Source organism: Deinococcus multiflagellatus, assembly GCF_020166415.1.
GTDB classification, from domain to species: domain Bacteria; phylum Deinococcota; class Deinococci; order Deinococcales; family Deinococcaceae; genus Deinococcus; species Deinococcus multiflagellatus.
Genome location: NZ_JAIQXV010000021.1, coordinates 1 through 55,924 on the forward strand (window position 1 = coordinate 1; position 55,924 = coordinate 55,924).

Below are 55,924 nucleotides of genomic sequence, written 5' to 3' on the forward strand. Positions count from 1 at the left end.
ACCCCGCCCCAGCCGGCCAGCGCTGGGGCGGCTTCCCTTTCTGCTGGCCCGGAGGCCCTATGCGCCGATTCTTGTCCATCCTCCTGGGCGCGGTGGCCCTGTCCGCTGCGGCATTGCAGTAGCAATGAGCCGGAGAATCGGGTTTTCACCTGTCCGTTCATGGGAACGTTGGCCAGCGCGGGCTGACGGCACAGTGGCGTGCGTGTGCGGCGGCCGTCCGCCTCCACCAGAGGGCCGCCACGGTCTCGATGCGAGATGATCACCACCAGCGCGGCACCCGCGCGCGGTATGCTTGGTACGTCTCCCCATGGACACCGTGCAAGTAGGCCTCCTCCAGCCGGACCTGCACCTGCATCAGGACCTCCCCCGCCACCAGCAGCGTCAGGGTCACCGCCTGTGGCGCGGCCAAGAACAGACCCAGCAACATCAGGCGCATGGCCAGGAAGATCGGATTGCGCGAGCGGGCAAACACGCCGCTTTGCACCAAAGCGGTTCGCGCCCGCTCGTCCAGTCCGATTCGCCAGGACGCGCCCATCTGGGCCTGGGCCACCAGGGTCAGCCCCAGGGCACCAGCCATCAGAAGCCAGCCCCCACCCTGAAGCGCGGGGCTGACCAACCAGGGCAACGTCCCCACCAGCGCCGCTGCCTGGGACGCGGCGGCGAGTCCCCCCGTGGTCAGCAGCACAGCCGCCATCAGCAGGCGCATGGCCGCGCCCACATACCCCTGCGGACTGTCATCCTGGGGCAACACGTACGGATTGGCCCCCGTTTGCCGCCAGACCAGCACCGAGCGCCAGACAAACGCGAGCAGCAGGTACAGCAGGGTGAGGGCGAACAGCGCTGGATACGACACTTGAGATTCCATATATGAGCATACTTTCATATATAGAGCCAAGCAAGAGGCCCAGAGCGCGTCTCCCTGGGCCGATCCTTTAAAACTTGACGAAGAAGGCGGTGAAGTACATCAGGGCGACCCCGACCGTAAAGCCGCCCAGGGTGGACCAGCCCACCAGGGGTGCACCCAGGGCCGCCGTGTTGCGCGCCACCAGGCGGCCCACCTCCCACACCACCTGCACGATGGCGCCCACCCCCACAGCTAAGAAAATCGTCGCCAACACCGGGTTGAACGCGAAGCCGCCCAGCCAGGTGCCCAGGATGGCGGGTCCACCAGCGATCAGCGCCAGCAGGGCAAACTGGCTCAGTTTTGGCTTCTGGCGCACCACCGGCGCCACGATACCCACACCTTCGGTGATGTTGTGTAGGGTGAACCCCAGAATCAGGAAGGTGCCCAGCGCCGCTTCTCCCAGCGCAAAGGCTGCGCCAATGGCAAGGCCTTCCCCGAGGTTGTGCAGCCCAATTCCCGTGGCGATGCGGTAGGACAGCCCCAGGGGCGCCTCCTCAGGCCGGCGTTTGCCGCCCAGGGCCAGCAGCACCCCCAGGGTCAACAGGGCGATCAGCAGCACAGCCGGCGTCCCCTGCCAGAAGGCGGGCAGCGCGGCCGCGAATTCCTGGGCGTCCAGGTAAGTACCCACTGCGAGGTAGACCAGCAGGCCCACCGTCAGGGCTAGGATGAAGTTCATGGCGCGTGCACTCAGGCGGCGCATCCAGGGAAACCACAGCATGCCCAGCAGCACCGGGATCACGCCCACGTACAACCCCACCAGCCCAAAGCGCACGAACAGATCCCGCCCCGGCTGAGGGGTCAACGTCGCCACTGGAATCTCCGCCTCGAACACAGTGCCCAGCGAGCTCAGCAGCGCCACCTTATGCGCCTCGCCCTCGACCCAGGGATAGGGAATGGTCAGCGTCGCAGTGCCCAGGCGGGGAATGGCCCCAGCGGGCCTGGCGGTAAACGACCAGAACGCGTCATCCACCATCACCTGTGGCAGGGTGACCGCCTGCGGACCGTCATTGACCACCTGCACCTGGATGACGCCGCGCTCAGGCAGGGTGACGCGGCCAATCTTGACCTGCTCGACAGGTGGACCCTGAAGGGCCTTCATGCCGCCGCCTGTGGCGACCAGATACGCGAGCACCGCCCCAAGCAGCAGCAAAGGAACAAGTGCCAGACCCCAGAGGCTGGCCCAGCGGCCGCCCCCCACGGCCGGCGCACTCACGACCGTCCTCCTGCAGCGCCCTGTAGGCTGCGCTTGTCCCACCCGGCATCGACGCCAGCCGCCTTCAGGGCCGCCGGATAGGCCTCTGGCTCGACCACCTGAAACGAGCCCATCCAGCCGAGTTCGGTGAACTCGCTGATGTGCGGGTGGAACATGAAGTTGCCCGTGAATTTGTACTTGAATTCCAGGATCCCGCGCTGGCCCTGGGCCTGCATGATGGTGTCCACGATGCGGCTGGTGGGCTCCAAGGTCGTGCCGGTGTCGTAGTAATTGAAGAAGTTCGCGTGCAGGTGAAACGAGTTGATCAGGTCAAATTCCAGGATGTTGATCAGGTAGATGCGGACCAGTTCGCCCTTCTGGACGGGAATGGGCCGCCGCGCGAACTCGAAGCCCACCGTGTTCACCGCGTAGATCTCATTGGCCCCGTCGAAGTTGGTGTCAAAGGCGTTTTGCACCATCACGAACTCGCGCGCGGGCGGCCGCCCGCCTTTAGGATCCACGATGAAGGCCCCGTACATGCCCTTGTGGATATGCCGTTTCAGGCTCGTGGCGTGGCAGTGGTACAGGTGGCAGCCAAACGGTTCGGCGTCGAACTCATAGACGAAGCGCCCGCCGGGCTGAATTTCACCAGGGCCGGCGCCCGGTACCCCGTCCATCTCGGCCGAGTGCACGCCGTGGAAGTGGATGGTGTGCGCGTGAATGGTCTGGTTGATAAAGGTGATGCGCAGCCGGTCGCCTTCCGTGCAGCGCAGGGTCGGCCCCGGCACGCGGCCGTTGTAGGTCCAGGCCGGGAAGAAGATGCCGGGGGCAATCTCGATCTCCTTGTCCTGCGCGATCATGGTGTACTCGCGCAGCGTCTGGCCATTCGGGAGGGTGCTGACCTTGCCCCAGTCCCAGTCCGTGAGCATCGCCATGGGGTCAAAGCCGTTGCGCTTGTGGTTGACCGTGCCGACCATCAGGTTGTTGCCGTGCCCGGCGTGAGCGGAAGTGGTCGGCGCCGGGCTGGCCGCGGCGGCTCCACTGTGGCTAGCGGGGTGCGACCCACGCTGCCCCAGCGCCACGCTGCCCGCCAGGGCCGCGGCGCCGCCTGCCCCTACCCGCAGCACGTCCCGCCGGGACAGCAGGGACCGCCACCAGCTCACCGCGTCACCGCTGGATGACCGACCAATCTGAATTTTATGTTCAACATAATTGAGTATTAGTCTCGCCTAAAATATTGTCAAGGCGTGCCATACTTTTCGCATGCCCGGGCACACCTTCTCCCCGTCCGTGGAGGACTATCTCAAGCAGATGTACCTGCTCGGGCAGGACAGCAATGTGTCCACCCAGGCCCTGGCCGATGCCCACGGCGTGAACCCGGCCAGCGTGACAGCCATGCTGCGCCGCCTCACCGAGCGGGGCCTGGTGAGTCACGTGCCCTACCGCGGCGCGCACCTCACCCCTGCAGGCGTGCGCGCCGCCCGCGACGTGCTGCGGCGCCACACGCTGCTGGAACTGTACCTGCATGAGGCCCTGGGCTACCCCCTCAGTGAAGTGCATGAGGAGGCCGAGCGTCTGGAGCACGTGATGAGTGAAGGGCTTGAAGCGCGGGTCACCGAGTGGCTGGGACATCCCGCCATTGATCCGCACGGTGACGCCATCCCGGGCAGTGACGGCCACCCAGCAACCGGGTCCGGACGTCGCCTCACAGACGCGCCACTGGCCATCATGGCCCGCATCATTCAGCTTCCCCGTCAGCCTCAGGCGGCGCAGGCCCTCAACGCCCACGCCCTGAGTGCAGGCGTCAGGGTCGCGGTGCTGGCGCGCTGTCCAGGCCTGGGCACCCTGACCGTTCAGGCAGAGGGCGCAGGCCAGCCCGTGGTCCTGGCTGAAACCGTGGCCCGCCGCATCTGTGTCACCCTCACGTAAAGCGGCGTGCCCTCACCACGAAGCACCGGACGGCGAAGAAGTCGTCCGGTGCCTGCTGCGCTCTACTGGCCTTTCAGCCGGGGATCAACGCTCAGGGGCTCGCAGCGAAGCAGCTGAACCGCCGAGGCAATCTCCGGATGCCGCGCATTGATGAGGTAATTCGCCTGCCCAGGACCATAGACCGTCAGGGGCAGGATGACCGAAGGCACCCGCAGCACGGGTGAACTGCCCAGGTCATACCACTCGTCCCCAATCATCTGCGTGGCCGGGCTCAGAGGGTGGGCATTCCAGTGTGCAGGCAGCGCAGACGCGGGCAGCTCGGCGATGGCGTCAGGATCCACGGCGAGCGTGACATGCCCGTGGGGCACACGCTGAAGCACGTCACTGTCGACATGCACGATGACTTCCAGCAGGGCTTGCCCCAGGGTGTCGCTGGCGTAAATGATGCGCCGGTCGACCTCAAGCGCGGGGTCGGCACTGTTATAGCGGCCGCCGAATTTCGCGGCGCCGAAGCCATGGTCGGTGAGAAGGGGTTGGGTGGCGTACTGCAATTTACTGACGCGGTGGAGGGTCAGGGTCACGTGTAGACTCCGTGCTCAAGCCTGCTCAGCACGGTCGTCACGTACTCGGCGCCTTCGGGAAGAAGGGCAAACTGAAGGGGGGTGCGGTGGCCAAACGTGGCGCGCGGTGTCTGCAGCCAGGCGTGGGCGGCGTCCTTGTGCTCGAAGTACCGCTCAGCGGCTTCGGTCACCCGGGCCAGGTGGTACAGGTGCGTGCTGACGTCCGCGCTGAGCGCGCGGCCGGCGCGCCGGTAGCTGTGGTACGTGCTGCTGCTCAGCCCCAGCAGCGACAGGGTCTCGGCCAGGCTCAACCCGATGTACTTGCCCAGCCGCTCGACAGTGGCCGGAGTCAAGCCAGCATGAACCGCTTCACCAAGATCCAAGAGGTTGGTGGCCTTCAGCCCGAGCAGTGAAGTTCCGGGCAGTGCAGGGGGGATGCGGGTGGGCGTAAACGTCTGTGTCATGTTGTCAGCCTTCGGGGCGAGGAGAGATCAGGCCGCTCTAGGCGGCTGGTCTCAACTGCGAGCAAACCCCCGTACCAGACGGAGACTTACCTGCCGGGAAGCGAACCAGGTCGGTGTTACCAGAACACGGACATGGTGACCATGCCGCCTGGTGGGCACAGTGGGCTTGCGGTCTGTTCGTGGGCTTTTTAGAGCTTTCAAACCCTGACACCAGGTCAGGTGACCGGCACTGCTGGCGAGAGGTCCAGGGGTCTCTCGACTGGCAAGAACACCAGTAACTCCAGAATAGCATTCTCAAAATGCAGAAATGTAATAGTCCAAATCAGCTCTCACAGGCCAGCTGGAGAACGCTGTATGAACCCAGCAGCCGGTCTGGCCGCCCACGCCACCCGATCTCATCTCCCGCCAGACACGGTCACCTGTTTTCTCTAACATCTGAATGTATATTCATATATGCTGATGGTATGACCGTGACCCCTGATGACCCGGCCGCCCCTCTCGACGTCATCGTGATCGGCGGCGGCCAGGCCGGGCTTGCGGCTGGATACCACCTGCAGCGCTCGGGCCTCACTTTCCGCATCCTCGACGCGAACACCAGTACAGGAGACAGCTGGCGTACGCGCTACGACACCCTCATGCTCTTCACCCCCGCCAAACGCAACGCCCTGCCCGGCCTGCCCTTTCCCGGCGACCCTGAGCACTACCCCACCAAGGACGAGGTCGCCGACTACCTGAACGCCTACGTTCAGGCTTTTCACCTTCCCGTGGAGCACGCCTCCCCCGTCCTGCAGGTGCAGACCACACCCGCTGGATTCACCGTCACCACACTGCAGACCCACTGGACCGCCCGCGCGGTCGTGGTGGCGACCGGCCCCTTTCAGACCCCGCACACGCCTGCCTTCGCCCGCACCCTCGCACCTGACGTGGTCCAGTTGCACAGCAGCGCTTACCGGAGGCCCACCGACCTCCCTCCCGGCCGCGTGGTGGTGGTCGGTTCCGGCAATTCCGGCGCCCAGATCGCCCAGGAACTGAGCCGCACCCACATGGTGACCGTCGCGCAGGGCCGCCCTCAACCTGCCCTACCACAGCGCCTGCTGGGCCGCGACATCTTTGACGTGCTCAGCACCCTGGGTCTGCTGGATGTGAGCGCCGCTTCGCCCCTGGGCCGCGCTCTGCAACGCCGGGACCCCGTGATTGGCACGAACCTGAAGCGCCTGAGCCGGGCGGGACAGCTCCAGCTCGCGTCCCGGATCGTGGACACGGCCGGCCAGGCCCTCATGACCCAGAACGGCCAACGCCTGGAGACCGAGGGCGTGGTCTGGGCCACCGGGTTCCGCCCGAACTACCGCTGGCTGGATGTGGGCGTGCTGGATGAACATGGCTTTCCTATTCACGATGGCGGTGTCACCCGCGTGCCAGGCGTGTTTTTCCTGGGACTGCCCTGGCAACGCACGCGGAGCTCGGCCCTGTTGGGTGGGGTTGGACAGGACGCGCAGCGACTTGTTCAAGGTCACCTCGCGTAATCACCAAGACAACGCGAAACGCCCTTGCCTGGATTGTTGAGTGCAGCTGTGAGTGCGACCCGTGGTACGGTGCCTGTACTCCAAGATCCTTATGTCCCACGCCACACCACGCGCGCCACACACCCATCCCGCCCACTTCCTGGCCGGCCTGACCCTGGCCAGCGGCTGGGAAGTAGTGACGCCCCTGGGCACCGCGGCGCCCATCCACGAAGGGCAGCATTCGGTCGGCTACTTCGTGCAGCACCGTGACGGGCGCGAAGGGTTTTTGAAAGCCATCGATCTGTCCGATGTCTACCAGGCCCCCAACGTCATGCTCGAACTGCAACTCGTGTCGGCGCAGTTCAATTTCGAAGTCAAACTGCTCGACATCTGCCGGGACCTGCGCATGCACCGCGTCGTGCGGGCGGTGGATCATGGTGAAGAGCGGCTGCCCGGCGTCCTCGTCCCGGTGCCTTACATCGTGTTTGACCGCGCGGCCGGGGACATCCGCGACCACCTGGCCCTGACGACCATCGATTCGGTGTGGCTCCTGCAGTGCGTCCATCACATCGCGGTGGGATTGCAGCAGTTGCACGGCGCCCGGTACGCCCACAATGATCTGAAGCCGGCCAACGTCCTGGTGTTTCCGGGGGACGGCTGGAAGATTGGGGATCTGGGCCGGGCCGTGGACGCCCGCGGCACCTCCCCTCACCACGAGCATCTGTTCTCCGGCACCATGGAGTACGCCCCGCCCGAAGTGCTGTATTTCGCGCCGTCCACCGAAGTCTGGCGGGAGCGCAAATGGGCCGACCTCTACATGCTGGGCGGGCTGGTCACCTTCCTGTTTACCCATCAGCACTTCAATACCTATCTGTATGCCGAGCTGGACGAGCCTCTGCAGCCCATCATCTTCTGCGGGGAGTGGGAAGGCAGCTTCGCGGACCTGGTGCCACACCTGCTGGGCGCCTTCGGCCGGGCCATGCGGGCGGTCGAGCGGGAGCTGGTGGCCCGGGTCGGGCCTGCCCTGGCCCCCGAACTGGCCCGCTGCATCCGGGAGCTGTGCTTTCCAGAGCCTGCCCGGCGTGGGCACCCCAGCAACGTCGGCACCCTCGACCCCACCAGTGTGCAGCGGTACGTCAGTCTGTTTGACCTGCTGCGGCAGCGGGCCCTGCTGGCCCAGCGGCGTGCGCGGTGACCCAACTGCCCCGGCAGGAAGACCGGCGCGTCATTCCGCGCTGGCGAGAGAGCGCCACCGCTGTCCAGTTAGGAGAAGCCAACAGCCTGAACGCTGCGCAGCCCCGCGACGCTGATCGGGCTCGCGCGCAGGCCAGCGTGCGCCTGCTGGAGTTGCAGACGGCATTCGCCGCCCACCCTTCCGTGGGGCGGGCCGCTGAACTCACGGGCGCGGCCACGCTCCTGCGCCAGGTTAACGGCGCGCAAGACGCCGCCGCCTTTTTACTGCGCCACTCTGGCGACACCACACCGCGCGTGCTTCAGGCCGCCCGGCACATTCTGGGCCAGCCGTTGGCCGAGCTGCGCTCCCTCCCTGTGGCCAGCCTGGACGAACTGGCCCCAGACGACATGCACCGTGCAGTGCGCCGGCTGCGCGCGGACCTGAACGCGTTTGACCGCGATCCGCTGGCCCACGTGGACCTGGCCCGCATGTACGCCGCCCTGGGCGCCACCCTGAAGGCCGAGCGGCAGCTGCGCGTCGCCCTGGGCCTGGCCCCGCACCACCGGCTGGTACTCCGGGCGGCCGTGCGGTTCTACGTGCATGTTCAGGCCCCAGACGAAGCGGTTCATCTGCTCCGGCGTCAACCGCGCACCCCCCAGGACCCCTGGCTGATGGCGGCCGAGATCAGCGCTGCCATGGTGGCGGGCCTGATGCCCCGGACCATCAAACGGGCGCGTGAAGCCCTGGAGCGCCGGGAGTTCCATCCCCACCACACCAGTGAGCTGGCTGCGGCCCTCGGCACCCTGGAACTCCAGGACGCCAAACCCAAGAGCGTGCGGCGGCGGCTGCAACAGGCGCTGGAACAGCCCACCGAAAACGCCCTGGCCCAGGTGCAGTGGGCAGCCCCTCAAGTGCGTCTGGACATGGATGAGCGCCAGTGGCTCAATGTGCCGCGCAACTTCGAGGCGGCCGGCTGGGCCCACTACGAAGCCCAGCAGTTTCAGGCGGCGCGCGCCGCCTACCTCGCGTGGTTCCAGGATGAACCGTTCTCCGCAGAACCTGCGATCCTGGCGGGGTACCTCTCGCACCTGCTCGATTCCACCCCCAGCCGGGCCATCGATCTTACGCGCAGGGCGCTGGCCGCTTCACCGGACGAGGACCTGCTGCTGAACAACATGGCCTTTTACCTGGCCGAGGACGGTCAGCTCGATCTGGCGCAGCAGTACCTGGCGCGGACCCAGCCGCTGCCCCCTGACACGGAACTGGGGCTCACGCTGAGTGCCACCCGGGGCCTGATCGCGTTTCGCCGTGGTGACGAAGGGCAAGGGCGCGCGCTCTATGAACAGGCCATTGCGGCGGCGCGCGCCCGATCACTGTGGGAGTACGAAACGCTCGCCACGCTCTACTACAGCCGGGAACTGGCGCGCATCCAAGATCCGTCTGCCACAGACCGGCTCCTGCGGGCGCGCCTCATGGCAGAAAAGATTGCTGAACCGGGCCTGGTGCTGACCGCTCAGCGGGCCACGGCCGACGTACTGGCGCTCAGCGGGCCGTAAAGCGGCGGTGGCCCTGGGGCCACCGCCGCTGACGAAGCATGCTTTAGGACGCTTTTAAGCGGAGCGCTTGCACGTGAGCGTCAAACTCCGCTTCCGTAATCAACCGGACCAATCCAGTGTCATCGCGGCGGATCATGGTGTAGTAGCGGGAGTTATTCTCCAGGCGCCCCAGTTGAACGTTGAAGGCCTGAACCACTGTCGCGCCGTCGGCACGCCTCTCAATTTTGACGGGCACGGTGCCCACCAGATAAAACTTGGTCATCTACTCACCGCCTCCTTCAGCACTGACACTGGCCCAGACCTGCTGGTACATCAGTGTACTCGCATCAATGAGTGTATCCAAGACGATTCGCTCAATGGGGGACAGTTCCGCTTTACGTTCGAGAACCCGCCGCATTTCGTAGAGGCGGTGCTCGTAAGCGTCCAGTTCATCAAATGCGGCGTGGCAGAACTTGACTTCTGCGGCGTGGCCCTCAACCGACACCACAAACTGCAGGTCGCGGTACCCACTGGACTGTGGTCTCAGGAATCGGTCTTGAAAGGCCAGGACCTCAAACCCCTCACCGATCCGGGCCGCCGCCGCATACAGGGGCGCCAACTGGTCAAACACATACTTGCCGCCCAGGATGTCCAGCGGCACCAGACCGAACAGGCTCCCTTTTTCTTCCGTGCGGGACCAGCTCTTGATGCCCTCTGGTCGCGGAGTGGCGCGGGCGCCAGACAGCGTTCCAAAGTGCGTGAGCTGGGAGAGAAATTCGTTGCTCAAGGCCTTTGCCTGGGCATACGCCTCCTGCAGATCGTCCGTGGGTTGACGGATCTGTGCCGGTTGCCTTGGGAACGCATCACGGAGCGCCCGCGTCAGCTTCAGGAGTTCAGCCGAGAGACCATGATCTGCAGCGTGGGGGGAGAGGTCATCAGCCGTCATGACGTACGCCGCAGTGTACCGAACCGCCCCGCTTCACCGGGCAAGGCGAAGTTGATGTCTTCGTGACTTCTCCTCAGCCGGGCGCTGGGAAGGCCCGCTGCACGAACCACACCGCAGCAACCACAGCCACCCCGACCGAAGCGGGCGCGAACACCACCCGCCGGTAAAAGACGGTCGCCCGGATCCAGAACAGCAGCGGCACCGCCACGGCCACCAGGGCCAGCTGGCCCAGCTCCACCCCAAGATTGAAGCCCAGTAGGCTCTGTACCAGGGCCTGACGGTCTTCCACCAGCTCGCCCAGCACGCTGGAGAAGCCGAAGCCATGCATGAGGCCGAACCCGAAGGCCACGGCCCAGCGGGCGCGTTCCTGCACCAGGGGTACCAGGTTGTTCAGCGCCGCGAACACCACGGACACAGCAATCACCGACTCCACCAGTTGGGACGCAAAGGTCAGGATGCCCAGGGCAGACAGCGTCAAGGTGATGGAGTGCGCCACCGTGAAGGCCGTGACCACCTTGATGACGCTGCCGAAGGCTTCCCGGAACGTCGCCACCGGCTGCCACTGGCCTTCCTGTCGCCGCAGAACGGTGGGGAGCAGCAGCGTCAGCAAAAACAGCACATGGTCCAGGCCCGCCCAGATATGCGTCATGCCCAGCCAGATGAAGGTCAGGACGTTCTGCCACGCCCCTGGCCGGGCCAGTGAGACGTCTGCGGTCATGGATTCTGGGGTAAAGACGCTGGTTGAGGCGCGCCCCCCGGTCTCCAGATTCAGGAAGCCGCGGTGTGTGGTGCCGTCGTTCAGGTCCATGAACAGGCGACTGGTGACCTGCAAGGCGGTGGGCGCGGCGGGGCATTCGCCGGCCAGACTCAGGCGCAGGAAGCGGCCAGTGTCCTTTTTGCCCACCTGCATGGCCGTGTCCGTCAGGGTGCAGGCCTGACCGTCGGCACGGACCTCGAGGCGCTCAAGCATGTAATTGCGGGCCAGAGCGCCGGAGCGCGTCAGTTCCTCATTGCTGACCCGCCCATCCTGATCCGAATCCAGCGGCAGTGCGCCGGCGAGGTCCGGCAGCATCACGTCCCAGGTGCCCTGCAGAGCCGCGCCGCTGACCAACAGATCCAGCTGATAGTCCGACGTGGTGTGGGCCTGGGCGCGGCTGAGGACGGCTGTGAGCGACAGGCTCAGCACACAGAGAAGGAGTCGGCGGCCTACAGCTGGGCGAAACTGGGAAGTGGACATCAGAGAACCTCGGTCAGAGCTCGGTTGATTCCCGCAGGGCAGGAACGAATGGGCCGGAGGAGAACAGCACTTCTTCTGCACCAGGACACGCCAGCGGGGCCAGCCACCTCAGGCTGGCCCCAGGTCCCCCAGACTTACAGCTCGATAAAAATGGGGTTCGAGTAAAACCACAGGTCGGCCCAGGGGTTTTCGCCCTTGGGATCGGCTGCCGGCTCCTGCTGGTCGGTGTTGGTGCCGCGCACCCGCAGGTACATGTTCTTGCTGACGTTCTTCAGGGTGTACGTCACCGTCACGATTTCGCCTTCACGCTTCCAGTCGGCGGCACTCAGGCGCCGCTCCACCGTGGTCGTCGGATTGGTGTCGCTGTCGTACTGGGCGCTGGCCACTTTGCCGGTCACCTGGCCCACGATCAGGTCAATACGCTTGACCTCTGGGGCGTCGTTGTGAAAGTTCTTGCCGGCCGGGTCACGCAGGCGGATGGTGACCGTGACGTCCTTGGCCCCGCCCAGCTTCAAGCTGCCGCCCGTCGAAGCGCTGGACGTGCCGGCCGCCGCGGTGACATCCAGTTCCGACACCAAGTCACCGGACGTGACAAAGGTGCGGCCACTGCGCAGCCCGTCAAGCACGTCGTCATACGATTTGTCGGCTTTCACGTAGGTCTTCTGGTACTCCCCGGGCCAGAAGTCCGCGCCGCCGTCGGTGTAGTGCGAGTGCGAGTCCGAGGTGGCCACGATCCAGAAGCGGCGACCTTCGGCCAGCATGGAATCCCATAGACCACCGAGGCGGGCCGTCATCTGATCAAAGCCGCCGTAGGTGGGCGCGTTGCCGTATCCACCCCGACTGCCCGCACCGACTTTTAAGCTGCCATCCCGGTTGAGCGCGGCGGCCTGGTGGCCCGGGGCCCCTTCAAAACCCACATAGATGTTCGGTGCCGCGTCGTTGTTGTTGCGCAGCTCGTGTGGGGTATCACTGCCGTACGTGCCCAGCGCCGTGGCCGAGCGCGCGGGGTGGTTGGCCATCAAGATGGGCTTGGTGCCTTCAATATTCTTGATGTAATTGACGGTCTGGAGGGCTTTTTCCTCGGTGTTGCGCGAGGCGTCCGCCGGAAAGGCTTCGCGGGCGTCCCAGCGGCTCTCGATGTCAAAGAGCGTCTGGGATTCCTTGTCACTGCGGGGAATCATCAGGGTGTGGTGGTCCATCGCGGGCATGTTCAGTTCCATGCCGACGAAGCTCATCAGCCCTGGAAACTGGGTGCGGGCCTGCTGGAGTTCCGGGTAGGCGCGCTCCAGGTTCAGCTTCGAGTGGTTGGGGCCGCCGTGATCGGTGATGACCATCCAGTTCAGGCCGTACTTCACGGCCATCTCGGCGTTCTTCACGATGTTGTAGTCCGCGTCGCCGTTGGGGCCACCCACAATGGGCGTTGGAGGCGTCGTGCTGGTGTCGTAGCCGGGGCTGAAGTAGCTGTGAATGTGCGAGTCGCCGGCCAGCCACTGCCGGTTGGGGACGGTCTCGGTCTCACGTCCGGTCAGACCGCAGCCGGCAAGAAAGGTCAACAGACCGCCGGTGAGCAGCGTGGTTTTCATCACAGTCATGCGCGCACGCTAGGGGGCGGGTGTCAACTCCACGTCTGGTGCGCCGGGCGCAAGAGGAAGTGGGCTGCCCCGGAGATTTGCCCGTTGCCTGACTGTGGTGCCTCGCCCCAGGGGACCCCAGTCCCCCACATTCCGCCACATGCCGGCCCGGCCCCCCGTACAGTGGGCGGCATGGAAACTCCAGGCATCTGGGCGCGGATGCGCGCCTTGACCCGCGGCGAGCGCGACGCGCAGACCCTCTACGGCTACCGGCAGGCGGGTGCGGCCGTTCATCCGCTGCTCGACGCGGCCGAACGCCGCCGCTTCGACCTGCTGGTGGGGGGCGTCAGTCCATTTGCCCTCAAGCGCCACGTGGGACTGGAACTGGCCTGCGCCTGGAATGCGTTCGCCCTGCAAACCCTGGGCGACAAGATGCTGGCAGCCGATGAAACGGCCGATCCGGGCACCGTGGGGTTCGTGCCGCCCGTGACCTTCGATCAGGTGGAGGGTTACTACCAGCAGGTGCAGCGCTGGCTGGGCCACGCCAGCCAGGCGGCCCACGACCCAGACTTTGACCTGCCCCGCGGCACCCTGCCAGCCGCCCTCCCGGCCTGGTCACCGGTGGAGCCCTGTCCCCGGCCGCATCTGGAGGCCATGATGGCGGCGCTGGACGCCATGCGCCTGCATGCCGAGGCCGCCATGCACGGTCTGGAGCAGGCCACGCCGACCAGCGATCACGCCAGACTGGCCAAACTCAGGGGCCAGTTTGCCGAAGCCATGTCCAAAGCGCAGTATGCGGCGGGGATGTACCGCCCAGGCGCGTCGGCCGAGCTGCATGAACAGATCGAAACCCAGGCGAAGGGCGCCATCGAGGCCCTGTACCGGGTCGGCCAACTCATCAGTTACCCGGCCCTGATGAATGAGCGCCCGCCCGGGACAGGGACCCCCAAACGGCCCCGGGGCGGCGGCCCTTTTCTGCGCACACCACTGCCCGGCGAGAAGGGCTTTGATCCCTGGGCCATGACCGATCCGGATTCAGTCGCCTCCCTGAAGCGGAACCAGAACGCGGCGCGCGTGATCGGCGAGATGTGGGCCCTTGATCCTGATCCGGCGGCCAGTGTGGCCCTGTGGGATGAAATCCGGCGCGCCGTGGAGACGGGCGGCGCGGCCATCGCCCGCAGCAGCAGTGGCAAGCCCATCGGGTTCTATTTTTGCACGCCCTACTGTGCCATCTACGAGGCCAAGCGGCCCCTGCGGCTGGGGGACACGGCGGTGGCGCCGGGGGAGCGCTTCACCCTCGAGTGTGCAGCGGAGGGCGTCCGAGTTGGCTACCCCTTCAAACGGGAGATTGTGACCGGCACGTTCCAGAACGCCGCCATTGACTACTGCGATCCGGATCAGCCGCCTCCCCACGAGTAAGCCGCCTTGCTCAACGGGATACCGGGATGACCGGACAGGCGGCTGGCTCAGTAGCTCGCTGTTGATCTTGAGATCAACCGAGCGGCGCGACGCACTTCACCAGGCTGCAACGCCAGGGGTTCCATCCTGATCAGCCAGTTCTTCCTCAATCAGGTCTCTACACCAATTGGTTCCACAAATCCCTTGTAGGCAGCAAGGAACACCATGGCAACAACCGTCATGGCCATGAGGGCGTACCGGAGTTCCGATTGAGGGAGGCCACCTGCGCCTTCCCAGAACAGGCCCACCAGCTTACCGCCGGAGGTTCCCGCCGCAATGACGCCGAGCAGCGCAGCCATCAGCCACTGAAACTGCTGACGTTTGAAGTTCCGGCGCTCCTTAAACTTCTCCAGATTCAAGGTCGTGTTGAATGCAATCGCCGCTCGCGTCCCTTCAATGTTGTGGGCCTTCTGTACGGCCGTGAACCAGTCATTGAGCTCACCGAAGTGAAAAGGATGGCGGCTGGCATAGTCGTAGAACGTCTGCCGCTTCCGGTTGGTGATCAGCTCCTCGACGGTTCGGGCGTGAAGGAGAGCCCGCTCCTCGCATTGCCACAAACTGCCATTGATGAAATCCACCAGATCGACATGCGATTGAAGCGCATAAATCAGTTCGTTGGCGTTCGGGTCATCTCCTTCATACTCCTCTATCCCTGAGCGGGAATACACGAACAGGTTGAGGGCCGGACCGGTGTAGCTCAGGTAGTCCTCGGCTGATCGCAAGGATTCACCCAGATGTTTTTGAGCGTGAGGGCCAGGAATGTCCTTGGAGCGGCTCATGATGTGCCCCAGTTCTGCGGCGTATCTGCTGTGAATGTCCGAGGCGGTCAGCGGATGATTGCGCACGGAGAGCAGGTACACGTTCGGGGTGCCGCGCCAAAATTCACCCTGTTCGTAGCGCGCTTTTTTTGGCCCAAGAAGCCGATAGCGCCACCCCATCCTGGGCTGATTGAGGAGGGTCGTCAGCGCATTGCTGAGCATGGTGGTGACGGTCGTCAATGACATTGGCGCCCCCTCCCCCTTGCCTTCTGGATCAAGCGAAATCAAATCGTGGTCGAATGAATCGGGGCCACCCTCAACTCGGTTGACCGAGCGGGCAATCAGGTTTTCAAGCCTTCGCCACTGGCGCAGCGCTGAGCGCCTGCTCTCGTAATAATCATCTTCGAAGATCAGCTTCCGCCCATCTAACTTCATGAGGGCTGGAGGCACGAGGATATCCGTGGCCACTGCCATGGACGAATTCAGGAAGTCGTCGATCAATTCCCGAGTCGAGATCAGATTTCCATTTGACATCAGGCGGAAATGCATCTGGAAGACCCCGTTCTGGTGAACGGTCAGGGACGGGTAAAGCCTGATGTGCTTGCCCTCCGTCTTGAGCTCACAAGGCTCCAAGAACGCTTTGAAATAGAGCAGCTCCTTCGCCACCATTGGACTCACGTAATGGTGCTCGAAAAACCTCATCTGTGCGGCGTGGAGGGCACACTGCATTTGATAGGGCCCGAGTCCGTCGGGAAACGTGAACTCTACCGTGCGTGGCCTGACGAATGGTTCCCGATGAATGTCAAAGGGCTCAGCGTGAATAGACTGAGATTTCCAGATGAGAAATCCTTCGGAGTAATGCGAGACGACGGCCAGACCTGACTGAACGACATCAGCCGCCAGTTGCATGAAATGGTCATGTTGAATGGCACCCGTGAAGTAGGTGGTGTAGGCAAAGATGATGTCCCAGTCCGACCAGATCAGCACGTCAGCTGTGCTTTTACCCAGGCTGACCGACAGTGGACGAAAATCGTCCAGGGGCCGCTCATTGAGGATGGAGAGACACGCTCGCTGTGGTCTGATAAACGTCAATGTTTTGGTGTGCAGCCCGGCAGAGACCGCGTACCTCTCCACTTGCGGGACATGGTTGAAACGGGACACAGCGTCAGCATAGGACTGAGCGCGACGCAGTGGACGTGGCTTGCGCGCGAGAAGCGACGGTTTACGTCAGAGGGCCAGGCCATTGCGCCAAGCGACAAGGCGCGATGTGCCTTTTCCATCCCACGTCTCTGGACGGACGACATGTGCATCAACTGGCCCTCCGCCTGCGCTCTGGGTCATGACCAGCCACCCCGGGAGGGCCACCAGGAGTGCTGGATTGGGCCACTCCCAATACGTTGTTCGCCCTTTGAATTGGCATGTGGGCCGCCGAGCATGTCGCGGTGCGCAGCGCCTGACGCCAGATCCTTATACTGGTGGCCCATGACCCGCTTCTCACTGGCCCTGTTGACCACAGCCCTCCTGAGCAGCGCCCACGCCGCGCCGCTGACGGTGACCGTGCTGCACACCGACGACCTGCACGGGCGCCTGGAGCCCACCAAGATCGGCGACAACCTGTATGGCGGCTACGCCCGGCAGACCACGCTGGTGAAACAGTTCAGCGCGCAGGATCCCAACCCGCTGGTCCTCTCTGGGGGCGACACCTTCCAGGGCACCCTGTTCTACAACGTCTACAAAGGCCTGGCAGACGTGCTGTTCATGAACCTGATGGGCTACGACGCCATGGCGGTGGGCAACCACGAGTTCGACGACGGCCCGGAAGCGCTGGCCAAGTTCGCCCAACGGGCGCAGTTTCCACTGTTGGCCGCCAACGTCGATGTCAGCGCTGAACCTCTCCTGAAAGACCTGATCAAGCCCTACGCCGTCATGAGCGTGGGCGGGGAGAAGGTGGGGGTCATTGGCGCCGTGACCCCCGACCTGCCGCAGATCAGCTCACCCGGGGCCAACGTGAAGATGCTCGAACTGATGCAGAGCCTGCGCAGCAGCGTCACGGCGCTGCAAGGCCAGGGCGTCAACAAGATCTTCCTGGTCTCCCACCTGGGGTATACCCTGGAACAGGAGGTGGCGCGCACCGTCTCCGGCATCGACGTGATCGTTGGTGGGCACTCGCATACCCTGCTGGGCACTTTCACTAATAAAGACTTCCCCGCCAGCGAAGGGCCCTATCCGACAATCGTGCCCAACCCGGACGGCAACCGCACCCTGCTGGTGGCGGCGTGGGAGTGGGGCAAGGTGCTGGGCCGCCTGAAAGTGACGTTCAGTGACAGCGGCGCGGTCGAGAGTTGGGAAGGCAACCCCGTACCCGTGACGGCTGATATTGCCGAAGACCCCACCGCCAAGCGCATGGTAGAGACGCTGACCGTGCCGATTGCCAACCTGCGCCAGCGGGTGGTCGGGCAAACCGCACGTGGCCTGAACGGCAACCGCGAGGTCGTGCGCCGGCGCGAGAGCACCATGGCCAACGTCCTGGCCGACGCCGCGCTGGCTGCGGCCCAGAATGCCGGCGCGCAGCTCGCCTTTGTGAACGGCGGTGGCGTCCGGGCCAGCATCAACGCCGGTCCCATCACGTTTGACGAGGCCATCACCGTGCAGCCGTTCGGCAACACCCTGACGGTCCTGACCCTGAATGGAGCCCAGATCAGAGCGGCGCTGGAGCACGGCGTGGCCACCTGGAGTGAGAACAAGGGCCAGTTTCTACACGTCAGCCGCGGCGTGAGCTACACCTTTGACCTGGGGCGCCCAGCCGGCAGCCGCGTGACGGCCGTGACCCTGAACGGCCAACTGGTTGTGGACACCCAGACGTACAAGGTGGCGATGAACAACTTCACGGCGGGCGGCGGCGACGGCTTCACGATGTTTAAGGGTGCGCCTCGCCTGGATACCGGCACGCTGGACGTAGACATTCTGGTGCGCTACCTGCAGGGGCGGCCCGCAGTGGACGCGGAGCCAGAAGGCCGCATCGTGATTGTGAATGAACCCAGGTAATTGCCGCAGAGCCGCGCGACTGCGGCTGTAAAAGGGGGAGGCTTACCAGGCAAGTGGCGGCCCTCTCGGCATCCTTTACCGGATGGCCTGGTCATCAAGTTGAGTATTCAAATGGTCGCATACCGGGCTTCCGGATCTCGGAGTATGACCACGGAATGTGCAGGGGTGGCTGTCTCAGAAATCCTCTGCGATGGAAGCTTCTGCGGTTCGTTATCCGGCAGGACAGCGCCGGATGTTCTTTCGCTTCTTAACCATTGATCTCTTCTTTCACAGCTCTGGAAGTCCTCCGAAGCCCTGCCGAATGCAGCGAATTTCTTGGAATTGGTCGGAGACGGCACTCGCTGTGTTCTCAACTGTGCATACCGGAAGTTGAAGGGCGCTCCACTGAAAAGTTGCCTCTCTCAGCACGCGCCCAAACCGGCGTGAGAAGTCCGTCATCGGCTTTGAGTGGTGCACCTGCCGTTCCTGAGACGTGAAAACGGCACCCAAAAGGGTGCCGCCGCATGAAAACCTGACCCGGTGTCAGGCCTCACCAGTGTACTGGCACTGGGGAGGTTGACCTCTGCCACTTGGCGGCTGTGCTTGAGCGTCAGTGCGGAGGCTGAACGTAAACAGATGGTGACAGGTCGGAGACTGCAGGGACAGGCAAGCCCACTAAGTGGTGAATGTAGCACCAGGCCAACGTGCACTTCAGTCCGGGGACCGGAGAGAAGTCTGTGCTCACGTATCCCTCGGTGTCGGTCCTTCGGTGAGGTGCTGCCTGAATGTCTGTAAGGGCTGGATTTCAATCACTTCAGAGGCAGGGACAAGGTGAAAGTCGCCCCCTGTCCTAGGCTGGACCGGACCGTCAGATCACCGCCCAGTGCGCGCGCCAAGCCGCGGGCCACCGTGAGCCCAACTCCACTGCCTTCCCCGCGCGTCCGGGCTGTATTCGCCCGGAAGAAGCGCTCGAACACCCGGTCGAGATGTTCCGGCGAAATGCCTGTGCCGGTGTCCTGCACGGTGACGTAGATAACCTCTCCCTCTGTCTTGCTCGTGACGCGCACCTGTCCTCCGGGAGCCGTGTGTCGCAGCGCGTTGCTCAGCACGTTTGCCAGAATTTGACCGGCGCGCTCCGGATCGGTCCAGGCCTCCAGTGTGGTGGGCAACGGCGGCACCACCAGGTCTACACCCTTGTCCTCGAAAGGGGGCGCAAACCGTTGCTGGGCGTGTGCCAGCAACTCGGCGACAGAGGTGCGCTGCGGGTGCACCTCCACCTGACCCGCTTCAACCCGGCTGACGAGGCTCAGGTCACTCACCAACCGCTCCATGCTGGCCAGCTCCCGGTGGATGGCGGTCATGGCACTGCCGTGGCTCATCACGCCGTCCTGCGCCGCCTCCACGTACCCGCGTACCGCTGCCACTGGCGCACGCAACTCGTGTGCCACGTTGCCAATCAGGTCCACACGGGTCTGCTCCACCTGCGCCAGGGTGCCGGCCATGACATTGAAGCTGTGCGCAAGATCCGCGAGCTCATCCTGACCGGATTCCGGGAGGCGCCGGGCGTACTCCCCACTGGCAATGGCGGCGCTGCCCGCCTGGAGGGTCCGCACGGACGCCGTGACGCGCCGCGCGGCGACCCAGGCGGTCCCGGTGGCCACCAGAAGGGCCAGTGGCAAGGCCGTGAGCAGCGCGCGCGTGAGGGTGGCGCGCATGCCGCTGCTGAGGTCGGCGCGCATCCCCGCGCCGCTGGCCCCCATCTGCCGGACCATTTCCTCCACGTGGTGCTGAATGAAGGGGTGCGCGGCCAGTTCCGCCGCCACGATCAGAACCACGGCCATCAGCGTCATCACGGCGAGGTGATTGAGCAGCAGACGGGGAAACAGGCGCATGGCCGCCACGCTACTCCACGCCTTCACCGCTGTCGATCACTCAGGCGAGAGAGCTTTACACGAGCTTTACACGGGCGCTCTAGGGTACAGGGTATGAGACCACGTCTTAAGACTGTCCTGGTGCCCCTCAGCGTGACTGCCCTGGTCGTGACAGGCCTCGCTTTCGCCCAGTCCATGCCGGGTATGGACCACAGCAGCATGCCCGGTATGTCAGGTTCCTCCGCCAGCATGCCGATGGCCAAGACGGATCTGAGTGGCCTGGCCAAACTTCAGGGCAAGGCGTTTGACCGCGCGTTCCTCAGCATGATGGTGCCGCACCACCAGATGGCGGTGGACATGGCGCGCGCCGTGCTGCCCCTCAGCAAGGACGCCACGGTCAAGACCTGGGCCAACGCCGTGATCAAGGACCAGAACCGTGAGATCACGCAGATGAACACCATGCTCAAAGGCATGGGAGGCGTGAACACGGCTATGGCGGGCGAGATGAAAAACAGCATGAAAGGCATGGGCGACATGGTGAAGAAGGCCAAGAACCCGGACGTCGCCTTCGTGCAGGGCATGCTACCCCACCACGCGTCCGCAATCGAGATGGCCAATCTCGCCTTGCAGCAGGGTCAGGACGCCCGCGTGCTAAGCCTGTCCAGAGCCATCATCACGGCGCAGGCGAAGGAAATGCTCGACTACCGCACCTGGCTCAAGAAGCGCGGCCTGTAGAAACAGTTGTTGTCAGGGTCCCGGGCGAAACTGTCTGGGACCCTGTGTTGTTCAGAGGTCTTCCCATGAGCAGCAGAGGGGGATGAAAAGATGACTTTCCAGACCCACGTCATGGGACTGGACATTCAACAGCTCACAGCTGCTCGGCTGACGCCTCGTCTCTGCTGTCGACTGGCGCAGGCCTGCCCCAACTCTTGTGCGCGGCACAGAATCTGCTGATCAAACGATTCCGCTCTTGTCCTGCATCCGCTTGAATTCCGCTTGCCCGTGCACATGTTGGGAAAGGCCCACACCACCAAACTTATGGGCAGATCAGGACTGGGCCTCGTGGCGACTTGAGCACCTGCTGCACGACCCGGCTCACCGTCAACCCGAACAGATGGCCGCCGCCCGCACCTCCCATCACCAACAGCTGATCCGCGGCAGTGACACCCGCCAGCACCTGACCCGTGTCGCCCTGTTCGTAGCGGCTCTCCCGCTCGGCAATGCCCTGCGCCAGTAACTCCTGGCGGGCAATCAGCACGTCATGGTCATCGATGTCGCGCCCCTCTGCCACAACCAGAAGATCGACCGGGCGCTGCCAGGCCTGGGCCAACCGCGCCGCATGCCTGACCGCGTGAAACGCTTTGCGCTGGCCATGGAACGCCACGGTCAGGCCGGTCGGGACCTGATCTGTTTCCTGAGCGAGCCAGATCGGCCGCGTGGCATGCCGGATCACCCGGTCCAGAGTGGAGAAGCCAAACGTCCGGAGGGCCCTTGGGAACCAGGCGACCATCACCATATCCACGCGTGGCATCAGGTGGCCCAGTGCCTGGGACCGGGAGCCGGAGGCGCGGAACGATTCGTAAGGAACCCGCGCTTGCTGAGAGCGCTGTGCAAAGCTGTCCAGAACAGGTGGCGCGGCTTCAGGCGAGAGGGTACTCACGCCCAACAGCTGTCCCCCGGAGAGCTGGGCCAGTTCGATGGCCTGGTCAACCACCCATGATGGGCCGATCCGCCCGTCAAGGGGCACCAGATAAGAGAGACGGGAGGGGTCGGTAGGAAACCGCATACAACGAACTGTACCGGGTCTCTCAGGGAAGCAGGGCACCCAGACCGTGAGCGGACCTCCGTACCCTTGCACTCCAGAACGTCTCCACCTGTCACCTCCGCCAGGCATCAGGTCCGTAGGACCTTGATCTGCATTCCAAACTGCTGATGGTTGACGGCTGCCCGGCCATGACTGGAGCAGACACCATGAGCTGCTGTAGGGCCGGACTCGCGCTCACCAGTTTGAAGGATAAGCCAGTCCTCAGACGCGTCGGGTTGCAAGTGGCCCGATTTGCGCGGGAGTTGCGCGCCTCGTGCTGTAGAGCGGGCGTCCGGATGTGGATGTGGCCTTCCCAAAACCTTCTTGCGGCCCAGCTCGCAGCACCCCGCCGGGACTGATCGCCACTCCACCGTGATTCGCCACACTTCCGCCCTCAGATTGATTGTTCCGCCCATGACCGCCAGGGTGCTTGCCTCACCGCTGCCCAGCGCGTCCAAGCCATCTCAAGGCCACCCCATCCCGGGTCAAATGTCTGACGAGTCACCTGCTTGGCGCCCGCCTGGCTGACGTGCAGGCAGGAAAGTGTCCTCACTTCGGGTCGTGACCAGGGCAAGCGTGTCGACCGGCGCCCGGATGCCTGATTGACTGAGCGCGGTCCACACTGCCAGGATCGCTTCGCCCTTGAGCTGCACAAAGGCCTGACGCTTGGCCGCCAGGCGCGTCCAGAAGTAAAAGCGCACCCGGAACTTCCCCACCAGCGGCTCGACGATGGCCGCGTATGGCGCAGGCTCATCGACCACTTCAGCTAACTGCGTCAGTGCTTCGATCCCCAGACGCTGCACCTGAAGCAGATCATCTCCATCTCCTATCTCGAACTCAAAATCGCCGCGCAACATGCGGTTGCGCGTGGCATTGAACACCGGCTCCTTGAACACCTGCGCATTGGGCACAAAGGCGTCCCGACCATCGAAGGTCCGCAACTGGGTGTACCGCAGGTCGATCCGCAGCACCGTCCCTTCCACGCCGCCCACCTGCACAATGTCTCCAACCGTGAACGGCCGGGAGGCAGCCAGGAACAGGCCCGCGAGCAGGTTCTCGCCGATATCCCGGAAGGCGAAGCCCAGCACCGCGACGGTCAGTCCCGCACCCGCCACAACCGTCGCCACTTCGTCCTGCCACCCCAGCAGGCGAATGATGACGGCGACTCCAGCCACAAACACGGTGTACGAGAGCAGCCGCGCGACGAAGGAGGCCAGCAGCCGGTCCCGGACCACCCGGCGCAGGACCCAGCGCATGCCCTGGAAGGTCCAGCGCGACAACAGGTACGTGATCACGAGAATCACGACCGACAACGCGGCCAGCGGCAGTCTGCGCCCCAACCACCCCAGGGCACCTATGAACTCTTGCAGGGCGGTCTCGACGCTCACCCCGGCACCTTACCTTGAGTCGTCGTGTCCGTGGCTGGGCCCAACGCACCGGACCGGGCCCCGACGACATCTGCCGGATTGGCAGCGGTCATCTTCAAGCTGATGGGGTCGTGACATCCACCAGACCGATCTTCATGACAGGCCCGACAGTTCAGCCGCCCAGTGCTCGGCTTGAACGGCTGAACCACTGGGCCCCTCACTGCCAATCTTGTAAAGCTCTCCCACTCAGAGAGGGACGCTGACGCCCTCTCTGGTCAACACGGTGCCTCCGCTCAGCACGGTGATGTTGGCAGTAGCCCGTCTGGACGTCATGGCCCTGAACGGAACTCGCTCAGGCGGGAGTCAGGAGACGCCTCCCGCGTGTGATGTGATCACTGGACTCAGAACTGCTGCCTTCCTGGCCAGGCGGCGAACTCACCATCACATAGCCGTGTCCCCGCACCGTGCGCACCATGTCGCCACCTCCTGCGGCACGCAACTTCCTGCGGACGTTGGTGAGGTGAACATCAAGGGCCGTACTGGATGCTGGACGCTGCCCCTGCCACAGTCTCGCCATCAGGTTCGCCCGGGAGACGGCGTGACCCGCCGCTTGGGTCAGCAGGCGCAGCATCTCAAATTCTGTGGGGGTCAGGCGCAACTGGGCGCCCCCGTATGACGCGAGGCCGGTGTCCAGCACCAGTGTCAGCTCGCCGCACAGCAGCACCGGGGGCAGACGGCGGCGCAACTGGGTTTCGAGGCGGGCCACAAGTTCCGTCAGGTGGTACGGTTTGACCAGGTAATCATCCGCGCCCATGCGGAGGAGCTCGACCTTCTCATCCACTGCGCTCCGCGCGCTCAGGACTAGAATCGGTACATCTGAAACCTTCCTCAATCGGGACACCACCAACCGCCCATCTGCATCGGGGAGCCCCAGGTCCAGGAGAATCAGGTCGGGACACTGTGTCCGCGCCTGAATGAGCCCTGTCATGGCAGTAGACGCGTGGGACACGGCGTACCCCTCATCCTGAAGGTCATAGGTCAATAAGGCGGCGATGTCAGCGTTGTCCTCGATGATCAGGATGCGCTTGGCCTGCATAACCATATGGTAGACCCCAGTGGAATTCTTTGGTCCAAGGTCAGTGCTCTGGACAGGGCACGGTCAGGCACGCGCGAATGGCACCGAGTCACATTTCAAGCAGGCCGCGTGCCGGCGGCAAGCCTCTGCTGCGTCAATCTGACAGGTCCGCCGTTATCATCGCCGCAGAACCGTCAGGCGGAATCCTGAGCATCCTCAGGCATGACTTTTGTCTTGATTGAACCGCATCTGAGAAACATCGCCGGGGGTATTTCGCAAAACCGCGTAACAGCAGGCCAATCATGATCTTGTAGGCAAGGTTTGCTCTGACTGTGCCTGAGGTCCATCATCACTGGCCACCCGCCAGAATGCCCAGGACCAAGCGAAGGTCAGCTCCATCCCACGGTGCATCAGCACCATTAGTCCATGCCTCTGGGTGCCCTGCCGGTTGTCCCGGGCCGCTTTCTACAGAGGACATCCTGGCGCATTCCACACACTTCATTCGTGGAAAGACGTTCGGCAAATACCCCACAGAAGCGCCGCGCCTGCGCGATGCCGAATGCCGGCCTCACGCCCTTTGATCGCTCTGACGAGGACCTGCCGTTTTCGTCATCCCCACGGGAACCTAAACAGGCCGTAGAGGCTATTTCACTCGGCATCAGTCAGGTGGTTCGGATGCGGTACAGAATCATCGTTGGACCACCTCCGACGGATCAGCCGCTCTTCCTTCCCTGGCAACGAACGCGCCAGCACGAGATTAGGCCGCACTTTGGACCCACATTCTCCTGGAGGCGTCCATTTCAAGGTGGCGCTGGGCCATTGGAGAACACTGACAACGCTGCTGAGCATGAGTCTGCCGTTTTCCCGCTGGCGTCTTGCCTGCGGTTCAATGAATCAGAAGCCTGCTCTCCCACTCTGTACCACTCTGATCACGTGAGCTGGAATCAATCCGCTATACGGGGATTTTACCGACCTCGAGCACACTCTGCTCAGGTCAAGGCAAGGTGCCTGACCCCACACCAAGGAGACCTCTGCTGATGAACAAGAACACCCGTACCGTCCTGCTTGCCCTCGCCACCACCGCCGCCGTCGCCGTTCCCCTGGTCGGCTACGCCTTCGCGCAGAATGCCCCAGTGGCCCCGGTCACGGCCACCCAGTCCGGGGAGAAGCGTGGGACGGAAGAAACCGAAGCAGCCGAGACGAGCGTCAAAAGTAGCATTCAACTTCCCGCTGAGCAGCCGGGCACAGAAATTCCGGACGCTCAGGAAGACGCGCAGGTGCGTGCCCTCGCCAAGATCACCCCGCAACAGGCCACTCAGGCCGCCCAGGCTGCTGTCCCCGGCGCCGCGAGCAGCGTGAAACTGGAAGACGAGGACGGAAGCCTGGTGTACGCCGTGGTGATTGGACAGACCGAGGTGATGGTGGACGCCGGGAACGGTCAGGTGCTGCACCAGGAGGCGGAGGACGGGGAGGCTGAAACCGGAGCTGACGAGCAGGAAGGCAGTGAGCAGGCCGAAACCAACCGCTAATTCCCTCACGCTGACAAGAAACACTGACTTCGACACCGCTTGACGCGCGGGCACCTCTCCAGGGTGCCCGGCTTCTCTTGCTGTGACGGTATACCGCAACTTTACCTTCCTCAGTCAGGCTGGCCCGCATGCACACCCCGCTGTCCCAACGTCACCGGATTCGGACAGTGACTCTGCTCCGACTCTTCCTCGGGATCCTGCTGCCCTTGATCGTGGTTGGCCTGATCGCTGAGGATCTGTTGGAAGGACAGAGTTTCGCTTTCGAAACACCTTTCCTTCTCGCGCTCCACAGCCAAGCGACCCCAATTCTGGACCAGTTGGCCCTTCTCTTCACGGCCGCCGGCGGCGCGGCCGTCATCGCTCCCCTCAGTGCACTGATTCTGGCTGTACTCTGGCGCACTCGACACCGGTTGGCCACCTTCTGGGGGCTGAGTGTCGCGGGTGCCGCCGGATTGAATCTCGTCATGAAAGTGCTGATGCACCGCTCGCGTCCGGACCTCTGGCCCCGTTTGGTGCAGGAGCATGACGCCAGCTTTCCAAGCGGGCACAGCATGTACAGTGCGGCGTTCGTCACGGCACTGATCCTGCTTGCCTGGCGGACCCCATACCGGTGGCCCGCGCTGATCCTCGGTAGTGCATTCAGCGGTCTGGTGGGCGTTTCACGGCTTTACCTGGGGGTTCATTATCCCACGGACGTCGTGGGAGGCTGGTTGACTGGAGCCGCGTGGGTGCTGGGCGTGTACGGTGTATTGCGGCCATTTGCACCTGGGCATCAGAAGGAGGCGGCCGGATGAGACTGTTAATCGTCGAGGATGACCCACACATCGCCGAACTGCTGAGTGAGGGCCTGACTGAGGAGGGCTACGAGTGCGACCGGGCGGGTGGCGCTGCCGAGGGCCTTGAACTGGCCCGGCTGTTTCCGTATGGGTTGCTGCTGCTGGACGTGATGCTCCCCGAGGGCATTGACGCAGGCTACAAACTTGGACGGCAACTCAGGGAACATGGGTTGAACACACCGATTCTGTATCTCACCGCCCGCGGGACCGTGGAGGACCGGGTCGAAGGATTGGAGGCCGGTGGAGACGATTATCTGGTGAAACCCTTTGCGTTCAAGGAGTTGCGGGCGCGCGTCCGGGCGCTCCTGCGGCGCGCAAGCGGCAACGCACAGAACACTGTGCCCCTCCCGGGCGGCTGGATCATGGATCTCGGCGGCCGAGAACTGTACACCACGGGGGTGCGCGCGGAGTTGACCCGCCGCGAATTTGCCCTGCTTGAGCTCCTGGTCCTGAACCCAGGCCGGGCCTTCTCAAGGGACGACATCATTGAGCGCCTGTGGGGCGGCGAAGGCGGCGCGGTGGAACCCAAAGTCATTGATGTGTATGTCAGCACCATCCGCCGCAAGACCGCCGACGGTCTGATTGAAACGGTCCGGGGCACCGGCTACCGGCTCGGGCGGGGAGAGCCAATGTGACCACAGGCGGGCGCCGGGTGAACTGGAACTGGCGGGACTGGAGTCTGCGGGTCAAACTGACGCTGGGCTACGCCGTGGTCTTCGCCGTGACCACCCTGCTGGGCGCCGCCCTTGTGTATGTCCTGGCCCGCAGCAGTTTAACCAGCTCGCTGGACGTCACCCTGCGTGAAACGGCCAGTGTGGCACAGGGCAGCATCGAGAACCGAAACGGCCAGTGGACATTCTCTGCGGAGCTGACGCCAACCGGTGACCTGTCTATTGAACTGCTGTCTGCGGCAGGAAAGCTGCTGGCCCGTGCCGGACAGGAAGAGCATGACCAGGCTCTTGCCCTACACCCGGGGTTCATGTCCACCAGCGAGCACCGTGTGCTGACCCTCCCGCTGGACGGCGGGCTCTATCTGAGGGTGTCTCGCCCGAGTGACACGTTGGTGGAGCTGCTCGAAACGCTGGGCCGCATCCTCAGCGCTGGCAGCGTCCTGATGGTGGTGGTGGCCTGCGGCGCCGGTTATGTCCTAGCCGACCGGGCGTTGCGGCCAGTGGACGCCGTGGCCCGCACGGCAGAGGGGATTGCCCGGCGCGGCACCTATCAGGAACGGGTTCCAGCTGCTTCTGGGCATGACGAAATGGCGCGGCTGACCACCACCGTCAATGACATGCTCGACCAGCTTGAAGGAACCATTGAGCGGGAAAAAGGTTTCGCGCGCATCGCGGCGCATGAGTTACGCACTCCCTTGACGGTCCTCAAGGGTCGTCTTGACCTCACGTTGGAACGTCCCCGGGACGCAGCGGACTATCACCGGGCACTCAGCGCAATGCAGGGGCGGGTGGACGCCCTGGTCATTCTCTCGGAAAGCCTGCTCGCTTTGGCCCGGACTGACGCCCCACTGCAGCTTCAGCCGGTGGAACTGGCCAGCAGCGCCGCCGCGGTGGTCGAGACGCTTGACGAGGTGGCGCACCGAGCAGGCCAACGCGTACAACTTGATCTCACCGAGAGTTGGGTACAGGCTGAACCGGACGGCGTGAACCGCGCCCTCGTCAACCTGCTTGAAAATGCCCTCAAGTACGGGACAGGAGACGTCCTCGTGCGGGTCAGCGCCGGCGAGGTCGCTGTCCGCAGCGGTGGGCCTGGCCCAGATCAGACGCACTGGCCCCGGCTGCTGGAGCCTTTTGAGCGCGGCGCGGGCACTCAGGGGACGGCTGGAAGTGGGTTGGGCTTGCCCCTGGTGGCAGCCCTCGCCCGACGCTGGAGGGCGGAGCTTCTTCCCCAATGGGAGGACGGGGCCTTCGAGGTGCGCCTGCGTTTTCCCTAGTGATGTCCTGCCCCTCATCCTGCACTCTCAGCGGGAGCAGCCAGCACGGCAAGTCAGCCGGCGGGGCTCACCGAACATTCGCGCGCTAGAGGTGGTCAAGGCTGTCACGGTGTCAGACTGATCCCTGTGGCCGGCTGGCTGGAGCGTGTGCTTGGTATACGCCTCCTTTACCTCTCCTTCCTATGGTGAGGACATGGTTGACCTGACCCAACTTTTGCTGAGTGCTTCATACCTCGGTCTCTTTGCCATTGTCTTTGCCGAAAGCGGTCTTCTCATTGGCTTTTTCCTACCTGGCGACAGCCTACTTCTCACAGCGGGCATCCTTGCTCAGCAGGGCAGCCTGCACCTGGCAGGCGTGATGCTGGCGGTCACCCTTGGCGCGGTCATCGGAGACAGCACGGGATACTTCATCGGACGCCGCTTCGGCCCTGCGGTGTTCAGCCGTCCAGACCACCGACTGTTTCGGCCCGAATATGTCGGGCGGACCCAAGCCTTCTTTCAGCGCCACGGCGGCCTCTCACTGATTCTGGCCCGCTTCGTGCCTGTGGTGAGGACAGTCGCACCGACACTGGCTGGAGTCGGACAGATGCCCTACTCACAGTTTTTGATCTACAACGTGGTGGGTGGCCTGCTCTGGGCGACCAGTGTGCCTCTGCTGGGCTACTGGCTGGGCGGCCTCATCCCGCACCTGGACCGTTGCATCCTGCTGGTCATCGGGGTGGTAATCATCGTGAGTCTGATTCCAGTTGGGTTGGAACTGCGAAAACTCCGCGTCAAGCAGAGGTAGGCGGGGCCTATGCCCTCTGCGGCAAAGGGTGAAGCTCTATCCAGATGCCGGAAGCGTGGGTCATTGAGAGACGGCAAGGAGGACCTGTTGACGGTCTTTGTCTTCCTGCCGGTAGAGGGCCCTCGACAGAATTCTCCTCCATATCGTGACGCAGGGACCACACGCGACGTGTGGCACCACTGTGGTGGAGTGGCCCATCTGGCTTGAGCTGTCATTCCCAGGCAGGGACCACCGTGGCGCTGAGCGTCATTCACCACCTGCTCCCGAATGCCGGCGTCCGCTGGCCGCTATACCGCGTCTATACCGCTTCTTGCGATCGTACTGCTGTGAGAGGCCTTCTGACCAAGTGCACGCAGCGCGCAGCAGTGGCGGGTGGGCTGCGACTGGGGCTGGGCATCTTGCTCCCGCTCTTCTTGCTGATGCTCATCGCCAACGAAGTGGGCGAAAAGGAATACTTCGCAGTTGACCTCTTCGCCATGTCCTGGGTGCACCGACAGGCGGGGGATGGCCTCCTGTCGGTCAGCATCTGGATGAATCAGCTGGGAACGCCGTTGGCGACCTGCGTGGTCACCGTGCTGCCTCCCCTTGCCCTGTGGTTCATGAACCGCCGTCCACAGGCGCTTTTCGCGCTGGTGGCCGTGGGGGGCGCTGAGGGCGCGCAGGCCATCATGAAGCGCATCTTCCAGCGGCCGAGACCTGAGTTGTGGCCCCATCTGGTGACGGCGCCGGGCGCCTCCTTTCCCAGTGGACACAGCACCGTGGCGGCGGCCCTCGCCGCTGTATGCGTGCTCCTGTTGTGGCGTACCCGGTGGCGCTGGTCTGCTTTATGGCTTGGCGCAGCCTACTACGGCTTGATGGCCCTTTCCAGGGTCGTGTTGGGCGTCCACTACCCCACCGACGTGCTGGCCGCCGGGCTGACTGCACTGGTGTGGGTCATGGCCACCTATCTGGGGTTACGCAGATGGCTCAGGCCAGGGGCTGGGCGCGAGCCTAATGACGGTGACCAGTAAGCATGCAAGTTCATCCCCAGAGTTCGGGGGCATGATCACACCTGAACCCCAGACTCGAAACCACCCGCTGCGCAGGCGGTAATGTGACAGCGGGCTCCGTGTCACTTCGCTGTGTGACCAGTATCCGCAATAACTTGAGCCTCGTCCGACCGGTCACCAGCCAGTCCGACCGCAGACGCCGCATGATCCACTCTGCACCGTCATTTGAAGCGGATGGCTTCAAACAAGCGGTGAGCCTCAACGATGAGTATTAAAGAATTGGGCGATCTTGCTGCCCACGTCCGCATTCATATAGCCGCGTGACAGGTGAGGTCCCTGCACCTGCAGGACTTGAACATCGGCGCCGGCGGCACGTGCAAGAATCGCCAGACGAATGCCATTGGCCGCACTGGCCACGGCCGTATCCTGAGCGCTGACGACCGCCAGCAGAGGTGTGAGGCGCCCCCGAAATGAAGCGAACTGGTTGACGGGATCATACCCCACCTGGCTGGCACCACCGAAGGCGCGGCGGATGCTGGCGGCGCGGCGCGCCGACGTGCGTTCTGCGTCACGCAAGTTGACCCGGCCAGCCACAATGGCTGTGGCACGAACCCGGACGCCCAGCGTCTGCCGGTAGGCCGTCAGGGTGGCCGGTAACCCGCCCATCGAAATGCCCAGGCTATAGACCCGGCCGTCGCCCTTGAAATGCGGCTGCGCCGCCCTGTAGACCCGGCCGACGTACGCCAGCGCGTCAGGGCTGCCCCAGGTCTCTTTCCCGCCGTCGTTGCTGAGGAGAAGCACATACCCCTGCACGTCAATTGCGTCGACCAACGTGTCGAAAGGAGGGTGGGTGATTCCGTCCAGCGCTTGACCGCCCCGGCCATGAGAGACGATCACCACTGGGCAGCTGACTTTGCGGCAGCGTGGAGGCACAACCAACTGCGCCGCGCCCCGGACATCAGGCAGAGCACGCGTCGCGCGGCCATCTGGCTCCACGGTCCACCCCGGTGGTCCTGCCGCCCCCAGGCGGGCTCTTTCAGCTTGACTGTTCGTCTGCGGTGACGTGCAGGCCATGAGAGACGCGGCGAGCGCCAGCAGACTGAGGGAGCGGTCCAGTGTCCCAGCGCCTAAGCGCGGTTTCAGCCGCAGGACACTATGCTGGCGAGCAGGCATCAATCTCACGATACATGATGGCGAAGAAGAGTGGGAAAACCGGTGGTGCCAGAATTTCATTGTCAGTGGCGTGACGGCACCATGGACGGTTGATTGGGCCAGTTCTTCGCTGCCAGCACCACTGCGGTCACATCGACTCTGCACTCCAAATCCAGGCCAGGCGAGGGCCTCAGAGGGGACGCTGTTAAGAACAGGTCAAAAAGCGCGCCCGCTATGCTGCCCGCATGGCCCGGTTGACGCTGCTCGTGATTGTGCCCCATCCAGACGATGAGACCTTTGGCTCTGGGGGCACGCTCCTGTCGTTACTGGCACGGGGTGATGCCTGCGGCGTCTTAACCCTCACGCAAGGCGAGGCGGGCAAAACTTTGGGGCTGTGCGACACCAAAGCGGACCTCAGCGTGCTCAGACAGGAGGAGTTGCGTGCCTGTCTCGATGTCTTGGGTGTGTTGACGCACCCAGACAGTGTGCACGAACAGCACCACTACCCAGACGGCGCCGTGGCTGCACATCGGGCCGAAGTAACACAGGTGATTCAGGACGCTCTTAACCGGCACCGGCCAGAAATCATCTTGACCTTTCCTCCAGACGGTCTCAACGGCCACCCAGATCACGTGGCCACCCATCAAGTGGTCAAGAGCGTTTGGGATGAACTGCCGGTAGAGTCCCGGCCCACACTCTGGTATTACGCCCTGAACCGCGAGTGGCTGGATGACCCGTCCCCTCTGCACCTCCAGCCGAACCGCGTCCACGACGTTTCTGCCTTCATCACCCAGAAATTGCGCGCGATGGGCTGTCACCGCTCACAGGGACTGACCCTCGCCAACACGCTGCGGCGCTTTCCAGAGCGCGTGACACATGAGCCGTTCTATGAGGTCGTGGCCGGTCGGGATTGACTGCCTCGCCCCAAAGATCACTGATTGGGGGCTTCATTCCCCACCCAGTTGCACCGTTTTGTCCAGATTTGGTCCTTCAGCTCAGGTGGCCGGGGCTGTTCCCTTTGGTCGCACTTCCCAGAGCAGTTCCAGGCCTCAGATCCTGTACTCCTCACGCAACTCCACTGCTCTCAACAGGTTGGTCGACGTCCGGAGCAGTTGCCTGTGGGGGGTGTGCTCGCTGCCGGGTGGGGCGGCTGAGGCATGAGTCCATCCTTAGAAATCAAACCCCCCGCAATCTCCCTGAAGATGGGAGCGGCCAGCTGCGAACCCTGGTAGTTGCGTTTGGCGCCCCGCACCATGACTGCCACGGTGTACCGCGGCGGCTCTGTCAACACCAGGCCCGCGAAGGTACTCGTAAAAATCCGCTCACTGTAGCGGCCATTTTCAGCCACCTGCGCCGTCCCGGTCTTTCCACTCAGGTGGTAGCCCGGTATGCCGGCCTGTTTCGAGATCCCGTCGTCAATCACGGCGTGCAGCATGGCGCGGGTGGTGCGCGCAATCTCCGGGCGAAGTACCGGTCGCCGGCGGATTGGCGTGCCGGCGAGCAGCGAGGGCGCCACGTAGACGCCGTCATTTGCCAGCACGTTGAAGGCGGCGGCCAATTGAAGGGTGGTTACCGTCATGCCCTGACCAAAGGCATTGGTGGCGCGAATCACGTCGTCCCACTGTTCGGGCGGTCTCACTTGCCCGCGGCCTGTCGAGACGCCAACAGGCGCGGCCCGGCCAAAACCGTACGCCTGCAAGTAGGCGTGCATCTCCGAGGGCGGAAACGCCTCTACCAACCGGGTCATGCCCACATTGCTGGAGTAGCGCAGAATCTGTTGGGTGTTCAGGCGGCCTGGGTGAGGCACGATATCCCCGATGGTGGCGCTTCCTACCCGGCGGCGCATGGGGGTCTCGTACTCGCGTTCAGGGGTGGTCGCCCCCTCATTGAGCAGCGCAGCGACAATCAGCGGCTTCATGACGCTGCCCGGCTCATATTCGTCCAGGAAAGCGCGGTTTCGCCACTGGGTGGGCGAAGCGCTTCGCCAGGCATTGGGGTCATAGGACGGGTAGGTGGCCGCAGCCAAAACACGACCTGTCGCCACATCCAACACGACACTTGAGGCGAAATCGGCGTCCACGGCCCGCGCTGCGGTTTCCAGCGCCCGTTCGGTGATCGCCTGAACGAGGCTCTGGATGGTCAGGGTGACCGGCTCTCCCGCACTGAGCTGGGTCTCACGGCTGTATTCAATGCCTTCAAGCCCTTCGGTGCGCCCCATGAATCCCACCAGCGCGGCGCCGGAACTCTTCTGCGGGTACACCCGGCCTTGGCCAGCCGCGCTGTCGTGGGCCAGGAGCCGCCCGTCGCTGCTCGTGATGTGTCCGCGCTCAGGACGGGGCGTCTCAAGTTGACCCACCGAAGGCGGCGTCATCAGCCGGGCGAAGGCCAGCACCAGCATGACCCAACACATCAAACCCACCAGATACATCCACCAGACCCGCCGCGGGCGTCTGGGTCTTCCTCGTTCATTCATATAGCTGTTTTCCTTTCGTTCGCGTGCCGGCGTAGGGCCGGCACTTGCATTTACTTCAAAGCGTGGAGGCTGAGTTCGGGTCACGGCTTGGGATGTTCATGCGGCCCCGGTGCGTCCACCAGACCACAGCCAGGAGCACCAGGGCCAGGCCACCCCCGACCAGAAACGCCTGATCGGGGAGGCGTGTGCCCAGCAGGCCAGCGACAGGGTAGGCGAATGCCCACCAAAGATGGCTCCAGGCGAAGTGGGCGCCGTACACCCGGCCCTGTGCAGCTTCATCCGTGCGTTCGGCCAGCAAGGTCTCGGTGGGCAGATTCACCCAGTTCTGGCCGATGCCGGCCAAGAGCCAGAACCCCATCAGGCCTCCCAGAGGCAGCAGATCACCAGGCAGAATCGCCACACTTGTGACGAGTGCCCCCAGAGCGATGAACCGTGTCAGAGGGATTCGCCGGCCAGCTGCCCCCACAGCCAGGGACGCCAGGGCCGCGCCCAGTCCAAAGGCCGCCATCACCCATCCATATGACGCTTCGCCCAGCTTCAGGTCTCCCTGCACCCTGGAAACCGTCGCCGTGAGAATCAGTGCGCCTGTAACAGCCGCCACCAGTTCCATCAGGAGAGCAAAGCGGACTGGGGGGTCACGCCACAACCGGGCGGTGCCGTCCTTGACATCGGTCAAGGTGCTGCGCGCCACCGGCTCCGTGCTCGCCCGCAGCGCCGGCAGGGTGAGGATCAGAAGCCCGGCGATCAGGAAGCTCGCCGCGTCCACCAGAAAGAGGGCGCGCGTGCCCAGCCACGCGGCGAGCAGGCCGGCCAGCCCTGGGCCCACGATGGCCAGGAGTTCGGTGGTTGCACTGGAAAGCGCGAACGCAGGTCGGCTGTCCTCCCGGCCCATGACCAGGGGGACGGTGGCCTGGTTGGTGGGGGTGAAGAACGCGGTAAAGGCGTTGAGCAGGACCATCAGCACGTAGATCTGCCAGACCTGCGTGACAAAGAACATGCCGAGCATGACGAGCAGGCGCCCAAAGTGGCAGGTCAGCAGCACGGTACGCCGGTTCACCCGGTCGGCCAGAACCCCGGCGAGGGGACTGAGCAGGACGAACACGGTGACCCGGAGCGTCAGGGCGAGCGCGAGAATGACAGGCGCCTGATCTGGACCGGCCAGTTGGGCAGCCAGAAGGGCCAGTCCCACCCAGGTGAGGGCGTCGCCGATCTGGCTGACAGTCTGCGCGGCGTAGAGACGAGCGAAGCGCGGATTGCGCAGGGCCGAGAAGGTGGCCAGGGCGTTCAATGCACACTCCCTGGGGTGGCTTCGGCCACCGGATGATCCGGCAATGCCAGCCGGGCATGCTGTGCATGACTGAAGGCCTCTTGCAGCAGCGTCACCAGGTGGGCATCGGCCAACCGGTAGTGCATATGCAGACCGTCCCGGCGGGAGGTCACCAGATGTGCGTGACGCAGAACGGCAAGATGACGGCTGACGGTACTCTGAGGCAGATGCAACGCCTCAACCAGTGCGGTGACAGTGTGCTCGCCCAGGGTGAGCTGCAGCAGCAGGTTCACTCGAAGAGGCTCTCGGAGAGCGTCAAACAGCCGGGTCACATGCAGGAGGTCATCGGGCGGAGGCGGAACGGGCAAGGGGTGTCGGTGCATGCTTGAGTATATCTGTTTATTCGGATAGACAAATATAGTGAGATATAGAGAGATTGGCGGTTGCGTGGAGCCGGTGGCCAGACAGATGGGCGGACACCCACTGCATTTGGGGCGATGCAGCGCGGCGCTTCATCCAGCAAAGGAAAGGGGGGCATAACGCTTCGGACAGGTCCAGTGGCTATCTGGAGAGGGAAGCGATCCTCAACAACTGACGTTCGAGGGAGCCACGAAACAGACGAAGAATCCCACCTTATTCAGAACCCGGCGGCACCGGCCAACTGGCGACTCTTCACATATACTGGTCATCAGCTCCAGAAATTAGGTGACAGCGCTGGGCATCCTGTTCGGGCATGAAGGAGAGCCTTGACTTGAGCTCCATCCCCTTTCTCCTGGGCCCACCGCTCTATGTCTGCGGTGGGTTGTGGCTGGGGGGCCATACCGGCCAGGACTTCAGTTCACGGCGCCACCGCTCAAACCGAATCTGCCGTTTGATGACGCGGCACCGATAGACCAAGCCAGCAGGGAAGCATGCAGCGTACACACATGTCTGCATGGGCCTCCATTATTTTTAAACCCCTCCGTGGAACGAGCCGCCTCAGCTCAAAGTTCCGGCAGGGAGCGGCCTCGACTCTCTACTGAGAAAACCTCTTGCTTGCGTAATCCCCATCAATGTGGACTTCGATAATCCCTGTACGTCATGAAACTGTGAGCCGGCCCCTAGCCTGAGGGATGACTCTCCCCGCTCACGCGCATCTGCAACGCCTGCTCGCCTTTTTGAAGAAGTACTGGCGCGCCCTTCTCACCCTCTTTTTCAGTCTCCTTCTTCCCCTCTTGGGCTTCGTCAAGATCGCCGAAGAGGTCTATGAGAAAGAGCCCTTCGCCTTTGAAGAGCCCCTGATGCTTGCGGTTCACGCTGGTGCCTCCACAGCTTTGAATAACGTGACCCGGTTCCTTTCACTGTTTGGCAACATGGCCGGCATGGTGCCTCTGACGGGCCTTCTCAGCGTCATGCTCTACCGCATTCGCCCCCGACTGGCCTACTTTCTCCTGCTGGCGTTGGGCGGCACGGTGGCAATCAACACGGTCCTCAAACAGTTTTTTGACCGGCCCCGCCCCGCGTTCTGGACCCCATTTCTCCCCGAACCTGACTTCTCTTTCCCGAGTGGTCACGCCATGTTTGCGAGTGCGCTGGTGAGCGCTGTCGTTGTGATTCTGTGGTCCACACGCTGGCGCCTCCCGGCCCTCGTCTGCGGCGCCCTATATGTGCTCGCCATGATGTGGTCCTGGGTGTACATCGGCGTGCATTACCCCACAGACGTCACGGCCGGCGCTCTGGTCTCGGTGGCCTGGGTGGTGGGGTTGAATTACGTGTTGCATGTCCACCGGATTCTGCGCCCCGCGCCAGCAGCTTCAGCTGAACGCCCGGGTGAAGAGAGGGGGCGGCAGGAAACGTCATCGGCCCAGTAAGCAGGAAAGTTGGCCGTCAACAGCATGGGTCGGTGGCCGCTTCCGTCCGGGATCACCCAGCTGCTGGCCACCCGTCAGGTGAAGTCCAGACGGCACATCCCCGCCCACTTTTCATAGCCCCTGAGTCGGCGCGAAGCGGACCAAACCGAGCGGCGCCCACACTTGGCCAAGGGCCCGTCCTCTCGGCCCTCCGTGCTCACTGGATTTGGACGCCTGCCCAGTTCTCCTGGACGGCCCGACTGTGGATTCGCTTACCTTAGGCCACACTTGCGACAGATCACCTTTCTGGTGCGGACACATTACCCTCCGAACCCCAGCCGGCCAGACCACACCGCAGCCCGTCGCAACGCTGCTAACTGGCCCTATCAGCTCGCTCGCCCCGTGGTCGTTCCAGCGCTCTGGAGCAAGCGGAGGGATAGAGCGGCGCCCGCTCAAGTAACTCCTCGCCAGCCGCGCCGGCCTCTATGCAGTGCAGAGGCATGCCTGAACCCCAAGACAAGGGGTACATCACACTGAAGGCTTTGGACGGCAGCGCTTACGACAATGCATCCATCTGGCCTTAATAGGAATTATTCCTATTAAGGCGTTAAGCTGATGACATGACCTCGCGCCGTGATCAGACCTTCATCCTTCAGAAAATTCAGCCTGCTCTGCTGGGGCTGATGGACGGATCAGTCAGCACCCTTGCGCCGATCTTCGCAGCGGCGGGCTTGACTGGCCGTCCCATTGACGCCTTCTACGTTGGCCTCGCCGCATCTGTCGGCGCGGCCATCAGCATGGGCCTCGCGGAGGCGCTCAGCGATGACGGCGTGGTCTCTGGACGGGGCACGCCCCTGGCCAGGGGGGTCATCACCGGCGTCGCCACCGTGCTGGGCGGCATGCTGCACACCTTTCCGTTTCTGCTGCCGGACCTGCGCGTCGCCCTGACGCTGGCCTACGCAGTGGTGCTCATCGAGCTCGTGGTCATCGCTTACATTCGCTGGCACTACATGCGGTCACCGCTGGGGCAGACCATTTTTCAGGTGATCGTGGGCGGGGCGGTCGTCTTTGCGGTCGGTGTCTGGCTTGGCCAGTTGGGGGCGCGCGCCTAGACGCGTGGCCAGAAGGACGCTGGACATAGTGGGGCTGACCACGGCCAGGACCAAGCTCAACACTAGAAGGTCTACCGCCCCGGCGACCCGCCGTATGCTCAGGGAAACACGCTCCTGGCCCCATGCCACCATAGCGGTCTATGCTCTTCTGGCTCGGTTTGGCTTGTGGCGGCGCCCTTGGCGCGCTCATTCGTTACGGCATTCAACTGGCCCTGAGTGGGCGACTGGCCCATACACCCTGGGCCACGTTTCCGCTGGCCACCCTGCTGGTCAATGTAGCCGGGTCGTTCGCACTGGCGTTCGTCGTGACACTGTCACTGCGCGGCGCCTTGTCCTCCGAATGGCGCCTGATCATAGGCACCGGTTTTATTGGCGCCTTGACCACCTTTTCGACCCTTGAATGGGAAACTTACCTGCTGCTGCGTGACAATGACATGGTGCGGGCCACGCTGTCGGTGGTCGCCAACTTGATGCTGGGCTTTGTGGCTGTGCTCCTGGGCCGCGCACTGGCCCTGGCCTGGACTGCTGCCCGCTGACTGTTTTGGCTCCAGCGCCGCTGTCGGCCCCACGGCGGCCGAACAGTCCAGATCAAGGAGGGGGGCTGCTGCCCCTAAGGCCTTGAGTGCACTTGGGCAACCAGACCTCAGCGGGACAACTTCAGAAGCTTCACGAGATCGGCGGGACGCTCACCCCGTGCCTGGCACTGCGCCACATAGGTTTCCAGAATCACGTCTCCGGTGGATTCCAGCGCACTCTTGACACCGGCGTACAGCGTCATGACGTCTACGCAGTTCTTCTCCTCCTCGACCATTTTCTGGAGCCCCCGGACTTGACCTTCCAGGCGGCGCAGACGGTTGAGGATTCTGACTTTCTCGGCTTGATGGTCGCTGACGGGCACAGACATTCTCTAAATATACCCCCTCCGGGTATTTGACAGAATACCCTGGGGGGGTATAAAGTCCAGTTATGTATTTTGAACGCTTCTACGATTTGGACCTGGCCCAGGCGTCCTACATGATTGGCTGCCAGAAGACCGGCGAATGCCTGGTGGTGGACCCGGTCCGCGACATTGCCCAGTACCTCGACGAGGCGAAGAGCCAAAAGCTGCGCGTCACCCACGTGACCGAGACGCACATCCACGCCGATTTCCTGTCCGGCAGCCGCGAACTCGCCAACGCCACAGTCGCGCAGCTGCTGCTCTCCGACGAGGGCGGTGAGGGCTGGCAGTACACCTACGACGACGGCAACCAGGTCAAGCTCTATGACGGCGACACCTTCATGGTGGGCAACGTCCGCATCCAGGCCGTCCACACGCCTGGTCATACGCCAGAACACCTGAGCTTTCTGGTGACCGATACCCCCCGTGGCGATACGCCCAGCATGATCCTGACCGGCGACTTCGTCTTTGTCGGCGACCTGGGGCGCCCGGACCTGCTCGACGAAGCGGCAGGCGGGCAGGACACCCGCTTTATCGGCGCCAGGCAGATGTTCGCCTCACTGCGCGACACATTCCTGACGCTGCCCGACTACGTGCAGGTGTGGCCTGGTCACGGCTCAGGCAGCGCGTGTGGCAAGGCGTTGGGCGCGGTCCCGACAACCACGGTGGGCTACGAGCGGGCACTGAGCTGGTGGGGCAAGCTAGTGGAGCAGGGGGACGAGGACGCGTTCACCCATGAATTGCTCTCTGGCCAGCCCGATGCGCCGCTGTACTACGGCCGCATGAAGACCGAGAACCGCGACGGTCCCGCCCTGCTGGATCAGGTGAAGCCGCTCGCAGAGCTGAGCGCGGATGAGGTGAAGGCGAAGCTGGCCGCTGGTGCCCGGTTGATCGACACGCGCAGGAAAGAAGAGCACCAAGCGGCCGCGCCTGTGGGCAGCGTCAACATCCCCGACGGCGGCACGATAGAAACGTGGGCAGGATGGCTGCTGAAGCCGGACCGCGAATTCATCCTGCTGGCGCCTGGGAACCGCGCTGAAGCTCTGCGCCGAAAGCTGTGGATGGTTGGTCTGGACCATGTGGTCGGCTTTATCCCCAGCCCAGAGGAACTGGACACAGCACCTGCACAGCCCATCCCAGCGACCGAGCTGTCACAACACCCGGACGCCCTCATTTTGGACGTTCGAGCGAAGGCCGAGTACGAGGAAGGCCATATCCCTGGCGCACGGCAACTGCACGCCGGACGCCTGCCCTGGACGTTGGACACCCTGCCGCGTGACCGCGAGATCGTCGTGCATTGCCAGGGGGGGGCCAGAAGCGCCGCTGCCGCCAGCCTGCTGCGGACCGAAGGCTTCGCTGTGCTGGAACTGGCTGGGGGCTACGACGCCTGGGCGAAGAGCCAGAACGCCTGACCCGCACCCGGCGGAGGCGGCCCACGGGGCGCCGCCTCCGCTTTGGCTGAAAGGAGCTTTCCATGACCTACCAAGACATCTTTACCACCGAACTTGAAAGGAAGAAGCGCAATGGCGCCCGCTTGGTCGACGTGCGTGAGCATGAGGAGTACATGGCCGGACACATTCCCGGCGCCACCAACCTCCCGCTCAGCGAACTGATTGGCCGTGCGGACGAGATAGAGCCGACCACCATCCTGATCTGCGCCAGCGGGAATCGTTCCTCACAGGCCGCTGCTTACCTTGTCTCTCAGGGCAAGACCGGAGTGATGAATCTTTCGGGTGGCACGGCGGCCTGGAGTCGTGAGGGCCGTGACCTCAACCGGGGCGAGCAGCCATGATCTTCGCCTGGATCGGCGCGGCCCTGATTGGGCTGAGCCTCGGCTTGTTGGGCTCAGGCGGGTCCATCCTGACCGTGCCGGTGCTGGTTTACCTCGTGGGCGAGCCGGAGAAACTGGCCATTGCCGAATCGCTCGCCATCGTGGGCGGGATCAGCCTGATTGGGGCGATCCCCTACGCCATGAAGCGGCAGATCGACTGGCGCTCGGTGCTGTGGTTTGGTCTTCCCGGCGTGGTGGGCACTTTTCTGGGCGCGGCGCTGAGCGTGTACCTGAGCGGCGTGGTGCAACTGCTGCTCTTCGCCGTGGTGATGCTGCTCGCCGCCATCATGATGTTCCGGCCCTCGAGCACTCGGCCGGAGGGCCAGTTGACCCACCACCGCTCGCCCCTCAAGATCGGCGCGGAAGGTCTGGGCGTCGGCGTGCTAACCGGCTTGGTGGGCGTGGGCGGCGGGTTCCTGATCATCCCCGCACTGGTGCTGCTGGGCGGCCTGCCCATGGGCCTCGCGGTGGGCACCAGCCTGCTCATCATTTCCGCCAAGAGTTTCGTGGGTTTTGCCAAGTACGTGAACGTGCTGGCTGAGCAGAACGTGTCGGTGAACTGGCCCCTGATCCTGATGTTCACCGTCATCGGCATTCTGGGGAGCTTTCTCGGGGCGCGCCTCGGCAAGAACCTTTCCAACGACAGCCTTAAAAAGGGCTTCGCTGGCTTCCTGGTCGTGATGGGTGTCTACGTTCTGGCCACCAACGTGCCCAAGGTGCTGAACCCGCCTCCCGCTGCCAAAGTGCAAGTGCAGCACTGAAGGTGCCCGGCAAACCTCCTGCTCAACCTCCCTGCGCGGCTCTTCCTTCTCCGAGGTCTTTCTTCTATGACTGAACTGCTCGACTTTCTCCATTCTCCCTGGCCCTGGTACCTGGGCGGCCCCCTGATCGGCCTGACCGTCCCACTGCTGCTGTGGCTGGGCAACAAGAGCTTTGGGATCTCCGCCAATCTGCGGCACGCCTGTGCCATCCTGCTGCCCGAACGGGCCAAACCCGGTTTCTTCCACTATGACTGGCGCAGGGAACGCTGGAATCTGATGTTCGCGGGTGGGCTGGTGTTGGGTGGGGGGCTGGCGGGTCTGATCTTCGCCAACCCCGAACCCACCCGCCTGAGTGCTGCTGGCGCCCAGTCGATTCAGGACCTGGGCGTGCAGGTGCGGCCCAGCCTCTTTCCCTCAGAACTGACCGACCTGTCCAACCCCGGCGTGTGGCTGCTGCTGGCCTTCTCGGGCCTGCTGGTGGGCTTCGGCACCCGGTATGGCGGTGGGTGCACCTCCGGCCACGCGATTACCGGTCTCTCCACCCTGCAAGGCCCTTCTTTAATCGCCACCGTCTCGTTCTTTGTCGGTGGCATCCTCAGCGCAAACCTTCTCCTTCCCCTCTTCATGGCGGTCATCGGGTGACAGGTGAAGCCTCCATTCCAGGCGTCCACACCGAGCCTTCTTCCACGACCCGCGCCGCGACCGGCCTGCTGCTCTACCTCCTCGCGGGGTTGTATTTCGGTGTCGTCCTTGTGAAATCGGAGGCGGCCAGCTGGTACCGCATTCAAGAGATGTTCCGCTTCGAGTCTTTCCACATGTTCGGGCTGATGGGTTCGGCGGTCTTCACTGGGATGGTCACCACTATACTTCTGCGCCGCAGTGGCCTGAAAAGCCGGGATGGCCAGACCATCCGGGTCACGGACAAGGAGAAGGGATGGCGGCGGTACGTGTTCGGGGGCCTCACCTTTGGGATGGGCTGGGGCCTGGCCGGAGTCTGTCCTGGACCTATGTTCGTCCTAGTAGGGGCGGGCGTCTGGCCCATCCTTATCGTATTGACCTTCGCTCTCCTAGGAACCTATCTGTACGGTGTACTGAAAGCTCGCCTCCCTCATTGAAATGGAGGGGCTTGATCACATCTCGAGAGTGCTGGACATTTGGGCTAACGAAGACCTTTCCTGCCTGCGTTTGAGGGGCTCAGGGCAGGCTGCCTTGCAATCGAGATGGCGAATCTCGCGCTGCAGCAGGGCCAGGATGCCCACATGCTGAGCCTGTCGAGAGTCATTATTACCGCGCAGACCTCGGAAATGCTTGATTACCGCACCTGGCTCAAGAAGCGCGGCCTGTCAGGAAAGTGGATCTTGTGGTCCCCCACGCAGCCGTTTGGGACCTTGCGTTGTTCAGCAGCTGGCCCTTCTTACAACCGCAGATAGGCCTGCGCGACGTACCTGCTGTCGCCCTGCCAGGACACCCGGCACCAGATGGCCGCACCGCTGATCAGGTTCACCCGCGCCCCCTGAAGGAGCGTGGCCAGCGGCATCTGGGCGCTCGGACCAGCACGCAGACTGATGCCCCTGGTCGTGAAGTGAACATTCAAACCGCCAGTGGCGTGTTCCTAGGTAACACTGGCCCTGCCTTTATGGCGATGCTCGTTTCGGTCAATAAAAGCTGTCTCTCGGTCATGCCGGGCATGGTCACTATGGGAACAGGCATGAGTCTAGCGGTGGCGCCCTCGCCCGGGTCAATCACATCAGCGCTGCTTGAAGCCGTCCTTACCGCGGGTGACAGCAACGCCATTGGCCTGCATCTTCAAAGCGTGCCGTCAGACAGATTGGATCTGGCGCGCTGAGGGGTCGCAAACGCGTGCTCAACCTTACGCTGAAGAGCTCTCCAAGGGTGCACAGGAGTCTTATCGTGTACGGGAGGTGACGAGCCATCTGGACAGGGGTGGTCGTGATGATTGCCTCGAACCTCTTCTTCCTCGTTCGAGGGCCCGAGTCGACGGTCGCGCCTGCATAGGAATAAAAGCATCTGAGTTGAGTGCAAGAACTACGAGGGGCAGGAGAACGTGAGAGGGCTGCCCCTCGTGGGTCTTGCTGAAAGCATAGACCCGACACGGCATGCTTCCGCCAGCGAGAGTCTGTACCGGGTCGAACAGCCTGGGAGACGTCTCCAGTGGCATTGACACCTAAGTCACCTTATGCAACAATCTAAGTTGCATGAAGTGTATAGGATTCCCAGAAGAGTTTCTTGGCAGCAGCCCCCACATGGGGTGTGCCCTCACTGCTTCATAGGCGTCTCCACCACCCACTTAAGTCACTGTGTCAGCGCTCTGGCGAGCCGCCTTCTGCCAGCAACGTCGTCTTTATGGTGGCCAGCCGCGCCGCTCGGTCGTCCCTCGCCCTGACGCTCTGACCTCAGAGCCTCCGTCTCTTTCCGCCCAAGACTCAGGAGCATCCATCATGAATGACCCCTCTCACAAACGCGACAAGCACAGTGAAGCCCTGCAGTACTGGGAAGCCCGATATCGGGACAACCCACGCCCGTGGACCGGGCGCCCCAACGCTCTCCTGGCGAGATGGGTGCAAGTGCAAGCGTTGACGCCCGGCACCGCACTTGATCTTGGCTGCAGTGAGGGGAACAGCGCGGTCTGGATGGCCACCCAAGGTTGGCAAGTCACCGGTGCGGACATCTCAAAGACCGCCCTGGAGCGTGCCGACCGGCACGCAGCTCAGGCCGGCGTGACTGACCGCACCACATTCGAGCAACACGATCTGGAGCACAGCTTCCCCGCAGGTCAGTTCGACCTGGTTTACGCGCTGTATCTCCAATCACCAGTGGCGTTTGCACGTGATCTCGTGCTCCGCAAAGCTTCTGATGCCGTGCAGCCGGGCGGGCTGCTTCTGGTCATTGAGCACGCCTCCGGACCCTCATGGTCAAGCAAGGTCGTGCCGTACCCCACCGTCCAGGAAGCCTTGGATACGATCGGCCTGAACCTTGACCTGTGGGACGTGATTTTGCAGGACACCGTGGAGCGTGCGCTGACCGAAATGACTGGTCCAAATGGCGAAGTGGGCACCACCAAGGACAACATTCTGGCGCTCAGGCGAAAACACGAGCAGAAACGCTGAAGGAAGCGCTTCCGTGCCTGTTCAACCTTCGGCTTGACGTCCATTCCATCAAGAAACACACTGGGTTGCATGAAACGTGATAGTCGACTGTCTGGGGTGCTCCACATCCTGCTGCACATGGCGCAGCATCAGGGACCCCTGACGTCTGAGATGTTGGCAAAAGCCATGGACACCAACCCAGTGGTCGTCCGGCGAATCATGGGCAGACTGCGAGACAAGGGCTACGTCCGCTCTGAAAAAGGTCACGGTGGTGGCTGGACCTTGGGCTGTGACCTGACAGCCGTGACCCTGAGAGACATCTACACCGCCCTCGGCTGTCCTTCACTGCTCGCCATCGGCAACCGGACGGAGGCGCCCGGTTGTCTGGTGGAGCAGGCCGTGAACGCAGCGCTCAATCAAGCCTTTCGTGACGCAGAGGCACTGTTGCTGGCCCGCCTTGGCGAAGTCACCCTGGCCACACTCAGCGCTGACCTTCACCACCACGCTGCAGACGGGCCCTTGACCCTGGACCGTGTGCATGCGTCGTGATGCCCACACCAGCGGACGAGAGCAGCGCCGGGGTCATGCTGACTTCCTGGCCGCTGACTCTGGGTACAGGCCCACAGTCCCTAAGACGGAACTCAGGTGAGCCGAAGGCGAACCTCAGCGGAGCGAACACGAGGAAATGCGGGACTACGGGGATGGAAAAGCAGATGGGCGCTCTTCCCAATGTGCTTTGGAATCAGACGAGTCCTGTATAAGACGAAGCTCAGCCGCCACCTTGCTGATCCCTCTTCCCCGATTTGACAGGACCTTAACAGGCGACCCCCAAGATGGATTTTATGAGCAGCCACATGGCCCCGACCGCTGGGCGCTGGACCCCAGTCCACCCTGGAGGTTGGCCATGCCGACGGTGCTAATTGTGGACGATGATCCCGCCATTCTGGAAGTCCTGCGCGCGTACCTGAAAGCCGAGGGGCACACCGTGCTGGAAGCCCAGACAGGCCCGGACGCCTGGAGCCTGCTGCCGCGCGCGGATGTGGCGGTGCTCGACTGGATGCTGCCTGGCCTGTCCGGCGTCCAGCTCGCCCGGGACGCCCGCGCAGCCGGCCTGAAGCTCCCTATCCTGATGCTGACTGGACGGGGAGAGGAGGAGGACAAACTCCGCGGCCTGGACGGCGGCGTGGACGATTACGTGGTCAAGCCGTTTAGCCCGCGTGAAGTCACTGCCCGAATTCGCGCCCTGCTGCGCCGGGTGGGCGTGCAGGACGCCTTCAGCGTGGGCGAGCTGCACATCGACCTGCGCAGCCGGGAGGTGCGGCTCGCCGGACATCGGGTAGATGTCTCCAAACTGGAGTTTGATCTGCTCGCCACCATGGCGCAGCACGCGGGCATGGCTTGGCCCCGTGAGCGGCTCCTCGAGCGCGTTTGGGGCAGCGATTTTCCAGGCACGGACCGGGTGGTGGACGTGCACATCACCAGCCTGCGACGCAAGCTGGGTGACACTTTGGAGACTCCGCGTTTCATTGAAACCGTGCGCGGGGTGGGGTACCGATTCCGGGAGGACGACACGCCCCGCCTGTAAGCGCCCTGCTTTACAGGAGCTGAACATGCTCGCCGTACGGTGGTCCTCAGGAGGCCCTCATGACCCACCACCCGCACGCGTCTTCTCCTTCCACAGCTCCCCTAGAAGTGGCGCTGCGCACCTGTCACAGCGGGACTGACCTGCAGGACGCTGAACGCTTCCTCCGGGGGCTGCCCGGCGTGCGCGACGTGCACCTGGACCGGACCCGGAGCGTCGCGCACGTCTGGATAGACCCAGGGCAGACGGATGAAGCTCAGGTGCGCGCGCAGCTGGAGCAGGCCGGGTACGCCTGCACCTGCGAGCAGGCGACCGGAGGCACTCCATCGCCCAACACCGCGCACGACCACCACCGCACGCCTGCCGCCGACCAGCATGGGGCTCACCTCGCAGCAGAACACGCTTCCCACGACGAGCACGCCGGACACGGTGCGGACATGGTCTCCGACATGCTGCGCCGCTTCGTGGGCTCGCTGCTGCTGACCCTTCCAGCGGTGCTGTACTCCCCGATTGGGGAAGCCATCGGCTTTACCACCATGCCGCCCTTCGGCCTGGGCATGAATGTCTTCGGGCTGCTGCTGACCACACCGGTCGTGTGGTGGGGCGGGTGGCCGTTTATTTCGGCCGCGTGGCGTGCCCTGCGGCGGGGCGAAGCGAACATGATGACCCTGATCGCCCTGGGCATCCTGGTGTCGTACGCCTATTCGCTCTGGGCCACCCTGGCGCTGAACTCGCAGGACGTGTTCTTTGAAGCAGCTGCCATGCTCACCACCTTTTCCCTCCTCGGCCACTGGCTGGAGATGCGCTCCCGGTTCGCCACGGGCCGCGCGGTGGAAGCTCTGCTGCGACTGGCCCCTGCGACCGCCCGGGTGGTCCGTGCAGGCACCGAAATCGAAATTCCTGTCGAGCAGGTCGTCACGGGCGACATCGTGGTCATCCGCCCGGGCGACCGGGTGCCGGTCGACGGCGAAGTGGTGAGCGGGGCGTCCTTTGTCGACGAGAGCATGCTCACGGGCGAACCCGTCCCTGTCGAAAAAACCCCAGGTGAGAAGGTCACGGCTGGGACCGTCAACCAGAATGGCGCGTTCGGGTTCCGCGCGACGGCGGTCGGTGCCGACACGGCCCTGGCGCGCATCGTGGGGCTGGTCCAGAACGCTCAGGCAAGCAAGGCGCCCGCCCAGCGCTTGGCCGACACCGCTGGGAAGTACCTGGTGTTCGTGGCGCTGGGCAGCGGCCTGATCGCCTTCCTGGCCTGGATGCTGCTGGGACAGAGCGTCGTCTTTGCCCTGACGGCTGCGGTGTCGGCCATCGTGATCGCCTGCCCAGACGCACTCGCCCTGGCCACACCGACCGCCATCACGGTCGGCGTGGGCCGTGGCGCGCAGGCTGGGGTGCTGTTCAAGAACGCCTCCGCTCTGGAAGCCACCGCAGGCGTCACCACCGTCATTTTCGATAAAACCGGCACGCTGACCGAAGGCAAGCCTGCCCTCACGGACCTGAAGCCTGCACCTGGCGTGTCTGAGGAGACCCTGCTGGCCACGGCGGCGTCGGCGGACCGGCCCTCACAGCACCCCCTGGCGGAAGCCATTGTGCGCGGCGCCCAGGACCGGGGTCTTTCCCTGAGTGAACCCGAAGGCTTCGAGTCCATCCCCGGACGGGGCGTACAGGCCACGGTCAATGGGCGGCGCGTGCTGGTCGGGAATAGGGCCCTGATGACGCAGGCGGGCATCACTCTTGGCCAGGCCGAAGAAGAGGCGTCCAGGCTGGCGTCTGATGGCAAAACGGCCATGTTCGTGGCAGCAGATGGACAGTTCCTGGGCGTCATTGCGGTCGCTGACCGGGTGCGGGAGTCCGCCCGTGCGGTGGTAACGCAGCTGCAGGCCCTGGGTGTGAAGACGGCCATGCTTACAGGAGATAATGAACGGACCGCGCAGGCTGTGGGACGCCAGCTGGGCCTGGACACGGTCATCGCAGACGTCCTGCCCGAGCAGAAGGCCGCCCAGGTACAGGCCCTGCAGGCCAAAGGCGAGCGCGTGGCCATGGTGGGGGACGGGGTCAATGATGCGCCGGCCCTCGCGCAGGCCGAGGTGGGCATTGCGATTGGGGCCGGCACGGACGTGGCGGTGGAGACGGCGGACGTGGTGCTCGTGCACAGTGATCCGGCGGCCGTGGCGGCCAGCATTGTCCTGGCGCGGCGCGTGCAGCGCAAGATCCGGCAGAACCTGTTCTGGGCGGCGATCTACAACGTGCTCGCCATTCCGTTCGCGGCGGGTGTGCTGTACCCGGCGTACGGGGTGCTGCTGCGCCCGGAGTGGGCCGCACTCCTCATGAGTGCCAGCACCCTGATCGTGACCGCCAATGCGCTGCTGCTGAGACGGGGCGTCATCATGCCATTCCGAACGCTTCGAACGGCGCCAATCCCTTAAGGCGGGGTTCGGCCCGCCTTACCCATGCCGGTCTGAGGGACGTCAGTCAAGGCCGGGTGGCCCCTGCCCCACCTGGCCAGCACGGTGGGCATGACCCCTGACTTTTCTGCTAACGCGTCTGAGCGCCATCTATCAGGTGCGGTGCGTTCCTCCCCAGCTGCTTGACCGAGGAAGTGACAGTCCAAGCTGCGCTGTCTCGTTTAAGCGGGACGTGGCCTTTGAGCGGGACGAAATGCTGAAGGGACTGTTGCCGCTGAAGCCAGACCCTCTACTTGGCCTGGCTGAAGCCAGGGGACGGCTTTAAGAGACGCTGCACATCTGGACTTCGAAACAGAGCGCGTCAGGGACAGCGTGCCTGAATTGGTCCGTCTGGACTTCGGCTGTCTCATCAGGGCGTCTGCCGACCCCGACCTTCTGCTGAATGAACCTGACAACTGGGGGGCAGCCGTGTGGCCCCCAAATCAGACCAGTCCGGTCCATACCTGGGCATCACTGGGATACGGTTAAATCCCACCCCTGGGTGTTGTCCTGGAAGAAACTGTTGCCGCGCACCAGTCGGGCAGCACCCAACAGACCAGCTGGCGGCCCACCGCTGTCGTACCGGAAGCCGGATTTTGGTGAGCTCCACGCTGCACTCCTGGGGGTTGCGTGGACGGACGCGCGACAAGGCTTCCCCTCTCCTGAACGGCAGTCCGACGTTGACCATCGGCAGATTACCGGATCAACTGAGCCAACCGACCTCAGCTGAGTTCAAACCGGTCCGCTCAGGGGCATGTTCGTCCTGTAACACAGAAGGCGACCGGCATGGACGATCAGCCGGTCGCCTTCTGGCCCTGCCTTAATGCGCGCGGAGCCACCCCTGAAAGTCGTGCATTTCGCCCGCCTGGGCGGTGATGATCTTCTCCGCGAGCTCTAACACGAAGGGGTCCTGCGTCCGCTGCAGGGCCAGGTTCGATTTCTCGTTGGCGGCCGCGTGGTGCGGAAGCATGCCTTCCAGGAAGGTGCGTTCCGGCATGCTTGACGCGCGGATCATGGCGGGCATGTCCATCATGCGGTTCATCTGCATCATGCGCGCCATCACCGCCGGATTCGGCCCGCCGTACGCGCGCAGCTGGGCCTGCATCTCAGCAATCTCGCGCGTCTGGTCCGCGATGATCTGGGTCGCCCACGCGCGCACCTGTTCATTCTTGGCGCGCTCCAGAACGGCGCGGCTGCTGTCGATGGCGCTCTGGTGGTGCGGAATCATCATGGACATGAACGCCCGCTCGAAGGACCGCCCACTCAACCGGGCGAGGTCACTGATCATCGGCATCATCATCATGCGCATGTCCAGTTGCATCTGCAGCCCCATCTGTGACAGCCCCGGCACAGACGCTGACGGCGTCATGGGCATCGTCATGTGGGTCATGCCGGGCATGGCCATGTCCATTCCACCGGCCTGGGCGGAGCTCAAGGTCAGCAGGGTCAGGAGCAATGCGCGCCGCTTCATGCGCGCACGCTCTTCAGCAGGACCTGACAGGCCTGCTCGCAGCGGCGACAACTTTCCGCGCAGACTGCGCAGTGCGCCATGTTCATCTCCTGCGCGTGCCCCTCGCATTCTGCCGCGCAGGCCTGACACGCGCTCAGGCAGGCCTCCAGCTGCGCCTGCAGGACCTGTGCGCCGCCCTGACCCGGTGACGCGAGCACCTTGGCGGTGGCCTGACAGACAGCGGCGCACTGGGTGTTGAGCGTGATGCAGCGTGTGAGGTGGTGCAGGTGTTCGCTCTCGTTCAGGCACGCGTCGGCGCACAGCGAGCACACCGCTTCGCAGTCCAGGCACGCCTGCAGGCAGGTGGCCAGCAGGGCAGCGTCCATGGAACTGGCCTTGGGGTGGGTGTTGAGCATGCGGGTGAGGGTGTCCATCGGGGGCCTCCAGGGCGTGAAATGACGCGGGACCACGGTGGTCACGCGGCCCTCCCGGGGGAGAGGGCGCTTTCACCCTGGGCCGCGCGTGTTCAGCTTCTGTAAAGTTGGCGGCGCGCCTCAAGAAACCCTGAAGGGGGAAGGCGCATGGCCTTCCCTCTCCACGGGCGCCGCTCAGTACAGGCCCATGGGGTTGACGACGTTGCCGTCCACCATCACGCGGAAGTCCAGGTGCGGTCCCGTGCTGTTGCCGGTGCTGCCCACCCGGCCGATCACCTGCCCGGTCTCCACCACCTGCCCTACCCGCACGAGGTTGGCGCTGTTGTGGCTGTAGCGCGTCGTCATGCCGTCCCCGTGGTCCAGCACGATCGTCCAGCCCCAGCCGGTCCCTGCGTCAAACCGGGACTCGGTCACGCGGCCTGCGCGGGCCGCCACAAACGGTGTCCCGGCGGGCGCCGCCAGATCCAGGCCCAGGTGCGCGGGCGAATACGGGCTGGTCAGCCGGCCCTGCACGGGCAGCACGGCGGTCACGCGGATGCCCGCCGGGCGGACGACGATCCCATTCGTGGTGGTGGCGACGCGGGCGGTGCCAAGCCGCGCTGGCAGTTGCAGCACCTGCCCGACCTTCAGGGCCAATTGCGGGTTGACGCCTTTATTTTTCGCCAGCAAGGCGTCCAGGGTCACGCCCTGCCGCTGGGCAATGCCGTACAGCGTGTCGCCGGGCTTGACCGTCACGGTCGCAGCGGTGGAGAGACTCAGGGCGGCGAGGCCCAGGGTGAGGAGCAAAGAACGCCACATCCGGGCCACCGTACCGGCCGTTTATAAAGTTTCTGTAAAGATTTGATGACCGCGCGGACCATTAAGGCCCGGGCGGACACAGGCGGCCAAGCCCCACTGCTGCGGTCCTCAGCCGCCCGATTGTCCCACCGCTCTGCCAGCCAGGGTGCGGAAATACTGCAGTTCCTTGCTGCGAGGAAATGCCTGGAGGGCCCGCTGCGTGACGCTCAGGGTCCGGCTGTGCCGTCCCGCCTGCGTCCAGGCCTCGAACGCTTCCTGGCGGTACAGGTAGTACATGGTGGGCACCCCCAGGTTCACGGCCCGCTCAAAATAATCCGACGCCAGCGCGGCGTCGCCCAGGCGCAAGGTGGCCTTGGCCAGCCCCCACCAGGCGTACGGGTCACGCGGGCGCGCTTTGACATCCTGCTCCCCATGTGCCCGGAGGTGCTGCCAGTTTGCGGCGGCGCTGTAATCGCTGCCCAGAAGGCGCTGCACCTCCCCAGCCCGCGCGGGGGGAAACGCCACCAGGTACTCCCCGTTGTAGTACGCCCACAGCTCGGTGAGTCGCTGGGCACTGAGCCGCAGGGACGGCCCGAGCAGCGGATCACTGATCAGGAACTGGCCCGCGCTGTACCCGTACACCGTGCGGAAATGCGCCACGTTGCTGCCCCGCTGGAGCCGCTGCTGCAGCACCACGGGAAACCCCGCCGCCACCAGTGACCGCAGCTGTTCGGCGTCCCCGGCGTAGCGGATGACGCTCTGCAGCCCCGCGCGGCCCAGGTAGCGGGCCAGCTCAAGACTGGTGACCTGCGGATCACCGGGGTAATCCTTCATCACGGCGGCCGCCTGCGCCTGCGTGACCGAGGCGCCGTAATACCCCAGCAGGGTCATGGCCGTGACCGGCGCGCAGTTGTTCAGCGCCTGATAGTCATGCCGGATGTTCTTCAAGGTCACGCTCGCGGGCTGGGCGCTGGCCACGCCCCAGCTCCACCCCGCCCCCAGGATCAGCCACCAGCGACGCGTCATGCCCCAGTGTGGCCTGGGCGCCTGAGGAGCGCGGTGCCCTCAGGGCCAGCGGCGTTGGGCGTGGGTTTATGCTTGCGAGCACCAAAAAGAACGCCGCCCGCACGCGGCGGGCGGCATCCGGCGTGACGTTTAGGCGGGGCTCAGGGCACGCACGAGGTCGGTGAGCAGTTCCTCAGCCTTCTCGTACCCCGGGCGCAGGTACACCATGCCAAACGTGGTCCAGTCCTGCACGGCCGCCACCTCCTGATCATTGTCGTGCAGCTTCAGGTGCGGGTACAGGCCGTACTCGACGTAACAGCCGTACGTGCGTCCGACTTCTTCTAACGCGCGGGTGTTCTCGTCCGTCCAGGTCAGCACGAACGGGAGGGCGAAGCAGGGCTTGCCGCATGAGCCGCCCATGCCAACCAGCGGCAGGCCAGCCACGGTGGGGGTCTCGTCCCGCAGGCGGGTGCGGTCCAGGAAGGCGAAGCGGTCACGGGCCACGTCCCGGCTGGGGAGTTTCTGAGCAGCAATCCAGGGGCCAACCGTCAATTTGGGCATACGAATCTCCAGGGAAGAAGGGGGAGGGCAAGGGTCGGGCGGTGTGGCGTCACGGCGCGGTGCTCTCCGGAGTGTCCTCCGGCTGAAGGGTAACGGTCAGGTCGCGCAGCAACGTGTCCGCGAGGGGGTACTCCGCCCGCACGTACACCACCCCGAACGGCGTCCAGTCCTGCACGGCGAGCAGTTCGCGGTCGTCCACCCGCCGTTTGAGGTGCGCGAGCTGGCCATACTCGACGTAACAGAAGTGCTGCTCGGCCAGGTGCTCGAGTCGGTCCAGCGCCGCCTCGGTCCAGGTCAGCGGGTACGGCAGGGCGAACGCGGGTTTCCCGCAGGAACTGCCGACCCCCAGAAACGTCAGGCCCTGCTCGGCGTCCACCGCGGCGCGCATCTGGGCCCGCTCCAGGAAGCTGCGCCGGCACTGGGCGTGCTTGGCATGCCGCCGCAAATGCTGCATCAGGGCCGCGACCTTCAGTTTCGCCATGGCACGTCACCTCCGTTCAGGCGGACGCAGCCCTCACCGTCCCGGCACGAACCGGGGCGGGGTCGGGGTTCACGGGTGGGCGGAAGCCGCGCAGGCGCAGGGCGTTGGTCAGCACGAACACGCTGGAAAAGCCCATCGCGGCGGCTGCGAGCACGGGACTGAGGAGGAGGCCAAAGGCGGGGTACAGCACGCCAGCGGCAACGGGAATCAGGATGATGTTGTAGGCGAAGGCCCAGAAGAGGTTGAGCTTGATGTTCCGCAGCGTGGCGCGGCTCAGGGCGAAGGCATTCGGCACGCCGCGCAGGTCGCCGCTCATGAGGATCACGTCGGCGGTTTCCACAGCCACGTCCGTCCCAGTGCCGATGGCCAGGCCCACGTCCGCCTGGGCGAGGGCCGGCGCGTCATTGATGCCGTCTCCGACAAAAGCGACCTTCTGGCCTCCAGCCTGCAGGGCCTTCACCGCTTCACTCTTCCCGCTGGGCAGCACTTCGGCCAGCACTTCATCGATGCCCAGCTGCCGGGCAATCGCATGCGCGGTGCGGGTGTTGTCCCCAGTGATCATGGCGACCTTCAGGCCCTGGGCGTGCAGGGCGCGCACCGCCTCCAGACTCCCGTCCTTGATGGGATCGGCCACCGCGATCACGGCCGCGAGCTGACCGTCAATCGCCGCGAACAGCGGGCTCTTGCCTTCATCGCCCAGCCGTTCGGCCTGCGCCGTGAAGGCGGCCGTGTCCAGGCCTAGGCGGGTCATGTACCGGTCGGCGCCCACTTGCACCAGGTGGCCATCCACCCGCGCGTCCAGGCCGAATCCAGGGACCGCTTCGAAGTGCTCGGGCTGCACCAGAGCAATGCCTTCTGTTTTCGCGGCGTCCACGATGGCGCGGGCAATGGGGTGCTCACTCTGCGCTTCCGCTGCGGCGACCAGGCGCAGGACGTCGGTGCGGATAAAGGTGTCTGTTGTCACCAGGTCGGTCAGTTCAGGCTTGCCTTTGGTCAGCGTGCCGGTCTTGTCCACCGCGACGACCTGCACGTCCTGCAGCCCTTCCAGGGCGCCACCGCCTTTAAAAAGGACGCCCAGCTCGGCCGCCTTGCCGGTGCCCACCATGATGCTGGTGGGCGTGGCCAGGCCCATGGCGCAGGGGCAGGCGATGATCAGGACCGCAACCGTGGTGATCAGGGCGAAGGAGAGTGCCGTCTGCCCACCGAAGATCAGCCAGAGCAGGAAGGTCAGGGCCGCGATGCCCAGCACGACGGGGACGAAGACGGCGACAACCCTATCCGCAAGACCCTGGATGGGGGGTTTGCTGCCCTGCGCGGTTTCCACGAGTTTGATGATCTGGGCCAGGGCGGTGTCGGCGCCAATTTTCGTGGCGCGGAAGCTCAGGGCGCCGTTCTGGTTGATGGTGCCGCCCACAACGGGGGCGCCGGTCTGCTTGCTGACCGGCACGGGCTCACCGGTGATCATGCTCTCGTCCACGAAGGAGTTGCCGCTGACGACTTCCCCGTCGACCGGGATCTTCTCGCCCGGGCGAACCGAGATCAGGTCACCGACCAGCACCTCGTCCGTGGACACCTCAAGTTCCTGACCGCCCCGCACGACGCGGGCGGTTTTGGCCTGCAGGCTCAGCAGTTTCTTCATGGCTTCGCTGGAACGGCCCTTGGCGACGGCTTCAAAGAACTTGCCGAGCAGGATCAGGGTGATCACGACCCCCGAGGCTTCGTAATACACGTGCGCGGTGCCGTCCGGGAAGATGCCGGGGGCGACGGTGGCCACCAGCGAGTACACGAACGCGGCGGTGGTGCCGATCATCACCAGGGCGTTCATGTCGGGGGATCTGTTCTTCAGGCTCTTCCAGCCCAGCCGGTAGAAGCGCCGTCCGGGACCAAACTGGATGGGCAGGGCGAGGGCGAGCATGACCCAGTTCAGGGTGCCCATGACGCCGTGCCCGAAGGTGGCCATCAGCCAGTCGTTCACGGCCGGGATGACCATGGGCACCATGGCAATCAGCAGGAGGGGGAGCGCGAAGACCGTGCTGAACAGCACCTGGCGGCGCAGGTGGTCGACTTCCTGGGCGCGCGCTTCGCGCTCCTGATCTTCACGGCTGAGGCCGGCTTGCGCTTCCAGGACCTCATAGCCCGCTTCGCGGATGGCGGCCTTGAGCTGCCCGGGGCTGACGCTGGAGGGCAGGTAGGTCACGCTGGCGCGTTCGGTGGCGAGGTTGACGCTGGCGCTCAGAACGCCGTCCACCTTCTTCAGGGCGCGC

56 protein-coding genes (1 of these 56 cut by a window edge) are annotated in these 55,924 nt (G+C 64.1%); 28 read left to right on the forward strand and 28 right to left on the reverse strand.

From position 1 onward, the window contains the following. Positions 1–259 precede the first annotated feature (259 nt). From K7W41_RS19175 to K7W41_RS19185, 3 genes are all read right to left on the reverse strand, one after another. Complete coding sequence (locus K7W41_RS19175) at positions 260–865, reverse strand: methyltransferase family protein (protein WP_224611868.1); 606 nt, start codon at positions 863–865, stop codon at positions 260–262. A 67-nt stretch (positions 866–932) separates the two neighbouring features. Beyond that, positions 933–2,117: a ZIP family metal transporter gene (locus K7W41_RS19180; protein ID WP_224611869.1), complete on the reverse strand. Its 1,185-nt coding sequence runs from the start codon at positions 2,115–2,117 to the stop codon at positions 933–935. Continuing rightward, complete coding sequence (locus K7W41_RS19185) at positions 2,114–3,259, reverse strand: multicopper oxidase domain-containing protein (RefSeq protein ID WP_224611870.1); 1,146 nt, start codon at positions 3,257–3,259, stop codon at positions 2,114–2,116. Before K7W41_RS19185 ends, K7W41_RS19180 begins: the two co-directional genes overlap by 4 nt. 100 nt (positions 3,260–3,359) lie before the next feature. Here K7W41_RS19185 and K7W41_RS19190 point away from each other — a divergent pair, with 100 nt between their 5' ends. Then, positions 3,360–4,025: a metal-dependent transcriptional regulator gene (locus K7W41_RS19190; protein ID WP_224611871.1), complete on the forward strand. Its 666-nt coding sequence runs from the start codon at positions 3,360–3,362 to the stop codon at positions 4,023–4,025. A 62-nt stretch (positions 4,026–4,087) separates the two neighbouring features. Here K7W41_RS19190 and K7W41_RS19195 read toward each other — a convergent pair whose 3' ends face one another. Then, positions 4,088–4,606, reverse strand: coding sequence for an RES family NAD+ phosphorylase (locus K7W41_RS19195; protein WP_224611872.1), 519 nt, complete (start codon positions 4,604–4,606; stop codon positions 4,088–4,090). Further along, positions 4,603–5,049, reverse strand: coding sequence for a type II RES/Xre toxin-antitoxin system antitoxin (gene parS, locus K7W41_RS19200; RefSeq protein ID WP_224611873.1), 447 nt, complete (start codon positions 5,047–5,049; stop codon positions 4,603–4,605). Before parS ends, K7W41_RS19195 begins: the two co-directional genes overlap by 4 nt. A 464-nt stretch (positions 5,050–5,513) precedes the next feature. Here parS and K7W41_RS19205 point away from each other — a divergent pair, with 464 nt between their 5' ends. From K7W41_RS19205 to K7W41_RS19215, 3 genes are all read left to right on the forward strand, one after another. Then, positions 5,514–6,572 (forward strand): flavin-containing monooxygenase, encoded by a 1,059-nt coding sequence (locus K7W41_RS19205; protein WP_224611874.1) that lies wholly within the window; start codon positions 5,514–5,516, stop codon positions 6,570–6,572. A 91-nt stretch (positions 6,573–6,663) separates the two neighbouring features. After that, complete coding sequence (locus tag K7W41_RS19210; RefSeq protein ID WP_224611875.1) at positions 6,664–7,746, forward strand: protein kinase domain-containing protein; 1,083 nt, start codon at positions 6,664–6,666, stop codon at positions 7,744–7,746. Further along, entirely contained in the window at positions 7,743–9,281 is a 1,539-nt protein-coding gene (locus K7W41_RS19215) for a hypothetical protein (RefSeq protein WP_224611876.1), read from the forward strand. The genes K7W41_RS19210 and K7W41_RS19215 overlap by 4 nt, the downstream gene beginning before the upstream one ends. Positions 9,282–9,324: 43 nt before the next feature. Here the strand turns inward: K7W41_RS19215 and K7W41_RS19220 are convergent, their stop codons facing one another. The 4 genes from K7W41_RS19220 to K7W41_RS19235 form a co-directional block, all read right to left on the reverse strand. After that, a complete protein-coding gene (locus K7W41_RS19220) occupies positions 9,325–9,543 on the reverse strand; it encodes a hypothetical protein (RefSeq protein WP_224611877.1) in 219 nt (72 codons plus the stop codon). Beyond that, positions 9,544–10,206 carry a hypothetical protein gene (locus K7W41_RS19225; protein ID WP_224611878.1) on the reverse strand — a complete coding sequence of 221 codons (663 nt, stop codon included), beginning with the start codon at positions 10,204–10,206 and terminating at the stop codon, positions 9,544–9,546. It lies immediately after the preceding gene. A gap of 73 nt (positions 10,207–10,279) precedes the next feature. Next, complete coding sequence (locus K7W41_RS19230; protein ID WP_224611879.1) at positions 10,280–11,443, reverse strand: HupE/UreJ family protein; 1,164 nt, start codon at positions 11,441–11,443, stop codon at positions 10,280–10,282. 134 nt (positions 11,444–11,577) lie between these two features. Then, positions 11,578–13,035 carry a hypothetical protein gene (locus K7W41_RS19235; RefSeq protein ID WP_224611880.1) on the reverse strand — a complete coding sequence of 486 codons (1,458 nt, stop codon included), beginning with the start codon at positions 13,033–13,035 and terminating at the stop codon, positions 11,578–11,580. A gap of 171 nt (positions 13,036–13,206) precedes the next feature. Here K7W41_RS19235 and K7W41_RS19240 point away from each other — a divergent pair, with 171 nt between their 5' ends. Beyond that, positions 13,207–14,433 (forward strand): hypothetical protein, encoded by a 1,227-nt coding sequence (locus K7W41_RS19240; protein WP_224611881.1) that lies wholly within the window; start codon positions 13,207–13,209, stop codon positions 14,431–14,433. A gap of 149 nt (positions 14,434–14,582) precedes the next feature. Here the strand turns inward: K7W41_RS19240 and K7W41_RS19245 are convergent, their stop codons facing one another. Then, positions 14,583–16,391, reverse strand: coding sequence for a hypothetical protein (locus K7W41_RS19245; RefSeq protein WP_224611882.1), 1,809 nt, complete (start codon positions 16,389–16,391; stop codon positions 14,583–14,585). Between the two features lie 321 nt (positions 16,392–16,712). Here K7W41_RS19245 and K7W41_RS19250 point away from each other — a divergent pair, with 321 nt between their 5' ends. Further along, positions 16,713–18,275 carry a bifunctional metallophosphatase/5'-nucleotidase gene (locus K7W41_RS19250; protein ID WP_224611883.1) on the forward strand — a complete coding sequence of 521 codons (1,563 nt, stop codon included), beginning with the start codon at positions 16,713–16,715 and terminating at the stop codon, positions 18,273–18,275. Between the two features lie 788 nt (positions 18,276–19,063). On the opposite strand, the gene K7W41_RS19255 is transcribed toward K7W41_RS19250, so the two are convergent. Beyond that, the gene (locus tag K7W41_RS19255) at positions 19,064–20,146 is read right to left on the reverse strand and encodes a sensor histidine kinase (protein WP_224611884.1); all 1,083 of its coding nucleotides are present in this window, start codon (positions 20,144–20,146) and stop codon (positions 19,064–19,066) included. A gap of 174 nt (positions 20,147–20,320) precedes the next feature. Between K7W41_RS19255 and K7W41_RS19260 the strand changes: the two genes are divergently transcribed. Further along, positions 20,321–20,860, forward strand: a complete 540-nt coding sequence (locus tag K7W41_RS19260) for a DUF305 domain-containing protein (RefSeq protein WP_380059093.1) — start codon at positions 20,321–20,323, stop codon at positions 20,858–20,860. Positions 20,861–21,161: 301 nt separating this feature from the next. Here the strand turns inward: K7W41_RS19260 and K7W41_RS19265 are convergent, their stop codons facing one another. The 3 genes from K7W41_RS19265 to K7W41_RS19275 form a co-directional block, all read right to left on the reverse strand. Beyond that, entirely contained in the window at positions 21,162–21,911 is a 750-nt protein-coding gene (locus K7W41_RS19265) for a universal stress protein (RefSeq protein ID WP_224611886.1), read from the reverse strand. Positions 21,912–22,414: 503 nt separating this feature from the next. After that, positions 22,415–23,317 (reverse strand): mechanosensitive ion channel family protein, encoded by a 903-nt coding sequence (locus K7W41_RS19270; RefSeq protein WP_224611887.1) that lies wholly within the window; start codon positions 23,315–23,317, stop codon positions 22,415–22,417. A gap of 331 nt (positions 23,318–23,648) precedes the next feature. Continuing rightward, positions 23,649–24,392 carry a response regulator transcription factor gene (locus K7W41_RS19275; RefSeq protein WP_224611888.1) on the reverse strand — a complete coding sequence of 248 codons (744 nt, stop codon included), beginning with the start codon at positions 24,390–24,392 and terminating at the stop codon, positions 23,649–23,651. Between the two features lie 1,016 nt (positions 24,393–25,408). Between K7W41_RS19275 and K7W41_RS19280 the strand changes: the two genes are divergently transcribed. The 6 genes from K7W41_RS19280 (at position 25,409) to K7W41_RS19305 (ending at position 30,478) form a co-directional block, all read left to right on the forward strand. Next, complete coding sequence (locus tag K7W41_RS19280) at positions 25,409–25,900, forward strand: PepSY domain-containing protein (RefSeq protein WP_224611889.1); 492 nt, start codon at positions 25,409–25,411, stop codon at positions 25,898–25,900. A 128-nt stretch (positions 25,901–26,028) separates the two neighbouring features. After that, positions 26,029–26,694, forward strand: coding sequence for a phosphatase PAP2 family protein (locus K7W41_RS19285; RefSeq protein WP_224611890.1), 666 nt, complete (start codon positions 26,029–26,031; stop codon positions 26,692–26,694). Continuing rightward, a complete protein-coding gene (locus tag K7W41_RS19290) occupies positions 26,691–27,371 on the forward strand; it encodes a response regulator transcription factor (protein WP_224611891.1) in 681 nt (226 codons plus the stop codon). Before K7W41_RS19285 ends, K7W41_RS19290 begins: the two co-directional genes overlap by 4 nt. Positions 27,372–27,388: 17 nt before the next feature. Then, positions 27,389–28,681, forward strand: a complete 1,293-nt coding sequence (locus tag K7W41_RS19295) for a sensor histidine kinase (protein ID WP_224611892.1) — start codon at positions 27,389–27,391, stop codon at positions 28,679–28,681. Between the two features lie 193 nt (positions 28,682–28,874). After that, entirely contained in the window at positions 28,875–29,468 is a 594-nt protein-coding gene (locus K7W41_RS19300) for a DedA family protein (protein WP_224611893.1), read from the forward strand. A gap of 419 nt (positions 29,469–29,887) precedes the next feature. After that, positions 29,888–30,478, forward strand: a complete 591-nt coding sequence (locus K7W41_RS19305; RefSeq protein WP_224611894.1) for a phosphatase PAP2 family protein — start codon at positions 29,888–29,890, stop codon at positions 30,476–30,478. Between the two features lie 237 nt (positions 30,479–30,715). Here K7W41_RS19305 and K7W41_RS19310 read toward each other — a convergent pair whose 3' ends face one another. Next, on the reverse strand, positions 30,716–31,354 hold the full coding sequence (locus tag K7W41_RS19310; RefSeq protein ID WP_224611895.1) for an alpha/beta hydrolase family protein: 639 nt from the start codon (positions 31,352–31,354) through the stop codon (positions 30,716–30,718). Positions 31,355–31,854: 500 nt separating this feature from the next. Between K7W41_RS19310 and K7W41_RS19315 the strand changes: the two genes are divergently transcribed. Then, complete coding sequence (locus tag K7W41_RS19315) at positions 31,855–32,523, forward strand: PIG-L deacetylase family protein (protein ID WP_224611896.1); 669 nt, start codon at positions 31,855–31,857, stop codon at positions 32,521–32,523. Between the two features lie 170 nt (positions 32,524–32,693). On the opposite strand, the gene K7W41_RS19320 is transcribed toward K7W41_RS19315, so the two are convergent. The 4 genes from K7W41_RS19320 to K7W41_RS19335 form a co-directional block, all read right to left on the reverse strand. Further along, positions 32,694–34,007 carry a peptidoglycan D,D-transpeptidase FtsI family protein gene (locus K7W41_RS19320; RefSeq protein ID WP_224611897.1) on the reverse strand — a complete coding sequence of 438 codons (1,314 nt, stop codon included), beginning with the start codon at positions 34,005–34,007 and terminating at the stop codon, positions 32,694–32,696. 130 nt (positions 34,008–34,137) lie between these two features. Next, positions 34,138–35,370, reverse strand: coding sequence for an MFS transporter (locus K7W41_RS19325; protein ID WP_224611898.1), 1,233 nt, complete (start codon positions 35,368–35,370; stop codon positions 34,138–34,140). Then, the gene (locus tag K7W41_RS19330) at positions 35,367–35,732 is read right to left on the reverse strand and encodes an ArsR/SmtB family transcription factor (RefSeq protein WP_224611899.1); all 366 of its coding nucleotides are present in this window, start codon (positions 35,730–35,732) and stop codon (positions 35,367–35,369) included. The genes K7W41_RS19325 and K7W41_RS19330 overlap by 4 nt, the downstream gene beginning before the upstream one ends. Positions 35,733–36,449: 717 nt before the next feature. Continuing rightward, entirely contained in the window at positions 36,450–36,644 is a 195-nt protein-coding gene (locus tag K7W41_RS19335; protein WP_224611900.1) for a hypothetical protein, read from the reverse strand. Between the two features lie 27 nt (positions 36,645–36,671). Here K7W41_RS19335 and K7W41_RS19340 point away from each other — a divergent pair, with 27 nt between their 5' ends. The 3 genes from K7W41_RS19340 (at position 36,672) to crcB (ending at position 38,826) form a co-directional block, all read left to right on the forward strand. Continuing rightward, entirely contained in the window at positions 36,672–37,199 is a 528-nt protein-coding gene (locus tag K7W41_RS19340; RefSeq protein ID WP_396116050.1) for a phosphatase PAP2 family protein, read from the forward strand. A gap of 599 nt (positions 37,200–37,798) precedes the next feature. Continuing rightward, the gene (locus K7W41_RS19345) at positions 37,799–38,290 is read left to right on the forward strand and encodes a VIT1/CCC1 transporter family protein (protein WP_224611902.1); all 492 of its coding nucleotides are present in this window, start codon (positions 37,799–37,801) and stop codon (positions 38,288–38,290) included. Between the two features lie 140 nt (positions 38,291–38,430). After that, a complete protein-coding gene (gene crcB / locus K7W41_RS19350; protein WP_224611903.1) occupies positions 38,431–38,826 on the forward strand; it encodes a fluoride efflux transporter CrcB in 396 nt (131 codons plus the stop codon). A 107-nt stretch (positions 38,827–38,933) separates the two neighbouring features. Here the strand turns inward: crcB and K7W41_RS19355 are convergent, their stop codons facing one another. Continuing rightward, positions 38,934–39,194, reverse strand: coding sequence for a metal-sensitive transcriptional regulator (locus K7W41_RS19355; RefSeq protein WP_224611904.1), 261 nt, complete (start codon positions 39,192–39,194; stop codon positions 38,934–38,936). A gap of 62 nt (positions 39,195–39,256) precedes the next feature. On the opposite strand from K7W41_RS19355, the gene K7W41_RS19360 reads away from it, so the two are divergent. From K7W41_RS19360 to K7W41_RS19385, 6 genes are all read left to right on the forward strand, one after another. Next, a complete protein-coding gene (locus K7W41_RS19360; protein WP_224611905.1) occupies positions 39,257–40,639 on the forward strand; it encodes an MBL fold metallo-hydrolase in 1,383 nt (460 codons plus the stop codon). 62 nt (positions 40,640–40,701) lie between these two features. Beyond that, complete coding sequence (locus K7W41_RS19365) at positions 40,702–41,019, forward strand: rhodanese-like domain-containing protein (RefSeq protein WP_224611906.1); 318 nt, start codon at positions 40,702–40,704, stop codon at positions 41,017–41,019. Continuing rightward, complete coding sequence (locus tag K7W41_RS19370; protein ID WP_224611907.1) at positions 41,016–41,819, forward strand: sulfite exporter TauE/SafE family protein; 804 nt, start codon at positions 41,016–41,018, stop codon at positions 41,817–41,819. Before K7W41_RS19365 ends, K7W41_RS19370 begins: the two co-directional genes overlap by 4 nt. Before the next feature lie 66 nt (positions 41,820–41,885). Continuing rightward, on the forward strand, positions 41,886–42,461 hold the full coding sequence (locus K7W41_RS19375) for a YeeE/YedE family protein (protein ID WP_224611908.1): 576 nt from the start codon (positions 41,886–41,888) through the stop codon (positions 42,459–42,461). After that, the gene (locus tag K7W41_RS19380; protein ID WP_224611909.1) at positions 42,458–42,934 is read left to right on the forward strand and encodes a DUF6691 family protein; all 477 of its coding nucleotides are present in this window, start codon (positions 42,458–42,460) and stop codon (positions 42,932–42,934) included. Before K7W41_RS19375 ends, K7W41_RS19380 begins: the two co-directional genes overlap by 4 nt. Positions 42,935–43,039: 105 nt before the next feature. Further along, entirely contained in the window at positions 43,040–43,249 is a 210-nt protein-coding gene (locus tag K7W41_RS19385; protein ID WP_224611910.1) for a DUF305 domain-containing protein, read from the forward strand. Here K7W41_RS19385 and K7W41_RS23820 read toward each other — a convergent pair. Then, the gene (locus K7W41_RS23820; RefSeq protein WP_380059066.1) at positions 43,234–43,413 is read right to left on the reverse strand and encodes an SH3 domain-containing protein; all 180 of its coding nucleotides are present in this window, start codon (positions 43,411–43,413) and stop codon (positions 43,234–43,236) included. The genes K7W41_RS19385 and K7W41_RS23820 overlap by 16 nt on opposite strands. Here K7W41_RS23820 and K7W41_RS19390 point away from each other — a divergent pair. The 5 genes from K7W41_RS19390 (at position 43,402) to K7W41_RS19410 (ending at position 48,934) form a co-directional block, all read left to right on the forward strand. Then, a complete protein-coding gene (locus K7W41_RS19390) occupies positions 43,402–43,665 on the forward strand; it encodes a hypothetical protein (RefSeq protein WP_224611911.1) in 264 nt (87 codons plus the stop codon). The genes K7W41_RS23820 and K7W41_RS19390 overlap by 12 nt on opposite strands. A 613-nt stretch (positions 43,666–44,278) precedes the next feature. After that, entirely contained in the window at positions 44,279–44,947 is a 669-nt protein-coding gene (locus K7W41_RS19395; protein ID WP_224611912.1) for a class I SAM-dependent methyltransferase, read from the forward strand. A 69-nt stretch (positions 44,948–45,016) separates the two neighbouring features. After that, positions 45,017–45,475: an Rrf2 family transcriptional regulator gene (locus tag K7W41_RS19400; protein WP_224611913.1), complete on the forward strand. Its 459-nt coding sequence runs from the start codon at positions 45,017–45,019 to the stop codon at positions 45,473–45,475. A gap of 355 nt (positions 45,476–45,830) precedes the next feature. Continuing rightward, entirely contained in the window at positions 45,831–46,511 is a 681-nt protein-coding gene (locus K7W41_RS19405) for a response regulator transcription factor (RefSeq protein ID WP_224611914.1), read from the forward strand. Positions 46,512–46,570: 59 nt separating this feature from the next. Beyond that, complete coding sequence (locus K7W41_RS19410) at positions 46,571–48,934, forward strand: heavy metal translocating P-type ATPase (protein WP_224611915.1); 2,364 nt, start codon at positions 46,571–46,573, stop codon at positions 48,932–48,934. 838 nt (positions 48,935–49,772) lie between these two features. Here the strand turns inward: K7W41_RS19410 and K7W41_RS19415 are convergent. The 7 genes from K7W41_RS19415 to K7W41_RS19445 all read right to left on the reverse strand — a co-directional run. Continuing rightward, complete coding sequence (locus K7W41_RS19415) at positions 49,773–50,423, reverse strand: DUF305 domain-containing protein (protein ID WP_224611916.1); 651 nt, start codon at positions 50,421–50,423, stop codon at positions 49,773–49,775. Continuing rightward, positions 50,420–50,836, reverse strand: coding sequence for a four-helix bundle copper-binding protein (locus K7W41_RS19420; RefSeq protein WP_224611917.1), 417 nt, complete (start codon positions 50,834–50,836; stop codon positions 50,420–50,422). The genes K7W41_RS19415 and K7W41_RS19420 overlap by 4 nt, the downstream gene beginning before the upstream one ends. A gap of 174 nt (positions 50,837–51,010) precedes the next feature. After that, positions 51,011–51,634, reverse strand: coding sequence for a M23 family metallopeptidase (locus tag K7W41_RS19425; RefSeq protein ID WP_224611918.1), 624 nt, complete (start codon positions 51,632–51,634; stop codon positions 51,011–51,013). A 108-nt stretch (positions 51,635–51,742) separates the two neighbouring features. Beyond that, the gene (locus K7W41_RS19430) at positions 51,743–52,639 is read right to left on the reverse strand and encodes a C39 family peptidase (RefSeq protein ID WP_224611919.1); all 897 of its coding nucleotides are present in this window, start codon (positions 52,637–52,639) and stop codon (positions 51,743–51,745) included. 129 nt (positions 52,640–52,768) lie between these two features. Continuing rightward, positions 52,769–53,179 (reverse strand): hypothetical protein, encoded by a 411-nt coding sequence (locus tag K7W41_RS19435; protein ID WP_224611920.1) that lies wholly within the window; start codon positions 53,177–53,179, stop codon positions 52,769–52,771. Between the two features lie 49 nt (positions 53,180–53,228). Beyond that, positions 53,229–53,660 (reverse strand): hypothetical protein, encoded by a 432-nt coding sequence (locus tag K7W41_RS19440; protein ID WP_224611921.1) that lies wholly within the window; start codon positions 53,658–53,660, stop codon positions 53,229–53,231. A gap of 16 nt (positions 53,661–53,676) precedes the next feature. Further along, positions 53,677–55,924, reverse strand: the 3' portion of a protein-coding gene (locus K7W41_RS19445; RefSeq protein ID WP_318010928.1) for a heavy metal translocating P-type ATPase. It continues 269 nt past the right edge of the window; only the last 2,248 of its 2,517 coding nucleotides appear in the window; its start codon lies off the right edge, out of view; it ends in the stop codon at positions 53,677–53,679.

Bases quoted from the DNA above. Each gene is read 5' to 3' on its own strand.
- K7W41_RS19220 (WP_224611877.1), bottom strand. From the start codon at position 9,543: ATGACCAAGTTTTATCTGGTGGGCACCGTGCCCGTCAAAATTGAGAGG.
- K7W41_RS19255 (WP_224611884.1), bottom strand. From the start codon at position 20,146: ATGCGCCTGTTTCCCCGTCTGCTGCTCAATCACCTCGCCGTGATGACG.
- K7W41_RS19240 (WP_224611881.1), top strand. From the start codon at position 13,207: ATGGAAACTCCAGGCATCTGGGCGCGGATGCGCGCCTTGACCCGCGGC.
- K7W41_RS19250 (WP_224611883.1), top strand. From the start codon at position 16,713: ATGACCCGCTTCTCACTGGCCCTGTTGACCACAGCCCTCCTGAGCAGC.
- K7W41_RS19290 (WP_224611891.1), top strand. From the start codon at position 26,691: ATGAGACTGTTAATCGTCGAGGATGACCCACACATCGCCGAACTGCTG.
- K7W41_RS19430 (WP_224611919.1), bottom strand. From the start codon at position 52,639: ATGACGCGTCGCTGGTGGCTGATCCTGGGGGCGGGGTGGAGCTGGGGC.
- K7W41_RS19265 (WP_224611886.1), bottom strand. From the start codon at position 21,911: ATGCGGTTTCCTACCGACCCCTCCCGTCTCTCTTATCTGGTGCCCCTT.
- parS (WP_224611873.1), bottom strand. From the start codon at position 5,049: ATGACACAGACGTTTACGCCCACCCGCATCCCCCCTGCACTGCCCGGA.
- K7W41_RS19190 (WP_224611871.1), top strand. From the start codon at position 3,360: ATGCCCGGGCACACCTTCTCCCCGTCCGTGGAGGACTATCTCAAGCAG.
- K7W41_RS19300 (WP_224611893.1), top strand. From the start codon at position 28,875: ATGGTTGACCTGACCCAACTTTTGCTGAGTGCTTCATACCTCGGTCTC.
- K7W41_RS19305 (WP_224611894.1), top strand. From the start codon at position 29,888: ATGCTCATCGCCAACGAAGTGGGCGAAAAGGAATACTTCGCAGTTGAC.
- K7W41_RS19355 (WP_224611904.1), bottom strand. From the start codon at position 39,194: ATGTCTGTGCCCGTCAGCGACCATCAAGCCGAGAAAGTCAGAATCCTC.
- K7W41_RS19285 (WP_224611890.1), top strand. From the start codon at position 26,029: ATGCACACCCCGCTGTCCCAACGTCACCGGATTCGGACAGTGACTCTG.
- K7W41_RS19235 (WP_224611880.1), bottom strand. From the start codon at position 13,035: ATGACTGTGATGAAAACCACGCTGCTCACCGGCGGTCTGTTGACCTTT.
- K7W41_RS19210 (WP_224611875.1), top strand. From the start codon at position 6,664: ATGTCCCACGCCACACCACGCGCGCCACACACCCATCCCGCCCACTTC.
- K7W41_RS19405 (WP_224611914.1), top strand. From the start codon at position 45,831: ATGCCGACGGTGCTAATTGTGGACGATGATCCCGCCATTCTGGAAGTC.
- K7W41_RS19280 (WP_224611889.1), top strand. From the start codon at position 25,409: ATGAACAAGAACACCCGTACCGTCCTGCTTGCCCTCGCCACCACCGCC.
- K7W41_RS19410 (WP_224611915.1), top strand. From the start codon at position 46,571: ATGACCCACCACCCGCACGCGTCTTCTCCTTCCACAGCTCCCCTAGAA.
- K7W41_RS19435 (WP_224611920.1), bottom strand. From the start codon at position 53,179: ATGCCCAAATTGACGGTTGGCCCCTGGATTGCTGCTCAGAAACTCCCC.
- K7W41_RS19275 (WP_224611888.1), bottom strand. From the start codon at position 24,392: ATGCAGGCCAAGCGCATCCTGATCATCGAGGACAACGCTGACATCGCC.
- K7W41_RS19415 (WP_224611916.1), bottom strand. From the start codon at position 50,423: ATGAAGCGGCGCGCATTGCTCCTGACCCTGCTGACCTTGAGCTCCGCC.
- K7W41_RS19375 (WP_224611908.1), top strand. From the start codon at position 41,886: ATGACTGAACTGCTCGACTTTCTCCATTCTCCCTGGCCCTGGTACCTG.
- K7W41_RS19330 (WP_224611899.1), bottom strand. From the start codon at position 35,732: ATGCACCGACACCCCTTGCCCGTTCCGCCTCCGCCCGATGACCTCCTG.
- K7W41_RS19320 (WP_224611897.1), bottom strand. From the start codon at position 34,007: ATGCTGGTGCTGGCCTTCGCCCGGCTGATGACGCCGCCTTCGGTGGGT.
- crcB (WP_224611903.1), top strand. From the start codon at position 38,431: ATGCTCTTCTGGCTCGGTTTGGCTTGTGGCGGCGCCCTTGGCGCGCTC.
- K7W41_RS19395 (WP_224611912.1), top strand. From the start codon at position 44,279: ATGAATGACCCCTCTCACAAACGCGACAAGCACAGTGAAGCCCTGCAG.
- K7W41_RS19205 (WP_224611874.1), top strand. From the start codon at position 5,514: ATGACCGTGACCCCTGATGACCCGGCCGCCCCTCTCGACGTCATCGTG.
- K7W41_RS19345 (WP_224611902.1), top strand. From the start codon at position 37,799: ATGACCTCGCGCCGTGATCAGACCTTCATCCTTCAGAAAATTCAGCCT.
- K7W41_RS19385 (WP_224611910.1), top strand. From the start codon at position 43,040: ATGGCGAATCTCGCGCTGCAGCAGGGCCAGGATGCCCACATGCTGAGC.
- K7W41_RS19360 (WP_224611905.1), top strand. From the start codon at position 39,257: ATGTATTTTGAACGCTTCTACGATTTGGACCTGGCCCAGGCGTCCTAC.
- K7W41_RS19440 (WP_224611921.1), bottom strand. From the start codon at position 53,660: ATGGCGAAACTGAAGGTCGCGGCCCTGATGCAGCATTTGCGGCGGCAT.
- K7W41_RS19370 (WP_224611907.1), top strand. From the start codon at position 41,016: ATGATCTTCGCCTGGATCGGCGCGGCCCTGATTGGGCTGAGCCTCGGC.
- K7W41_RS19225 (WP_224611878.1), bottom strand. From the start codon at position 10,206: ATGACGGCTGATGACCTCTCCCCCCACGCTGCAGATCATGGTCTCTCG.
- K7W41_RS19400 (WP_224611913.1), top strand. From the start codon at position 45,017: ATGAAACGTGATAGTCGACTGTCTGGGGTGCTCCACATCCTGCTGCAC.
- K7W41_RS19260 (WP_380059093.1), top strand. From the start codon at position 20,321: ATGCCGGGTATGGACCACAGCAGCATGCCCGGTATGTCAGGTTCCTCC.
- K7W41_RS19420 (WP_224611917.1), bottom strand. From the start codon at position 50,836: ATGGACACCCTCACCCGCATGCTCAACACCCACCCCAAGGCCAGTTCC.
- K7W41_RS19425 (WP_224611918.1), bottom strand. From the start codon at position 51,634: ATGTGGCGTTCTTTGCTCCTCACCCTGGGCCTCGCCGCCCTGAGTCTC.
- K7W41_RS19230 (WP_224611879.1), bottom strand. From the start codon at position 11,443: ATGTCCACTTCCCAGTTTCGCCCAGCTGTAGGCCGCCGACTCCTTCTC.
- K7W41_RS19175 (WP_224611868.1), bottom strand. From the start codon at position 865: ATGGAATCTCAAGTGTCGTATCCAGCGCTGTTCGCCCTCACCCTGCTG.
- K7W41_RS19365 (WP_224611906.1), top strand. From the start codon at position 40,702: ATGACCTACCAAGACATCTTTACCACCGAACTTGAAAGGAAGAAGCGC.
- K7W41_RS19315 (WP_224611896.1), top strand. From the start codon at position 31,855: ATGGCCCGGTTGACGCTGCTCGTGATTGTGCCCCATCCAGACGATGAG.